This window comes from Nocardioides stalactiti, assembly GCF_014180715.1.
Taxonomy (GTDB): Bacteria; Actinomycetota; Actinomycetes; order Propionibacteriales; family Nocardioidaceae; genus Nocardioides; species Nocardioides stalactiti.
In genome coordinates this window covers 1-40,748 of sequence record NZ_JACEFC010000031.1, presented here as the reverse complement: position 1 = coordinate 40,748, position 40,748 = coordinate 1, and the positions used below count along the sequence as shown (strand labels likewise).

Sequence of the window (40,748 nt, the reverse complement as noted above, 5' to 3'; positions counted from 1 at the left end):
GGGAGACCGCGAAGAACGCGACGGAGGCGGCCGCGGCCGCCACCGACGCGGTCAACGTCGCCGGGGGAGCGGAGGCCACCGTGGCCTCGCTCGGGGAGTCGTCGGCCGAGATCGGCCAGGTCATCAAGGTGATCACCTCGATCGCGCAGCAGACCAACCTCCTCGCCCTGAACGCGACCATCGAGGCCGCTCGCGCCGGTGACGCCGGCAAGGGCTTCGCGGTGGTCGCCAACGAGGTCAAGGAGCTGGCCAAGGAGACCGCCAAGGCGACCGAGGACATCGGTCAGAAGATCGAGGCGATCCAGAACGACACCCAGGGTGCCGTCTCCGCCATCAGCCGGATCGCCGAGGTCATCGCCCGGATCAACGACATCCAGACCACGATCGCCTCGGCGGTCGAGGAGCAGACGGCGACGACCAACGAGATCGCCCGCTCGGTGACGGAGGCCGCCGCCGGCGCCAACGGCATCGCCGAGGACGTCACCCAGGTCGCGTCCGCCGCGGCCGAGACCCGTCAGGGAGCCCAGGAGACGCTCGAGTCCGCGACGCAGCTGACCGACATCTCCACCCAGCTCAAGGACCTGGTGAGCAAGTTCGAGGTCTGATCCCGACAAGGAGGAAGGGGCCCCGGGAGCGCAAGCTCCCGGGGCCCCTTCTTCCGTACGACGACGCCGGGTCCGGGGCGTGGGTGTGCCTCGGACGTGGGGCAGCCCTGTGGGGTGGCTGGCCGGCGTACGCCGGGCCAGCCCACGACGCGACGCGCCGCGGCCAGCGACGTGTCGACCGTCATGGGGGTCTCGCCCCGCAGGCGCTGCGCGAGGAGCGCGGCCTGCGTGCGGTGCGCGACACCGAGCCTGCTGAGCAGGGCGGTCACGTGGTTCTTCACCGTCTTCTCGGCGAGGAACAGCCGCTCGGCGATCTCACGGTTGGTGAGGCCGTCGGCGATGAGGAACAGGATCTTGCTCTGCTGCGGGGTCAGGTCGGAGATGACCTGGACGGACCGCTTGTGGAACTCGACCTGCTCCATCACCCGAGCGGCGACGGAGCGGTCGATGAGCGAGTGGCCGCTGGCGACGAGGCGGATCCCGCTCACGAGCGAGTTCCCCTCGATCTGCTTGAGGATGTAGCCGGCCGCACCGGCCAGGATGGCCGCCGAGATGGCGTCGTCGTCCTGGTAGCTGGTGAGGATCATGGCCTTGATGCCGGGGTCCGCCGACCGCATCTCGCGGCACACGTCGAGCCCGTTGCCGTCCGGCAGGTGGGCGTCGAGGACGGCCACGTCGGGCCGCAGCCGGAGGATCTCCTCCAGGGCTTCGTTGGCCAACCCGGACTGCCCCACGATCTCGATGTCAGGCTCGCTCTCGAGCAGGCTGGCAAGCCCTCGACGCACGATGTCGTGGTCGTCGAGGAGGTAGACGCGGATCGGGTTCTTCTCTGGCACGAGCCCCACTGTGCCGACATCCAGGAGCGTGTGGGGCTGATCGGAGCCGATTCCGAGCTGGATCCCGATGTTCTGTTCACTCGTCCCCGCCAAGATCACCCGAAAGGACTAGGACCCTCGCCCGATTGTCCTCTTGACCTGCGGTTATGTGGTCGCGAACGGTCAGCGTGCGACGTCGTCGGCCATCGCCTGGAGGAAGCGGCGGCTGCGCTGGAGCTCGTTGAGGAGGTCGAGGATCTCGCGCGTGGTCACCTGTCCGGTGCTGGAGTCGGGCTCGTCGGCGATCCAGTCGGCGGCCTCCTCGGGAGCGATCCGCGACCCGATCTCGAGGCGATAGACCGTGTCCTCGATCTCGAAGGCGACGTCGACCACCGCGGCAGCGAAGAAGTGCCCGGTGCGGGAGTCGGTGACGACCAGCGGCTCGCCCGGCTCGAGGCCGCGCTCCAGTCCGGCGGCGCGGTGGCTGACCGCCAGCGAACGACTACGCAGCGTGAACTCGCTCAGCTGCAGCTCGATCTGCTCCACGGTTTCCCTCCCGGTCCCGAACCGTCCTCGGTGGACGTCCTGCCCAGGCAACGATCCGCCGGGGAGGGGCGTTACTGGGACCTAGGTCCTGCATTTCTGTGCGTCCGCACGACGACCCGGGAAGGTTATGTGCGTCCGCACGACGCCAAACCCGGGTGCGCGGCGCTACGGTTCGGGGAACTGCTCCTGCCTTGCCCGAGAGGACCCACTGCTGTGCCCTTCAAGAGCCCCTACCCGGACGTCGAGATCCCCGAGACCAGCGTCTACGACTTCCTCTTCGGCGACCTGGCCGACGAGGACCTGGCCCGGATCGCGGTGTTCGACTCCGCGACCGGTTCGGAGACGTCGTACGGCGACCTGCGTGCCCGGATCGACGCGTTCGCCGGCGCCCTCGCCGCCCGCGGCGTGAAGCCGGGTGACGTGATCGCCCTGCACTGCCCCAACACGGCGGCGTTCGTCATCGCGTTCCACGGCATCCTGCGGGCCGGCGCGACCGCGACCACGATCAACTCGCTCTACACCCCGCCCGAGATCGCCAACCAGCTCCGCGACTCCGGGGCGATCAAGTACGTGACCGTCTCGCTGCTGCTGCCGGGCGCGCTCGCCGGTTGCGCCGAGGTGGGCCTCGCCCCCGAGAACGTCATCGTCCTGGACGGCGCCGAGGGCCACGAGTCGATGATGGACCTGCTGACATCCGGTGCGCCCGCGCCCGACGTCACCATCGACCCGGCCACCCACCTCGCCGTGCTGCCGTACTCCTCGGGCACCACTGGCAAGGCCAAGGGCGTCATGCTCACGCACCGCAACCTGGTGGCCAACGTGGTGCAGTCGATGTCGATCATCACCGAGGAGCGCGACGACGTCGTCCTCGCGGTGCTGCCGTTCTTCCACATCTACGGCATGAACGTGATCATGAGCGTCACGCTCAAGGTCCGGGCCAAGCTGGTGACGATGCCGCGCTTCGACCTCGACGAGTTCCTGCGGCTCATCCACGAGCAGCGGATCAGCTTCCTCTACATCGCGCCGCCGATGGCGGTGGCGCTCGCCAAGCACCCCGGGGTCGACAGCATCGACACCTCGAGCGTCCGGGCCGTCCTGAGTGGCGCTGCCCCGCTCGACGTCGAGCTCGGCGAGGCGGTCAAGAAGCGGCTGGGCTGCGGCATGGTCCAGGGCTACGGCATGACCGAGCTCAGCCCCGTCTCCCACGCGATCCCGCTGGGCCGCGACGAGATCTCGGTCGGCTCGGTCGGCCTCGCGGTCGCGGGCGTCGAGTTCAAGGTGATCGACCCCGGCACCGGCGAGGAGATCGAGGCCGTCCCCGGCGGCCGTACGGCGCCCGGCGAGCTGTGGGTCAAGGGTCCTGGCGTGATGGTCGGCTACCTCGGCAACGAGGAGGCCACCAACGAGACCATCGACGCCGACGGCTACCTCCACACCGGCGACATCGTCGAGGTCGGCCCGCACGGTGAGGTCTTCGTCGTCGACCGGCTCAAGGAGCTCATCAAGTACAAGGGCTACCAGGTGCCGCCGGCCGAGCTCGAGGCCGTGCTGCTCACGCACCCCGCGATCGCCGACGCGGCCGTCGTGCCGCACCCGGACGAGGAGGCCGGCGAGGTGCCGCACGCCTTCGTCGTCCTCCAGGCGGGCGCGTCGCTGACCGCCGAGGAGGTCATGGCCTACACGGCGGAGAAGGTCGCCCCGCACAAGAAGGTCCGCGTCGTCGACTTCATCCCGGTGATCCCCAAGTCGGCCTCCGGCAAGATCCTGCGCAAGGACCTCAAGGGCAAGACCGCCGCTGACTTCTCGTAGCGTTCATCGTTCCGACACCGACGGACCGGCGCTGGTTCAGCGCCGGTCTGTTGGTTTTCCGCATGACGACCACCCGCCCCGAGCCCCGTCCTGGGTTCCGCCCGCTGCTGCCGCTGACGCCCCTCACCCGTGAGGGCGTGCGGCACGGCACCCGGTCCTACCTGACCTGCCTGTTCAAGTGCGGCAACGCGTGCGACCACGCCCAGCCGAACCAGACGCAGACCGGTCACATCCAGGAGGAGATCGCCAAGGCGGTCGGCCGCAGGTCGGTGCTCCAGGGCGCGGCGGCGGGTGCCGGCGCGCTGGTCCTCTCCGGCGCCGCGACCGCGGCCGCCTCGCCGCTGGCCGCCGCCGCGACCGCTCCGCTCGCCGCCCGTGGCGGCCCGCTCGCCCGCGCTGCCTTCCAGCCCGTGCCGCCCAACCGGCGCGACGCGGTCGTCACGCCGAACGGCTTCGACCACCACGTGATCATCCGGTGGGGCGACCCGGTCGTCGCCGGGCCGAAGTGGTCGCCGTACGCCCTCACGCTGGACGCGGTGAAGTCGACCTTCGGCTACAACAACGACTACGTGGGTGTCCTGCCGCTCGACGACCAGCACGCGCTGATGACGGTCAACCACGAGTACGACGACCCGACCCTGATGTACCCGGCGGGCAAGTACTCGCAGGAGGAGATCGCCTGGTTCGGGATCTACTCCCACGGGCTCTCGGTGGTGACCCTCAAGCGCGGCAAGGTCCCGGGCTCGTGGTTCCGGGTCAGCGACCTCGCGCGTGCGCCGAAGAACCGGCGGATCAACGCCGACACGACCTTCAAGGTGACCGGGCCGGCCGCGGGCCACGCCCTCCTGCGGACGACCGCCGACCCGTCCGGCGCCGCGATCAAGGGCACCCTGAACAACTGTGCGGGCGGCACCACCCCGTGGGGCACGATCCTGTCGGGGGAGGAGAACTTCAACCAGTACTTCAACACCGCCGGGTCCGTCCCGGGTGGCCCCGTGCTCGAGAGCGGCACCGCCCTCACGACCGCCTACAGCCGCTACGGGATCAACAAGTCCGGCAGCGACCCGCGCAAGTGGTACACCGTCGACGACCGGTTCGACCTCGCCGCCGAGCCCAACGAGCCGCACCGCTTCGGCTGGATCGTCGAGGTCGACCCGATGAAGCCCGGCGAGGCGCCCCGGAAGCACTCGATGCTGGGCCGGTTCAAGCACGAGGGTGCCTGCATCACCATCGCCGCGAACGGCAAGGCGGTCGCCTACTCCGGCGACGACGAGCGCGGCGACTACATGTACAAGTTCGTGTCGGCGGAGAAGTTCGACGGCAGGGGCACCGCCGCCGCGCGCCGTCACAACAAGACCCTGCTCTCGAAGGGGACGCTGTACGTCGCCCGGCTGACCGGCAACGACAGCGGCGCGATCACGGCGCCGTACGACGGCACAGGGGAGTGGATCCCGCTGACGAGCGACACCGAGTCCTTCGTCCCGGGCATGACCGTCGCCGAGGTGCTCATCTTCACGCGGCACGCTGCCGACCTGGTGGCGCCGACGAAGATGGACCGCCCTGAGGACATCGAGGTCAACCCGGTCAACGGCAAGGTCTACGTCGCGCTGACGAACAACTCCAACCGGGGGTCGGCCTACCCGGCCGACGAGGCCAACCCGATCACCGCGTCGGGCACCCGGACCAGCCCCGGGGCCCCGCTGGTCACCCAGAACGGCAACCGCAACGGCTACGTCCTCGAGATGACGCCCGACGGCGAGGACCACGCGCGGAGGACGTTCACCTGGGACCTGATGCTGGTGTGCGGTGACCCGGAGTCGCCGGAGACCTACTTCGCCGGGTACGACAAGTCGAAGGTCAGCCGGATCAGCTGCCCCGACAACGTCACCTTCGACTCCGCCGGCAACCTCTGGATCGCCACCGACGGTGCACCGACGCCGATGGGCCAGAACGACGGCCTGTTCCGGGTCCCCGTCGCCGGCCCCGAGCGCGGCCGCGTGCAGGCCTTCCTCACGGTGCCCAAGGGCGCGGAGTGCTGCGGCCCGCTGGTGTACGACGACGACCGCTCGCTGTTCTTCGCCCCGCAGCACCCCGGCGAGGTCAGCGGCGCGACCTTCGAGTCACCCGCCTCGACCTGGCCGCACACCAACGACTTCCCCCGGCCGTCGGTCTGCGTCGCCTACCGCCGGCGCTAGCCGAGGCCCTGGAGGAGGTAGAGGCTGCCGATGCCGACGGCCAGACCACCCAGCAGGACCTGGAGGGCCTTCTCGGGGAGCCGGGGTTGGAGCCGGGCGCCGAGGTAGCCGCCGATGAGGCCGCCGGTGCCGCAGGCGATGCCGATCGGCCAGTCGGGTGCGACGGAGCCGTCGGCGAGGAGCGAGAGCGCGGCGAAGGTGAGCGCCCCGACGAGGGAGGTCACGAAGGTCGACGCGAGCGCGGCGGGGGCGACGACGGCCACCGTCATGCCGGTGCCGACGAGGAGCGGACTGAGGATCGAGCCGCCGCCGATGCCGTAGACGCCACCGACGATGCCCACGGCGAACGAGAGGCTCGTGATCGCGCGCGGGGACAGGGTGCGGCGCGTCTCCCGGCGCCGCACGATCCGTCGCAGCAGCCACAGGCCCAGCAGCACGAGGACCAGCCCGGCGACGACCCGGAAGGCGCGGGGCCCGGGGATCAGGTAGACGCGGACGATCGCGCCGACCACGACCCCCGGCACCGTCCCGGCGAGCAGCTGCCGGGCGAGCAACCCGGTGAGGCCGCCGTCGCGGCGGTAGCGGAGCAGGGCGCCGGGCCCGGCGATCACGTTGTAGAGCAGGTTCGTCGGGGTCACCGACGGGTTGGGGACGTCGAGCACCGTCATCTGGACCGGCAGCAGGAAGACCGCGCCGGAGACGCCGACAGGAGCCGTCACCGTCGCGATCACGACGCCGGCGGCGAAGGCCAGCATCAGCTCTCCGGGCACGGAGAGGGAGCCTACGGCGACGGCGAAGATGAGGACGACGGCGGCGGCCCTGCTCAGCTGGGGTCGAAGCGGATTCCCTCCAGGGAGATGTAGATGACGCCGGCACACTCGTCGCCGCGCTCCCACACGACCCGTCCATCTGGATACACGCTCATCCGCCCGGCCGCGTGCCGGGAGACGTCGGTGGCGCGCGCGCAGGACACGAGGAACGCGTGGGACCGGCGCGGGCGGTATCCCGACGGCAGCACGAATGCCGTCCCCACCGGCCCACGGACCACCCCGTCGAGCTCGACGACGCCAGTCACGTCCTTCCGGAACCGGGCCTCCTGCCAACCGGCGCCGTAGTTCGTCCAGTAGGGCCCCCCGTCGAGCGTGTAGCCGCAGAAGACTGCGGTGAAGCCGCGCGAGCACTTGTCGGGGTAGGTGGGAGCGGCCTCGACAGGGATCCACTCCGAGCGCGCGAGGTCGTTGCTGCGGATCGTGCCGTCCTGGACCTTGAGGCCGATGACGGCGCCGTCGGCGAGGTCGGCGCGCATCACCTGGCCGTCGACGATGTCCGCGGACCGGATCGTCGCCGCTGCGTACGCCGCGCCGCCGGTCGCGCTCCCGAGGAGGAAGGCTCCGGCGACGAGCCAGGGGAGGCCGGCCCGCGTCGCGTGCTGGCGGGCGGTGTGTCCGAACCGGGTGGGGAGGATGCTCATGCCCGAAAGGCGTTCCGTCGGCGCGGAACATCGTTCCGCCGGTCTGGCCTGCCGGCGCGGCGCACTAGTCTCGGGCGATGACCACCACCGGGGGAGTCGCGGAGACCGCGGCCCGCATCGCGACGGGCGACCTGACCGCAGTCCAAGCCGTCGAGGAGTGCCTCGCGGCGATCGACGAGCATGACCCGCGGCTCAACGCGTTCTCGGTAGTGCTGGCCGACCGGGCGCGTGCGGAGGCAGCCGAGCGGGATGCGGCGTCGGCCCCGCTCGGCCCGCTGCACGGCGTACCGGTCGCCATCAAGGAGGAGAACGACGTCGCGGGTTGCGTCACGACGTTCGGCGGCCTGGCCAACACGACACCGGTGACCGAGGACTCCGAGGTCGTCAAGCGGCTCCGGGCTGCCGGTGCGGTGATCGTCGGCAAGACCTCGATGCCCGAGTTCGGCGCCTGGCCCTACACCGAGCCGATCAGCCTGGGACCGACCCGCAACCCGTGGGACCCGGCGCACACCCCCGGAGGCTCCAGTGGGGGTACGGCGGCCGCGGTCGCCTCCGGCATGGTGCCCGCCGCGATCGGCGGCGACGGCGGCGGCTCGATCCGGATCCCCGCCTCGTTCTGCGGCCTCTTCGGCCTCAAGCCCCAGCGCGGCCGGGTGTCGACGAGCCCGAACCCGCACCTGTGGTGGTCGCTGGGCACCCTCGGCCCGCTGACCCGCACGGTCGCCGACTCCGCGCTCGTCTACGACGTGATCCGGGGGAGCAGGGAGACCGACCTCTACACGGCGCGGGACACGGGGAGCTTCGTCGAGGCGGCCGCTCGTGAGCCCGGCCGGTTGCGGATCGGCTGGACGGTCCGGGGCACGAGCCCCGGGGTGCGCCCGCACCCGTTGCACCTCGCGGCGGTGGAGGACACCGCGCGGCTGCTGGCCGAGCTCGGCCACGACGTCGAGGAGGCCGAGGTCCGGCTGCCCGACCCCACGGCCGCGTTCGTGCCGCAGTTCTTCGCCGGCATCCGCACCGAGGCGGACGCGGTCGAGCACTACGACCGGCTCGAGCCGTCGATCCGCCAGGCCTACCGGCTCGGCGCGTGGGTCCGCCCGGGCGTGGTGCGGTGGGCGCTCAAGCAGACCGAGAAGGTCAGTGCCAGGGCCGACCGGGTGTTCGACACCTACGACGTGCTCCTCACCCCGGTCACGGCCAACCGGCCGCCGAAGGTGGGCATCCTCGAGGGCGTCAACGTCGCCACCGCGGCCCTGAAGTCACAGCCCGCCATCACCTACACGGCGCTGTGGAACGTGACCGGCCACCCGGCCGCCGCGGTCCCGTGCGGGCTGGGCGCCGACGGCCTCCCGCTCTCGGTCCAGCTCGTCGGCCGTCGCGACGACGAGCCGACCCTGCTCAGCCTGAGCGCCCAGCTCGAGAAGGCCAGGCCGTGGCCCCTGGTGCCAGGATGCTCCTCGTGAGCAGAGCAGCCATCGGGTCCTTCGTCGACGTGCCCGCGGGGCGCATCCACGTCCGGGAGGACGGACCGGCCGACGCGCCGGTCCTGGTGCTCGTGCACGGGTTCGCCTCCTCCTTGCACTGGTACGACGCCGTGGTGCCGCTGCTGAGCGAGGACCACCGGCTGGTCCGGGTGGACCTGCTGGGCTGCGGCTCCTCCTCGCGGGACGGCGGCCGTTTCGACCACGAGACGCAGACCTCGATGGTGCTGTCGGTGCTCGACACGCTCGGGGTGGGCGACTTCGTCACGGTGGGTCACTCCTTCGGCTCCGACATCGCGATCGGGCTCGCCGAGCGGTCGGGTCGGGCTCGCGGGGTCGTGGTGGTCGGGCAGGCTCCGGACTACGCGACGGCGACCTTCCCGCCGGGCCACCGGCTCGGTGCCAACGTGCTCGTCGCGCGGAGCCTCCAGGCGCTGTCGAGGCTCAGCCCGCCGAGCCACGGCGGGCTCGGGTTCGCTAAGGGCTTCCGCCCCGACCGTGCGTTCGCCGACCCGGCGCAGGCGGGCACGGACCTGCGGGCGGCGGACCCGCGGACGTTCCGCGCCGTGCTCGTCGAACGGGCCCGCGCGATGGCGGACCGGCCGCTCGACCAGCGGCTCGGCGACGTGGGGCTCCCTGCGCTGGCGATCCTCGGCGGGCGTGATCAGTTCTACCCGCTCGCGCCGACCCGCGCCCGATGGGACGCCGTGCCGAACGTGCGGGTCGAGGTGATCGCCGAGAGCGGGCACAGCCCCACCGTGGAGGCGCCGGACCGGTTCGTCGCGCTGCTGCGCGACTTCCTGTCCGCTCAGCCGAGCAGGTCGGAGACCTCGGGGGAGTCGTAGAACGGCGCGAGCCGCGCGCGGAGCAGTCGCTCCAGGTCGCCGCTCTCGTCGAGCACGGCGAGCAGCGTCGGTGCCGCCTTCGCGACGTCGTCGCGCAGGTCCTTGCGGTCCAGGTCGAGCTGCTCGAGCAGCTCGGTCGGCGTGTAGCCGCCGAACCGGTCGAAGAAGCCGTCGACCAGCACCCCGACGAGCTCCTGGACGTGCTTCCCGGCGAGGGTCCCGACCGCGAGCTCGTGCACGCTGCCGATGATCCCGGCCAGCTCGTCGCGGCTCGCGACGCGGCCGACGCCCTGGACCTTCTCGGCCGCGACGACGTCCCAGGCCTGGAGGACGGCCTCACGGGTGGTCGGGTCCTGGAGGGTCTCGACGGTGATCTTGCTGAGTCGGCGTACGGCGAAGGCGCCGCTCTTGCCGACCGTGTCGCCGAGGAGCCCGTCGAGTCCCTTGCCGGCGGCGCCCACCACACCCGCGGCCGCCGCGTTGCCGAGCGAGACCAGGGCTCCGAGCCCGGGCAGCTTGTCGGCGACCGCCTTGTTGGTCGCCATCACCTCGCCGACGATGCGACCCATGAACCGGGAGGCGACGGCGCCGATCAGCGGGCTGTCGGCCAGCTCGTCGAGCGCCTTGCCGAGGAGCGGCGCCTGGGTGAGCAGGGCGTCGACGAGCTCGGCGACCTGGTCGCGGTCGACCAGCTCACCGAGCGGGTACGGCGTGGCCGGCCCTTCGAGCACGACATCGATGACGAGCTCGACCAGCCCGGCGGCCGCGGCGCTGCCGGGCGCCGTCGTGATGAGCCGCGCGATGACCAACTTGGCGCGCTCCGCGTCGACCAGGTCCGCGATCTGGTGCTGCCCGACGGCGTCGAGCAGCTCGTCGGCCAGCTCGGCCGCCGTGGCGGTGGCGCGCTTGCCGCGGAGCTGGGCGAGGTGGAAGGCGACCTGCGCGTCGAGCAGCTGGTCGGCCAGGTCGGATCTCGTGGACACGAGATGAGCCTAGGCCCAGCGCGATCGGGTCTAGGTTGTGATCCGTGGTGATGACTCTCACGCTTCCGGCCCAGATCGCCCGCCGTGTCGCCAACGAGGCGGTCTACGCCTCGTGGGCCTACCGCCGAGGTGTGATCGGCCTGGACCCGCCGTGGGTGGTCGCCCAGATCGGTCGGGCCATGTGGCGCCACGGCATGCTGGGCGGGATCCCGGCGATCGCGGCGCTGCGGCACGGTCGTGACCAGGCGGCGATCATCGACGAGCTCGGCACGATGACCTACGGCGAGCTGGACGACGCGGCCAACGCCCTGGCGAACCACTGGCGTACCGCGGGCCTGCGGCCGGGCGACGGGATCTCGATCCTGGCCCGCAACCACCGCTGGTTCCTCGTCGCGACGTATGCCGCGGCCCGCTGCGGCGCGCGGATCGTGCTGCTCAACACCGACTTCGCCGGCCCGCAGATCCGCGACGTGGCGGCCCGCGAGGGCACCGACTTCCTCGTCCACGACGACGAGTACGGCGCGCTGCTCGAGGGGGTCGAGACCCGGCTCGGGCGGCTCCGCGCCTGGACCGATGACACCTCCGAGCGGGGTGCGGACTCCGTGGCGGGCATCGTCGCCCGCGGCGACACCACGCCGGCACCGCGCGCCGGCGTCGACCCCAAGGTCGTCCTCCTCACCAGTGGGACGACGGGGACCCCGAAGGGGGCGCCCCGCGCCGAGCCGCGCTCGCTCGCCCCGATCGGCGCGCTGCTCTCGCGGGTGCCGTTCGAGGCCAAGGGCACGCTCGTCCTGCCCGCGCCGATGTTCCACACGCTCGGCTTCGCCCAGGCGCTGCTCAACGGCTCGCTCGGCGCGACCCTCGTGGTCCGGCGCCGGTTCGACCCCGCGCTGGTCCTCGAGGACCTGTCGACCCACCGCGCCACCGGCATGGTCTGCGTGCCGGTGATGCTGCAGAAGATGGTCGAGCTCGGCGAGGACGCCTTCGCCGCGGCCGACCTGTCCCGGCTCACCGCGATCTTCGTCGCGGGCTCCCAGCTCGGCGCCGAGCTCGCGGTCCGTTCGACCTCGCTGTTCGGACCGGTGCTGCACAACATGTACGGCTCCACCGAGGTCGCCTACGCCACCATCGCCGTGCCCGAGGACCTGGCGGCGGAGCCCGGCTGCGTCGGGCAGCCGGTGATGGGCGCGGTCGTCAAGATCTTCGGCGACGACGGCACGGAGGTCCCCGCAGGCACGACCGGCCGGATCTTCGTCGGCAACGACTTCCAGTTCGAGGGCTACACCGGTGGCGGTGACAAGGACCGGATCGACGGCCTGATGTCGACCGGCGACGTCGGCCACTTCGACCGACGCGGCCGGCTCTTCATCGACGGCCGGGACGACGACATGATCGTCTCCGGCGGCGAGAACGTCTTCCCGGGCGAGATCGAGGAGCTGCTCTACACCCACGACGCGGTGCGTGAGGCCGCCGCGATCGGCGTGGCCGACGAGCGGTTCGGTCAGCGGCTGCGGGCGTTCGTCGTCCTCAACGAGGGGGCTGACCTCTCCGAGGACGAGGTGAAGGCCTTCGTGTCGAGCAACCTGGCGCGCTACAAGACGCCGCGCGAGGTGGTCTTCCTCGACGAGCTGCCCCGCAACCCGACCGGCAAGGTCCTCAAGCGGAAGCTGGCTGAGCTCCCGACCGGGTGACGCCCGGCCCCGTCACGGGTTCATCGCATAGGCGTCGGCGAGGCTGACGACCTCGCCCCAGACGCGGTCGAACCGCGCCTGGTCGACCACGGGCTTACGGACCGCGGACAGCGCCCACGCCTGCTGCTCAGGCGTGGAGGAGTCCTTGCCGTGCATCGTGACGCAGCCCTTCGAGAAGTCCTTGACCAGGAAGCCGAAGATCGCGTCGACGACATCGGGCTCGAGGTCGATCAGCGCGGCCTGCTCGAGGATCCCCTGGCCGTAGACGATCAGGCTGAAGATGTCGCCGATCGCGAGCAGGAAGTCCATGTCCTGCTGCTGGGCCTCGTCCGGTGCCGCGGTCATCAGCAGCTGGGTGAACAGCTCGGCCTGCTCGGTGAACACCGCCACGTTCGGGATGTGCGCCGCCGCGGCGTACGCCGTCCGCCAGTCGTGGAAGCGGACCTTGCCGAGCCCGCGGGTCGGGCCCTGGCGGAACAGGTAGTCGTCGTCCTTCGGGCCCTGCATCGTCGGCACCTCAGGCTGCTCCTCGGAGAGGAACAGGTACGCCGGCATGAACTTCAGCATCAGCCCGAGGTTGATCGCGACCGTGCCCTCCAGCCGCGGCAGGCAGGTGGTGTCGTACTTCGCGATGGTGATGAAGTTGTCCTTCTCGAACCCCTTCGCGGCGACGATGTTGCCGAGCTGGATCATCACCTTCTCGCCCTCGTCGGTCACCTTCATCTTGGTGGTGGGGACGTAGAGCAGGTAGCGCCGGTCGTCCGGGCTCGCGGTGCGGAAGTAGTCGATCGCGCGGTCGCCGAACAGCTTCATCGCGACGAGCCGGGCGTAGGAGTCGACGAAGCCCTCACGGATGTGCGCCATCGCGGTGACCGGCTTGCCGTACAGGGTCCGGTGGTGGGCGTGCCGGATCGACTCGTAGAGGCCGTGCGTGCACAGACCGATCGCGCCGAAGCCGAGGTTGAACTTGCCCACGTTGACCGTGTTGAGCGCTGCGCTGAACGCCTCGTCACCACGGTGCAGGATGTCGGCCTCGGTGACCGGGTAGTCCTCGAGCCGGAACTCGGAGACGTAGTTCTGGTTGGGCACCACGTTCTGCACCAGGTGGTACGCCGGGTGGGCGCTGTCGGCGTAGAAGAAGACGTACTGGTCCTGGCCCTCGACACCGTCGATCCGGCCGAACACCGACACCGTGGCGGCGACGTTGCCGTTGCCGATGTAGTACTTGCCGCCGGTCGCCAGGAAGGTGCCGTCCGGCTGCGGTGTCAGCACCATGTCGGTGGAGTAGATGTCGGCGCCGTGCTCGCGCTCGGAGAGGCCGAAGGCGGCGACGCCACCGGCGTCGAGGGACGCGGCGGCGCGCGCCCGCGCGGCTGCGTTGTCGCTCTGCCAGACCGGGCCGAGGCCGAGGCAGGTGACCTGCCAGGGGTACCAGTAGGACAGCCCGTAGAAGCCGAGCAGCTCCGACATCGCGGCGACCCGCGCCGTGTCCCAGCGCTTCTCCGGGTCGCCGTCGGCGTCGCGGGCCGGGGTCATGAAGGTCGCGAACAGCTTCTCCTTCGCGACGAACTCGAGGAAGTCGTCGTACCAGGCCTTCGCGTGGTAGTCGTCGACCAGCCTGGTCAGGCCGCGGTTCTCGAAGTGCTCGACCGTCGCGGTCAGGATCCGCGTGGTCTCCGCGTCGAACGTCGGCGCGTAGGTGCGGGGGTTGATCAGCAGGTCCTTGGCGGCAACAGCCATGGTCTTCTCCTCGGTCGAAGGTCCGCGCGTCACCCTAGTGCGCCATGATCGCCTGGTGAACGAGGAAGTCGCGCCGTCGCTCTTCACGCGCGGGTTCGTCGCGCTGGGAGTGGCCGACCTGGCGTACTTCATCTCGGTCGGGATCGCGATCTACTGCCTGCCGCTCTACGCCACCGGGCCGATCGGCTCCGACGAGGCGGGCGCCGGCCTCGCCTTCGGGGCGTTCGGCGTCACTGCGCTGGTCTGCCGGCCGATCGCCGGCCGGCTCTCCGACGTCCACGGACGGATCCCGTTGCTCGTCCTCGGGGCGTTGCTCGCGGCCGTCGGCATGCTGGCGCTGCCGTACGTCGACAGCCTCGCCGGCGTCGTCGCTGTCCGGCTGGTGCAGGGCATCGCCGAGGCGGCGTTCTTCGTCGCCGGGTTCGCGCTCCTCGCCGACCTCTCGCCGCCGGAGCGGATGGGGGAGGCGCTCAGCTACAACTCGCTCGGCCTCTACCTCGGGATCACCGCGGGCCCGCCGCTCGGCGAGGTGGTGGTCGAGACGTGGGGCTTCGACGAGGCGTGGTGGCTGGCTGGCGGTCTCGCCGTCAGCGCGGCGCTGATCGTGCGCTGGGTGCCGGAGGTCCCAGGCACGGGGGAGGAGGGCCACGGCAAGCTCATCCACCGCCCGGGCATCCCCGTGTCGCTCGGCTTCTTCGCCTCGCTCGCAGCGATCAGTGGCTTCCTCGCCTTCGCCTCGCTCTGGTCGACGCAGGTGGGCCTCGACAACACCTCGCTCGCCCTGGCGGTCTACGGCCTGGTGATCGTGTTCTGCCGGGTCGCGTTCGCCAAGGTGCCCGACCGGTTGCCCTCGCTGCCGCTCGCGACCGGGTCCCTGCTCTTGATCGCCGCCGGGCTGGCGCTGCTCGTCGCCTGGCAGACGCCGACCGGGATGATCGCCGGGGTCGTCGTGATGGCCGTCGGCGTCACGTTCTCCACGCCGGCGTTCTTCGCCGCGGTGTTCGCCACCGCGACGCCGTCCGAGCGCGGCGCTGCAGCCGGTACCGCGTCGGCGTTCATCGACATCGGCCTCGGGTTCGGACCGATCGCGCTGGGACTCGTGGCCCGCGCGCACGACCTGTCGTGGGCGTTCGCCGTGGGCTGCGGCTTCGCGCTGGCCGGGGCGGCGTGGACGACGTTGCTCGCCGTCCGCGCGCGCAGCGCGCCACCGGTGGTCCCGTCCGCCTGAGCACTCAGTCGCGCAGCAGCCTGGTGGCGATCGCGTGCTGGTGGACCTCGGTCGGGCCGTCGTACAGCCGGAACGCGCGGACGTCGCGGAAGAAGCCCGCGACGGGCGTCTCGTCGCTGATGCCCATGCCGCCGAGGACCTGGACGCAGCGGTCGGCGACCTTGAAGAGCTCCTCGGAGACCATCGCCTTGGTCATCGAGCTCTCGTGGCGGCCCTGCTGGCCCTGGTCGAGGACCCAGCACGCCCACCAGATCATCAGCCGGCACTGCTGGATCGCGATCTCATTGTCGGCGAGCTGGAAGCCGACGCCTTGGTGCTGGCCGATCGGCTTGCCGAAGGCGGTGCGGGTCCTGGCGTGGTCCAGGGCGATCGACTGCGCGCGGACGGCGCCGCCGAGCCACCGCATGCAGTGGGTGAGCCGGGCCGGGGCGAGGCGCAGCTGGGCGTAGCGGAAAGCCTCGCCCTCCTCGCCCAGCAGGGCCGAGGCCGGGAGGTGCAGGTCGTCGAAGCGGACGACACAGTGACCGGCGACGTAGTTGCGGTCCATCGTGTCCATGGTCCGCTCGATGACGATGCCGGGGGTGTCGCCGTCGCACAGGAACAGCGTCGCGCCGGCGCCCTCGAGGTCGGCCATGATGATCCACGTCCTGGCGCCGTTGGCCCCGGTGATCAACCACTTCACGCCGTTGATGACGTAGCCGTCGCCGTCGCGCACCGCGGTCGTCGCGAGCTGGCGGGGGTCGGACCCGGCTCCGCCGGGCTCGGTCATCGCGAACACCGAGCGCTGGTGACCCTCGACGACCGGGTCGAGGAACTCCTTGGTCTGCTGGGGGTTCGCGATCTTGCCGAGCAGGAACATGTTGCCCTCGTCGGGAGCCGCGCAGTTGAGCGCGACCGGGCCGAGGGAGGACCAGCCGGCCGCCTCGAACAGGACGGCCTGCTCGACGTGGCTGATCGCAGGGACGCCCGCACGAGCCACCTGGAAGGTCAGCAGCCCGGCCTCGCGGGCGAGGGCGACGAGCTCGTCGCGGAGCTCCTCGGTCGGCCCGTGCGCGGTCATCCGCGGGTCGTTCTCGAAGGGGACGACCTTGTCGGCGACGAAGGCGCGCACCGCGTCCCGGCGCGCGGCCAGCTCCGGGGTGATGGTGAAGTCGATCATGAGGGCCCCTTCGGGTCGGGTTCAGCTCTGCTGGACGAGTGCGTGGGCGCGGTCGAGGAGACGCTGCGCGGTGAGGTGGAGGCGGTCGCCGATCTCCGTCGGCGCCAGGCCGGCGAGGGCCCGTGCGTGGCTGCCCTCGAGGATGATGCCGAGCTTGAAGCAGGCGAGGACGACGTACCAGTCGATCGCCGACAGGTCGCGGTCGCTGCGAGCGGCGTAGCGCTCGACGAGCTCGGAGTCCGTCGCCAGGCCGCCCGCGCGGGTCAGGGCGCCGGCGAACTCGTCGGGCGCACCCGGCAGGTTCCACGTCGCCACCAACCAGCCCAGGTCGAGCAGCGGGTCGCCGATCGTGCACATCTCCCAGTCGACGACGGCCGCGACCTCGGGGCCCGTGCGCGAGAACATGACGTTGGCGGCGTGGAAGTCGCCGTGGAGGATGCCGGGCCGGAACGAGGTCGGCCGGTGCGCGTCGAGCCAGGTCGCGACCTCCTCGACCGGGCCGATGTCGGGGCCCGGGTAGTCCCCGAGCGCGTCGTACGACGCCAGCTCGGCGAGCCAGCGCGGGACCTGACGCTCCAGGAAGCCGTCGGGCTTGCCGAAGTCGCCCAGGCCCACGGTCTCGTGGTCGATGCTCGCGAGCTCCGCGAGCGCGTCGACCAGCCCGAGGCCCATCGCGTGCCGCACCGCCGGGTCGCCGGCGTGCAGGTCGGGGAGGCCGATGCTGGCGTTGAAGCCGTCGACCGGCTCCATCAGGTAGAAGACGGCGTCGCCGAGCACCGAGGTGTCGTCACAGGCCGCGATCAGCGCGGGGTGGGGGACCGCCGTGCCGCCGAGCGCGGTCAGGACCCGGGTCTCGCGGCGGATGACGTCGTTGCTCCGGGGACGCAGGTGCTCGGGTCCGCGGCGCAGGACGTAGGGCCGTCCGTCGCGCTCGAAGCGCAGCATGATGTTCTGCGTGCCGCCCGAGATCGGGGAGACGTCGGTGATCGGACCGCGGCCGAGCCCGCGGTCGTCCATCCATTCTTCGACCGCAGGGAAGGGGTGGGTCATCGTCTGCTCAGACCAGCGGTTTCCCGAGCCGACGCCGGATCTCGATGTTCCCCACCATCGCGTTGATCGGGAACGACCTCACGACGTGCGGGAGGCGACGGGTGACGAGACCGAGGCGGCGCAGCATCCGGTCGTGCCGACGCTGGTCCTTCTCGCTCCACGCGAGGCCGAGCTGCTCGCGCAGGGGCGCGGGGAGGAAGCCGGTGTTGACCCAGGCGGACAGCGTCCCGGCTGCCCGGCCGAGCGGGGTCTTGAGCATCCGCACCTGGAGCAGTCGGCGCAGGTACTCGCCGACGACCTCGTCGATGTCGGCCCGGGCGATGCCGTCCTCCCAGTACGCCCAGAACTCCTCGGGCGTCCGGTGCCACATCTCCTCGGGCAGCTGAAGCGTGGTCCCCATCCGCGCTCCGGCCCGGAGCATGACCACCTGCTCCTGGTAGGTCATCGGGCCGTGCATCCGGGTCATCGCGTCGATGGAGCCGTAGTAGAGGCAGCTGGCGACCCACAGCTGGAGCTCACGGTTGAAGGCGTTGTACTTGACCGGGCTCTCCGGAGTCGACCGCACCTGCCGGTGCTGGCCGTTGATCGCCTCGCGGTAGGCCAGGCGCTGCTCGTCGGAGCCCATGAGCGCGATCCCGAGGTAGCCGATCGTCGTCCGGAACCGCTTGAACGGGTGCTTGTCGGTGCGGCCGCTCTCGACCTTGCTCTCGACCACGCCGTAGCCGACCTCCGGCCAGCTGAGCTGGAGGACGACGTTGGCCGGTCCGGCCGCGAAGATGACCGCACCGTCGAGCTTGCGGCGCAGCAGCGCCATCTCCTCGGCCCGGTCCGCCTCCGCCGAGGCCCGGATGAGCTCGGCCTGCTCGTCGCCGGACGTGCCGTCGACCACCGCTCCCCGGGCAGGGGAGGGCAAGGGTTCCGCACCCATGGCGTCTCCTTCTCGCTGCTGTGGCTGCTGGTGGAGCCGGTGGCTCAGGCGTAGAGGGCGTCGATCTCGGAGGCGTACTTCTCCGCGATCGGCTTGCGCTTGAGCTTCATCGTCGGGGTGAGCTCGTCGCCGCCCGGCTCCCAGGGCGAGGACAGCACGGTGAACTTCTTGATCTGCTCGACGCGGGCCAGCTTCTCGTTGGCCTGGTCGATGCCGGACTGGATGAGCGCCTTGACCGTCTCGTCCTGGGCGAGCACGGCGGGGGAGCCGTCGGCGAGGCCGACCTTGGCGGCGTACGCCGCGCAGGCGTCGGGGTCGAGCGTCAGCAGGGCCGTGATGTAGGGCCGGTCGTCGCCGATCGCGACGACGCTCATCACCAGCGGGCAGGCGACCTTGACGGCGCCCTCGATGTTCTGCGGCGACATGTTCTTGCCGGCCGCGTTGATGATGAGCTCCTTCTTGCGGTCGACGATCTTGACGTAGCCATCGGCGTCGATGGTGGCGATGTCGCCGGTGTGCATCCAGCCCTCGGCGTCGATCGCCTCGGCGGTCCGCTCGGGGTCGTTGCGGTAGCCCCGCATCACCAACGGCCCGCTGACCAGCAGCTCGCCGTCGTCGGCGAGCTTGATCTTCGAGCCGCCCGGGACGACCTTGCCGACGGTGCCGATGCGGATGCCGTCCGGCGGGTTCATGGTGACGACCGCGGAGGTCTCCGACATGCCCCACACCTCGAGCACCGGGACGCCGAGCGCCAGCATGAACGCCAGCGCGTCGGGCGCGATCGCGGACGCGCCCGTCGCGGCGGTGCGGACCTGGTCGAGGCCCATCAGCTCGCGCAGCTTGCTGAGGACGAGCTTGTCGGCCAGTCGGTGCTGGAGCTTGAGGGTGAGCGGGATCGGCTTGCCGTCGGACTTGAGCCAGGCGACCTTGGTGCCGGTCGCGATCGCCCAGTTGGCGATCTTCTTCTTGCGCTCGTCGGTCTCGGCCGCCAGCGCCGCCTCGAGCCCGGCCTTGACCTTGTACCAGACCGCGGGGACCGCTCCGAAGAACGTCGGGCGCACCGTCGGGAGGGTGGCGACGAGCTGCTTGGGGTCGGCCACCGTGGTGATCTGGATGCCGAACCGCATGTTGTTGTAGTGGGCGCCCCACCGGTTCGCGATGTGCGCGTCGGGGAGGTAGGAGACCAGCTTGTCCTCGTGGCTCAGCGGGAAGTAGCCCTCGAGCGCGTCCATCTCCGCCATCAGGTTGGCGTGGGTGAGCTCGACGCCCTTCGGCGGGCCGGTCGTGCCGGAGGTGTAGATGAGGGTGAGCACGTCGGTCGGCTCGACGGCCTGCCAGGCGGCGTCGAAGTCGAACGCCGGGTCGCCGGCGGCCTCGAGCTCCTCGAGCGTGATCGCGCCCTCGGCGGGGCCGTCGACGCAGATGAAGTGCTGGACCTGGCCGTCGACGTTGGCCGTCCGGAGCTTCTCGAGGAACTGCTGCTCGGTGAAGACCACCGTGTTGCCGGCGTTGCCGAACAGGTAGGAGATCTGGTCGGTCGCGAGCGTGTTGTAGACCGAGAACGGGGTCGCGCCGGTGTGCAGCGCGCCGGTGTCGACGACGTGGAACTCGGGACGGTTGGTCAGCATGATCGCGACCGTGTCACCCCGCTTGACACCGAGGGAGGCGAGGCCGGCGGCGACCTTGCGGACGCGGGCGGCGTACTGGCCCCAGGTGATCGAGACGCTGTCGTCGGGCGTGCGCAGGGCGACGGCGTCGGGGTGGGCGGCGGCGGTGCGCTGGAAGGCAGCGCAAAGGGTGCGGTGGGCGGCCATTCCGGCAAACTACCCGCTCCGGACCATTTCTGACAACGGGTATGTCCAACTTTCGTTCGAGGGGTCGCGTGAGCCGTCCGGAGGGGCCAGGCTGGCCTCGTGCGGGATCAGCAGACGTTCGACATCCGTGGCCACGTCCCCGGCCCGGCGGGCTTCCTCGGCGCGGCCGCCAACGTGGTCATGCAGCTCGGTTGGCGCGAGGTCGGGTACGGCGTCCTGGAGAGCAAGGTCGACAGCGGCAACGTGATGATCCACCCGTGGAAGCGGCTGCGGACCACCATCACGTACCTGGTCGTCGCGCTCTTCGGCACCGAGGAGGACAGGGCCCGCTACCGCGAGGCAGTCAACCGTTCGCACGTCCCGGTGAAGTCCGGTCCCGACAGCCCGGTGACGTACAACGCGTTCGACCCCGAGCTCCAGCTGTGGGTGGCGGCGTGCCTCTACATCGGCGTCCGGGACATGCGCACGACCTTCCTCGGACCGCTCTCCGACAGCGACGCCGACGCCCTCTACCAGTACTGCAGCCGCCTCGGCACCAGCCTCCAGGTCCGGCAGGACCAGTGGCCCGCCGACCTCGAGGCGTTCGATAAGTACTGGCGTGAGGGGGTGCAGCGGGTCCGGTACGACGCGCCCGTCCGCGAGCACCTGATGAAGGTCGTGGAGCTGCGGATGGTCCCGGCGTGGATGAGCTGGCCGAACCGGGCGCTCAACCGCTGGGCGACGACCGCGTTCCTGCCGCCGGAGTTCCGCCAGGCGATGGGGCTGTCGTGGACCGCGAAGGACCAGCGCCGCTGGCAGCGCTTCTGCGCCGTCGTGCGCGTCGGGTCCCGGCTGCTGCCGCGGTGGGTGCGGATGCTGCCGATCCAGCTCCAGCTCGCCGAGTTCCGGCTGCGCGCGCGGCGCGGGTGGCGCCTGACCTGACCGGTCAGTGCCCGGGTGCCACCATCAGCTGGACCGACGAGGCGAGCAGCTGGGCCGCCAGGTCGATGAGTGCCTCGTCGGAGACCTCGATGTCGCCGTTGAGCGCCGCGTGGGTGAGCTCGAGCGCGCCGCCGACGGCATAGAGCACGGCCACCCGGGCGCTGGTCAGGTCGACGGGCTCGCCGAACTCCTCGGCGAGGTAGCCGAGCATCGTCTCGGCGTAGGTGAGGACCACCTTGCGGCGGGCCTCCATCAGGCCGCTGGTGTTGGAGGCGACGAGCCCCGCGCGGGCCTTGCGCGGGTCGCTGCGCAGTACGGCGTAGCCGGCCTCGAACGCGGTCCGGCAGCCGTCGTACACGTCGGCGGTCGGGTTGGTGACCAGCGCCGCGCCGCCCTCCAGGGCGACCTCCTCGGCGATCTGGGTGAAGAGTGCGAGCTGGAGCTCGTCGAGGCTCTCGAAGCTCTCGTAGAAGTAGCGCGGGGTCAGCCTCGCCAGCGCACAGACCCTGCGCACGCTGATCTCGGCGTCGTCGCCACCGAGGCAGTCCAGGGCGGCCTCGAGGAGCGCCGCGCGTCGCTGCTGACGACGATCGTCAGCAGCGACGCCGCGGTACGGCCGTTGGATCCCCATAGGGGGAGCCTAGGGCCCGGGGTGGGTCAGTACGACTTCGGCAGTCCCAGCATCGAGGTGCCGATGTGGGCGAGGACGAGCTGCTCGGCGACCGGGATGTTCTTCCCGATCCGGGCGTCGCGCAGCCAGCGCTCGACCGGGTACTCCTTGGAGTACGCCATGCCGCCGAGGGTCTGGAACGCCGCGTCGGCGGCCTCCCAGGCGACCTGGGCGCCGGTGAGCTTGGCGACGTTGGCCTCGTTGCCGCAGGGGAGTCCCTGGTCGAAGAGCCAGGCCGCCTTGTAGGTCATCAGCCTCCCGAGCTCGGTCTTGGCCTTGATCTGGGCGAGCGGGAACTGGATGCTCTGGTTCGCGCCGATCGGCCGGCCGAAGACCTCGCGCTCGGTTGCGTACTTCGCGGCGTAGGCGAGCGCCGCGTCGGCACCGCCGACCCCGCCCGCCGCGGCGAGGATCCGCTCCGGGTTGAGGACGTCCCACAGCACCATGAACCCCGCGTCGACCTCGCCGATGACGTTGCGGGCCGGGACCCGGACGTCGTCGAAGAAGAGCTGGCTGGAGTACAGGATGTTGCTGCCCATCTTGGGGATCGGCGTGTACGACATCGTGCCGGCGGCGAGCGCCTCCTTGACATCGATGAGGAACAGCGTGAACCCGCTGGTGCGCGGCTTGGCCTCGGACGCGGGGATGGTCCGGGTGACCGCCACCATCCAGTCGGCGTTCTCCACGTTGGAGATCCAGACCTTCTGGCCCTTGATCAAGAAGTCGTCGCCGTCGCGCCGGGCCGAGGTCTTGATCTCGATGGCGTTGCTGCCGGCATCGGGCTCGGTGAGCGCGAAGCAGAACTGGACGTCGCCGGCCGCGATGCCAGGGAGGATCGCCTTCTTCTGCTCCTCGGTGCCGTGGCGGACCAGGGTGGTCGCGCCGAAGCCCGGCGTGGTCACGTAGAAGAAGGTCCCAGCGCCACCGCCGGAGGCGCACAGCGCCTCGTTGGCGACCGCGACCTCGAGCAGGCCCTGGCCGCCGCCGCCGTACTCCTCGGGGATGTTGAGGCCGAACCAGCCGCCCTTGCCGAGGTCGCTGAAGACCTCGGTGGGGAAGCGGTGGGCCTCCTCGCACTCCGACCAGTAGGCGTTGTCGTACTTGGACGCGACGGCGCGGACCCCGTCCTGGACGGCGAGCGCGGTGTCGGGAAGGTTGAAGTCCATCAGAGCGCTCCCCTCACAGGCCCAGGCTCCGTCCGATGATCTCCTTCTGGATCTCGGTGGTGCCCCCGTAGATCGTGGAGATGCGGCTGTCGAGGTAGGCGCGCGCGATCGGGTACTCCATCATGTAGCCGTAGCCGCCGTGGAGCTGGACGCCCTGGTTGACGAGCTTGTTCTGGAGCTCGGTGGCCCAGTACTTCGCCTGCGATGCGCCGACCGCGTCGAGCTCGCCGGCCACGTGCTTCTTGATGCAGTCGTCGATGAACACCCGGGTGATCTTGGCCTCGGTCGCCATCTCGGCGATGAGGAAGCGGTTGTGCTGGAACTTCCCGATCGGCTTGCCGAACGCCTCGCGGGTCTTGGCGTAGTCGAGGCACATCTCGACGATGCCCTCGCAGGCGGCCGCGGCCTGGGCGGCGATGATCAGCCGCTCCTGCGGCAGGTTCATCATCAGCGAGATGAAGCCGCTGCCCTCGGCGCCGAGCAGGTTCGCCTTCGGCACCCGGACGTCAGTGAAGCTGAGCTCCGCCGTGTCCTGGGCGTGCATGCCGATCTTGTCGAGGTTGCGGCCGCGCTCGAAGCCCTCCATGCCGCGCTCGACGACGAGCAGGCTGATGCCCTGGTGGCCGGCGTCCGGGTTGGTGCGGGCCACCACGATCACCAGGTCGGCGTGGATGCCGTTGCTGATGAAGGTCTTGGAGCCGTTGAGCAGGTAGTGGTCGCCCTGGTCGACCGCGGTGGTGCGGATGCCCTGGAGGTCGGACCCGGCGCCCGGCTCGGTCATCGCGATCGCGGTGACGATCTCGCCGCTCACGCAGCCGGGCAGCCAGCGCTGCTTCTGCTCCTCGTTCCCCAACGAGATGATGTAGGGGACGATGATGTCGGTGTGGACCGAGAAGCCCGGTCCGCTCGCGCCCGCGCGGGTCTGCTCCTCGGAGAGCACCACGTTGAAGCGGAAGTCGTCGATGCCCGGGCCGCCGTACTCCTCGGGGACGTCGAAGCAGAGGAGACCGGCCTCGCCGGCCTTGAGCCACAGGTCGCGCGGCACGATGCCGTCGCGGTCCCACTGCTCGTTGTTCGGGACGACCTCCTTCTCGTAGAAGGTCCGCGCTGTGTGGCGGAAGTCCTCGTGCTCGGGAAGGAAGAGCTCGCGCATTCGATGGAGGTCCTGTCGTGAGGCTGGGTTGATTGTGACAGTACTACTGTGACAGTTCTACTGTCACGATGCAACGGTTGCGGCGATCCCGGTGCCACCGGTCTCGCGCCGCCACGCCTGGCGGGCCTGCGGGATCAGCCGGGCAGGGAGCGGCAGCCGGCCGAAGCTCTGCTGGATCCCGCTCCCCATCGCGCGCAGCCGGAGGTCGTCGAAGCTGCTCCACTCCAGGTCCATCCGGTCCCGCAGGACGGGGGGCAGGGTGCCGCGGAGCACCCAGGCCATCGCGTCGAACTGGGCGTCCGACAGCGGACGCCAGAGCAGGTCGGGGATCTGGGGGATCGGCGAGGGGCCGAAGATCCCCTTCTTCGTGCGGTTGAAGGTCGACCGGGCGATCGCGTTCGGCACCAGTACCTCGGCGATCATCTCGTCCCAGTACTGGGTGAACTCCGCGTACGTCGCCGGCGTGCCGGTCGCGGAGACGCCGTAGAGCGAGTACCACTGGCGCGACTCCTGGAAGAGCAGCTCCTTCGAGGCCAGCGACAGCGGCTTCCCGAAGAACTCCCGCCAGGTGATCTGGAGCTCGAAGAACGTCGCGTGCGTCCAGTAGAAGACCTCGGGGGTCAGCGCGCTGTAGCGGGTCCCGTCGGCGAGGGTGCCCTTGAGGTGGACGTGGTAGTCCCGGACCCGCGCTGCCGTCGCGGGCGCGTCGGCGTCGTAGACGACCCCGAGGATCTGGGGGAGCGACCGCAGGATCCGCTTCATCGGACCCTGGAAGTACGTCGAGTCGTGGTCGCGCAGGGCCTGGTCGACGGCCGGGTGCATGGTCTGGAGGAGCCCGGCCCGCATCCCTGCCAGCGCCATCCGCTGGTCCCCGAACAGCCGCCAGGTCAACGAGTCGGCACCGAGCGCCTCGCCTGGCCGGGGGACGTAGACCCGGGTCATCTCCTGTGCCTGGGTCATGCGGTGGCCAACGGCCGGAGGGTCACCGGGAAGTCGTCGGTCGGCACGACCAGGGACGTGTTGTCCCACTCGATCTCGTAGTCGGGGTCGATCTCGAGCTCGAACGTCGTGAGGATCTTGTGCATCAGCGCCTTCACCTCGTTGGTGCCGAACGCCATCCCGATGCACTTGTGCGCGCCGCCGCCGAACGGCACGTAGCCGTAGCGGTGGGCCTTCTGCTCGGAGCGCGGCTCGACGTGGCGGGTCGGGTCGAACTCCTCGGCCGAGATCCAGTGGTCGCCGACCGTGTGCAACGCACCCGGCACCACGATCACCATGGTGCCCTCGGGGACGTGGTGTCCGCCGAGGCTGGTGTCCGCGGTGGTCCGACGGACCAGCGCCGGCACGGGGGCGACGAGACGCATCGCCTCCTTGAACACCACCTCCAGCGTGCTGAGGCTGTCGAGCTCCTCGATGGTCGGGGTCGCCGTGCCGAGTGCGAGCGACTCCGCCCGAGCCTTGTCCTGCCACTCGGGGTGCTTCGCGAAGTAGAAGGACATCGCGGTGGCGGTGATGGTCGTCGTGTCGTGCGCGGCCATCATCAGGAAGATCATGTGGTTGACGACGTCGTCGTCGCTGAACTTCATGCCGTCCTCCGTCTCCACGTGGCAGAGCGCGGCGAACAGGTCGTTGTCCTCACTGGCCCGCTTCGCGGGGATCTGGGACCGGAAGTAGGCGTCGAGGACCTTGCGGCCGGCCAGGCCCTTGTTCCATCGGGTCGGCAGCAGCGGGACCGCGCCGCGGATGATGCCGGTGCCGGCGCGAACGGCGTCGATGAACGCCTGGGTGAGGGCCTGCATCTCCGCGTTCGGCTCGGCGCCCATGAAGATCTCGGTGGCGACGTCGAGCGACAGCGACTTCACTGCGGGATACATCAGCATCGGCTCGTCGGTGGGCCAGGCCGGCACGACCCGGTCGATGATCGCGTCCACGCGGTCCTGGTAGGCCTCGAGCCGGGGTCGGGTGAACGCCTCCTGCATGATCCGGCGGTGCAGGAGGTGCTCCTGGCCGTCGAGCAGCATCAGGCCGCGGTTGAAGAACGGCCCGATGAAGTACTCCCAGCCGGACTGCGAGTAGACCTTGTCCTTGTTCTGGAGGATCTCCTGGGCGGCGTCCGGACCGATCGCCATGACCACGTCGGTGCCGAACGCCCGCACCCAGAAGACCTCGCCGTACTTGGCTCGCATCTCGCCGGCGGTGTGCCAGCCCTCCCGGATCATCTGGAGCGCCTTGCCCACCACGGGCAGGCCGGTCTCGCCCATCACCGGCTTCAGTCCGCTGCCGGCAGGAGGCGTGGCGAGCGGGACCGGCGTGGTGCCGATCCGTTCCTGGGCGGCGGAGAGCACGAAGTCGCCGGGGAAGTGGAGGAGCGTCGGCTTCTTCAGGGCCGGCTTCTTGAGCGCCGCCTTGGTGATCACAGGGCGCCGCCCTTGGCCCGGGTCTCGTACGCGGTGCGCTCGGGCCGCTCGAGGGCGTCCAGGAAGACGTGGTCGACGCCCATCCGCTTGGCCATCCACTGACCGGCGCCGAAGGGGAGGAGTCGGGTGACGTTCAGGATCGTGCGCGCGGACTTCGGCACGTAGACCTCGAAGCGCGGCTTGACGACGGCCTCGGTGATCGCCTCCGCGACCGACTCGGGGGTGATCGCCCGGAAGCCCGGCATGTCCTCGACCCCGTCGGTCAGCTCGGTGCGGGTGATGCCGGGCATGACGACGGTGAACTCGAGTCCCTGGTCGTGGAGCTCGGCGTAGGCGCCCTCGGTGTACTGCACCACGGCTGCCTTCGACGCGCAGTAGGTCGCGCTGCCGGCGACGCCGGCCTTGCCGGCGGTCGACGCCACGTTGACGATGTGGCCCCGGCCCCGCGGCAGCATCCGCCGGGCCGCCTCGCGGGTCCCGTGGATCACGGCGAGGGTGTTGATCGCGAAGATCCGGTCGATCACCGTGTCGTCCTCACCGAGCAACGTCGCGAGGGGCATCACGCCGGCGTTGTTGATGTAGACGTCGATCGGCCCGAGGGTCGACTCGACGGTGTCCATGAAGTCCTTGACGCTCTCGGGGGAGGTGACGTCGAGCGGCAGGGCGAGGGTCTCGCCGCCGATCCGCTCCGCGGTGGCCTTGGCGATGTCGAGGTCGATGTCGCCGATCGCCACCCGGGCGCCCTCGCGGGTGAGGGCGGTGGCGGTGGCGGCGCCGATGCCGCGACCGGCACCGGTGATGGCGATGACGCGGCCGTCGAGTCGGTTGCTCATGTTCAGTTCTCCCTCAGTAGACGAAGCGCGCGACGCGCTCCTTGATGGCGGTGTACGGCGCCTTGGTGAGCGCCGACTCGACGAAGAAGCCGGGGCGGCGATAGATCGAACGCCGGTGGCTGAAGGTCTCGAAGCCCCACTTGCCGTGGTAGGCCCCGTAGCCGCTCTCGCCCACCCCGCCGAACGGCAGGTCGGGCGGGAAGATGTGGAGCATCGTGTCGTTGACGCAGGCGCCGCCCGACGTGGTGCGGTCGAGCACGTGGTCGCCGTTGCGGCGCGAGAACACGTAGAGCGCGAGCGGGTGGTCGCTCGCGTTGATGTGCGCGATCGGCTCGCTGAGGTCGTCGAACCCGAGGACCGGCAGCACCGGCCCGAAGATCTCCTCGCCCATCAGCGCGGCGTCGGGCTTGACGCCGGTGACGACCGTCGGCGCGATGTAACGGGCCGCGACGTCGACCTGGCCGCCGACGGCGACCTCGTCGTAGCCGCCGCCGTCGAGGAGGGCCTTGACCCGCTCGGCGTGCCGCTCGTTGACGATCCGCCCGAAGTCCGCGCTCTGACGGGGGTCGTCGCCGTACCGCTCGCGGATCTCGGTCGCGAGCCGCTCGACGAGCTCGTCGTGCACGTCGTGGTGGACCCACACGTGGTCGACCGCGATGCAGGTCTGGCCGGCGTTGGACCACTTGGCGAACGCGATCCGGCTCGCCGCCTGCTTGAGGTTGGCGTCCTTGTGGACGATGGCGGGGCTCTTGCCGCCGAGCTCGAGCGTGGTCGGCGTGAGGTGCCGGGCCGCGGCGGCCGCGACGACCCGGCCGACGGTGCCGTTGCCCGTGTAGAGGATGTGGTCCCACTTCTGCGCCAGCAGGTCGGTGGTCTCCTCGACGCCGCCCTCGACGAAGGTGATCGCCTGGGGGTCGAGGTACTCACCGGCGAGCCGCGTGATGAGGGCCGAGGTCGCCGGGGCGAGCTCGGAGGGCTTGCAGACGACCGCGTTGCCGGCGGCCAGGGCGGCCGCCAGGGGAGTGGCGAGCAGGTAGACCGGGTAGTTCCACGGCGCGATGACGAGGACGACGCCGCGCGGCTGGTAGGTGATCGCGGCGCGGGCGGGGCGGAAGGCGATCGGGACCCGGATGCCGGTGTCCTTGGCCCACCCGCCCAGCTTCTTGCGCAGGTGGTCGGCTTCGCTCGCGGACGCCGCGATGTCGCCGGCCCAGGCCTCCCAGCGCGGCTTGCCGAGGTCCTGGGCGAGGGCGGCGAGGAGGTCCTCCTCGTTGTCACGCAGCATCTGGGACAGGGCTGCGAGCTGCTCGCGTCGCCAGTCGAGGTCGCGGGTGCGACCGCTCTCGAACGTCGTCCTGAGCCGGCGGACCAGCTCCTCGGCGGATGCAGCGGCCACGAGGACCTCCCCATTGAGGTGATAGAAACGTGTTCGGAATCTATCATCGACCGCAGAGAGCCGCTAGGGTTCTTCTGTGAGCATCGACACCAGCATCGAGCGGATCCTCGACGCCGCGCTGGTCGAGCTCGCCGAGGGCGGCACCCGTCGTACGACGATGAACCAGATCGCCGACGCGGCCGGTCTCGGCGTCGCTACCGTCTATCGCCGGTTCCCGCGCAAGGCCCACCTGGTCGAGGCGGTGCTGATACGTGAGGCGGAGCGCGTCATCGGCGAGGTCGATGCGGCGATCGAGCGCGAGGAGACGGTCGAGGCGCAGGTCGCCGTGGGATTCACGGCCTTCGCGCACGCCATCGCCGACCGCCCGTTCCTGGTGCGCCTGATGCGCGGGGACGGCGACCTGGACGGCGAGGCGGTCCACCCGGGCGAGCTGGCCGACCAGATCATGGCCGCTGTCCGCGACTACCTCGCTCTTTTCATCCGCCGCCACCAGTCGGAGGGCCGTTACCTCGGCGTCGACGCCGAGATCGTCGCCGAGATCCAGGGACGCCTCGCGCTCAGCCTGGTCCTCGCGCCGGATGGCCGGATCCCGATGCACGACGACGCCGCGACCCGTGCGTTCGCCACCCAGTACCTGCTGCCCCTCCTCGGCAGCGAACGCACGTGAACCGGCGAACGGTCAGGTGAACCGACGACCGGTCAGGCCGGTCCGGCGAGGAACGCCTCGTGGTACCGCAGCGCGAGCTCGGTCTCGGTCGGCGCGTCGTAGGCGCGTCGTCCGAGCAGCTCCTCGGCCTGGTTGACCCGGTAGCGGATGGTGTTCTTGTGCACCGAGAGCCGGGTCGCCGCCTCGTCCACGCTTCCCGCGGCGAGCAGGGCGCCCAGGGTCTGGCGCAGGCGGGCGGCCGTCTCGCCGGGCTCGGTGAGGGGACCGAGCGTCCGCGCGACGAACCGGCGGGCCGCCTCGGGCGAGGCGGTCATGACCGCGAGCAGCTCCACGTCGGCATAGCGGGTGACCGCGGCGGGCGAGGTGAGCGCGAACGCGACCCGCTGTGCCTCCCGCGCCTCGTGGTGGCTCAGGCGGAAGCCGCCGACGCCCTCCGCCGGCTCGCCGACGGCAACGGTGATGCCGCGCTGTGCGGGTCCGGGCGCCAGGTCCCCGAGCGCCGCCAGGTCGGGCACGTCGCGGGTCGCGAGCCAGGCCCACAGGTCGCGTCCGCCCGGGTGGGCGACGAGGGGTCGGACCCCGAAGGGTCGGGCGAGCTCGGCCGCGACCGCAGCCAGGTCCGGGACGTTGTCGACGTCGTCGGTGTGGAGCACGAGTGCCGTGTGGAAGCCCGACATCGGGTGTCCCCCGAGCCGCGCCGACAGCTCCTTGGGGTCGGTGCCCCGTCCCGCCAGGATGTCGCGCACCGCGTCGAGCCGTTGGGCGACCGCGCCCTGGCGCTGTCGGTCGGCCTCCGCCTGGAACAGGTCGACGGACTTCTCGACCGACGCGTCGAGCCACCGGCTGGCCCGGTCCCAGAAGTAGACGAGCACGGCGGCGGGGTCGACGTCGAACCCCTCGAGCGAGGCGGTCACCGTGGTCGCGTAGTCCCACACCGCCTGCTGCGCGACCCGATAGATCCGGAAGAGCAGGGTCGCCGGATGGCGCTGGCGCGCGAGCTCGACGGCGACCTCGGCGGCCGGTCGCACCAGGTGGTGCTCGGCGTCCTCGGCCTGGAGGCTCGCCAGGAAGGCGAGCCAGTGGGCGCGGACCGCCGCGGCGACCATCCGCGACAGCGACGGGTCGTCGGCGACCTCCTGGTTCTCCGCCAGGACGGGTACGACCACCCGTTCGACCCACCCGTCGAGCACGTCGACCTGCGACTCACGAGCGACGAACGTCTCCAGCCAGGCGTCGATGCCGGGCGGCCTGGTCGATCCCACGGGACGAACCTAGCGGGTAGGGGACCGTTGTGCGGCGGCACAAAAGAGCATCCGGATCTTGGTCGTCGTGGACGAGATCGGGCCGCCTCCTTCGACGAACACTGAGGGCATGCGCGATGCTCTCAACACCCTGGTCCCCCTGTTCGTCTTCATGATGCTGCCGATCTGGGTCCCGCTCCTCACGGCCACCTTCGGCTGGATCGCCGACCTGTTCGGCTCCGGACGCAAGGACGAGCTGGCCACCCGCCTGGCCGCCGTCAAGGAGCGCTCGCACCCGGGTCGCGGCCAGCACGCCCCGGAGATCGCGTTCGCCGAGGCGGCCTGAGTCTCCTCAGCCCAGCTTGCGCAGCTGGTTGAGTGCCCGGGTGGTCGCGACGACCGTGCCTTGGGCGTCGGTGATCTCGGCCTCGACGACGAACTCCGACTTGCCCGTCGCCAGCGCCTCCTGACGCACCCGCTCGATCTCCTCGGCGGCGACCGTGGCGGTGGCCCGGACGTCGCCGAGGCCAGGCCGCAGGAAGCTGATCTCGGCCTTCTTCACCAGCGGCACGAAGCCGGCCAGCTCGCCCTGGAGGTCGAAGGACGCCTGCGGGATGATCCCGCCCAGCACCTCGGCCGCGGTGAACAGCGAGCCGGCGTACAGCACGCCGAAGTGGTTGCCGTTGGGGCCGGCCGGCAGCTCCACCGTCGCGTGGCCGGGACCGGCGTCGAGGATCCTGATGCCCATCGCGCCGACGATCGGGATCACCGTGTGCATGTTCTCGGTCGCGGCTTCGGGGGTGGTGATGGGCTCCATGTCAGGCCTCCTGCTCGGCGGACTTCTCGGCGCGGCACGCGTGGTCGGTGATCTCGCCGACGAGCGCCGGCCACAGCTCGCGAGGAAGGTCGTGGCCCATCCCCGGGTAGACGACGAGGCGGGAGCCGGGGACCGCGGCCGCGGTCTCCTCGCCGCCCTCGAGCGTGATGAGCGGGTCGACGTCGCCGTGGAGCACCAGGGTCGGGACCATGAGGTCGCGCAGGCCGGGGCGGCGGTCGGGGGAGACGAGCAGCGCGGCGAGCTGGCGCACGAATCCGGCGGGGTCGCTGGCACGGCGGTAGGACTCCTCGCCGATCGAGCGCAGCCACTCCTCGTCGTGCGGGTACGCCGTCGAGCCGATCGCCCGGTAGATCTCGATCGTGTGGCGGCCGGCGTCCTCCTGTGAGCGAGGCGCGGGCGAGAGCAGCGCGGTCTGCGCCTCCGGCGTGGGCTTCCCGACGTTGGCGGCGGGGGTCGACATCACCGAGGTGAGGCTGATCAGCCGCTGCGGGTGGTCGAGGGCGAACTGCTGGGCGATCATGCCGCCCATCGACAGGCCGACGAGGTGGACCCGCTCGAGTCCGAGGGCGTCGAGCAGGCCCAACGTGTCGGCAGCCATGTCGGCCAGGACGTAGGGGACGTCGGTCTGCTGCCCGCCGAGCAGGGCCATCAGGTCCGGCGTGCCCGCGTCGTGCAGGTGCGTCGAGAGCCCGATGTCGCGGTTGTCGAAGCGCACGACGTGGAAGCCCGCCTCGGCGATCTCCTGGCAGAAGGCGTCGGGCCACACGATCATCTGCGAGCCGATGCCCATGACGAGGACGATCGCGGGGTCGTCGGCGGACCCGAAGGTCTCGTAGGCGATCGTGACCGTTCCGGCGTCCACTAGCGTTGGCTGCTGCATGGCTGAACCTTGCCAGTACTACTGTCACGGTGGGAAGCCACCCCGTCGACGAAGAGGTGCAGATGAAGGCATGGCAGGTCGCTGAGCTCGGTGAGCCGGCGCAGGTGATGCAGCTGGTCGAGGTCGCCGAGCCGGAGCCGGGGCCGCACCAGGTCGTCGTACGGGTCCTCGCGACTCCGGCGAACTTCCCCGACGTGCTCATGTGCCGCGGGCTCTACCAGGTCAAGCCCGACCTGCCGTTCACGCCGGGCGTCGAGCTCTGCGGCGAGGTCGTGGCCCTGGGGTCGGAGGTCACCCGGTTCGCGGTCGGCGACCGCGTCGTCGGCGCCAGCACCATGCCGTACGGCGGCTTCGCCGAGCTCGCCCTCATGGACGAGCCGATGACCTTCCCCGCGCCCGACTCGCTCGACGACGCGCAGGCGTCCAGCCTCTACATCGGCTACCAGACCGGGTGGTTCGGCCTCCACCGCCGGGCCGCGATCCAGGAGGGGGAGACGCTCCTCGTCCACGCCGCCGCCGGTGGCGTCGGGAGCGCCGCGATCCAGCTCGGCAAGGCGGCCGGCGCAAGGGTCATCGGCGTCGTGGGCGGTCCCGACAAGGCCGAGGTCGCGCGGCGGCTCGGCGCGGACGTCGTGGTCGACCGGCACGAGCAGGACTTCGTCGCGGTCGTGAAGGCCGAGACCGACGGCCGTGGTGCCGACGTCGTCTACGACCCGGTCGGCGGCGAGACCTACACCCGCTCCACCAAGTGCATCGCGTGGGAGGGCAGGATCCTCATCATCGGCTTCGCCGGTGGTGACATCCAGTCGGCCGCGCTCAACCACGCGCTCATCAAGAACTACTCGATCGTCGGGCTGCACTGGGGCATGTACAACCTCTTCGACCCGCCGGCGGTGCAGGAGTGCCACCGGGCGCTCACGGACCTGGCGACGCAGGGCCTCGTGGCGCCGCTCGTCAGCGAGCGGCTGCCGCTCGCGGGCGCCGCCGACGGTGTCCAGCGGCTCGCCGACGGCACCACCGTCGGCCGGGTCGTCTACGAGGCGAGCCCGAGCGCGTAGCCCACGACGCCGAGGGCAGCGCACAGCCCGAGCGTCCTCAGCGGGCTCCAGCCGCGCCAGAAGATCGCCAGCAGGGCGATCCCGGTGATCCCGAACGCGAGCGGGTCCCAGGAGGAGAGCACCGGGACGTCGAGATCGACCGGCCCGTCGCCGACCTCCCGGGACCGGTCGAAGAGCGTGTGCAACGCGAAGAACACCGCAAGGTTGGCGATGACGCCGACGACGGCGGCGGTCACGCCGGTGAGGGCGCTGCTGAGGTGGCGGTTGTGGCGCAGTCGCTCGACGTACGGCGCCCCGAGCAGCACGAACAGGAAGCACGGCACGAACGTCACCCAGGTGACGAGGAGCGAGGCGAGGACCGCCGCGACCCACGGGTCGAAGCTGCCGGGGTTGCGGTAGGCGCCGACGAAGGCGACGAACTGCACGACCATGATGAGCGGACCCGGCGTCGTCTCCGCCAGCGCGAGGCCCCGCACCATCTCGCCGGGCGCGAGCCAGCCGTAGACCTCGACCGCCTGCTGGGCGACGTACGACAGCACGGCGTAGGCGCCGCCGAAGGTCACGACGGCTGCGCCGGAGAAGAACAGGCCCTGGTCGACGAAGACCGGGGTGGAGGAGACGAAGGCGGCGAACGCGGCCACCGGCGCGAACCACAGGACGCCGGCGATGGCGACGATCGCGAACGACCGTCGCTTCGAGGGCAGCTCGTGGTGGAGCGCGTCGTCGCTGATGAGGGGAGGCGGGCCGTCGTCCTTGGCGGCGTGGCCGCCGCCCTTGCCGAGGTCGGGGACGAGGCGACCGAGGAGCCAGCCGACGATCGCCGAGGCGAGCACGACCAACGGGAACGGGACCGCGAAGAGGGTGAGGGCGACGAAGGCGCCGACCGCGATCGTGATGAGCGCGGTGTGGTTGAGCGCGCGCTTGGAGATCTTGTGGACCGCACCCACGACGATCGCGATGACGGCCGGCGCGAGCCCGGCGAAGATCGCCGTGACGGCCCCGGTGCCGCCGAACCGGACGTAGATCGCCGAGAGCGCGAGCAGGGCCACCACGCCCGGCAGCACGAACAGGCTGCCGGCGATGAGGCCGCCGCGGGTGCCGTTGAGGAGCCAGCCGGTGTAGATCGCGAGCTGCTGCGCCTCTGGCCCCGGGAGCAGGGTGCAGTAGTTGAGCGCGTGGAGGAACCGCTGCTGCCCGATCCAGCGCTTCTCGTCGACGAGCTTGTGCTGCATGACGGCGATCTGCCCCGCCGGCCCGCCGAACGTCTGCAGCGAGATGGCGAACCAGGCGCGGGTGGCCTCGCCGAGCGGGATCACGTCGCCGCCGGTCGGATGGGCCGGCAGCGGGTTCGGGCTCGCGGTCACGAGGCAAATACAACCACGCTGATAGGGAAAGTCGACCTACGTGCTCGCGGGTCGGGCGCGCCTCCGGTCGTGGTCGGCGAGGAACGACTGGATCTCGACCCAGGTGGTCTCCGGAGCCTTGGTCCCCGTCAGCACGCCGAGGTGCCCACCGGGAGCCAGTGGGAGCCGGACGTCCGGCGAGCCCGTGAGAAGGCTGCCGACGTGGTGGGCCGCGGCCTGGGGGACCAGGACGTCGGTCGCGCCGGCGATGTTCATCACCGGGACCGTCACCCTCGCCAGGTCGATGAGGTGGGTCGGGCCCTGGACCCGGCCGGTCGCGAGCTCGTTGCGCAGCGCCATCCGCTGATAGACCTGCAGGGTCGCCCGGCCGGGGTAGGCGAGCATGTTGTTCATGATCCCGTCGACCGCCTGGATCTGGCCGAGGAACTCCCGGTCCTCGCGGCGGCTCCAGAGGGTCCGCGGCTTCTTGAGGTACGTCGGCAGCGCGGTCGCCTTGAAGCCGATGCTCACCAGCGGCGCCGGCACCGACCCCGCTGCCTTGAGGGCGGTCCCGACGATCCGGCCGTCGGTCAGCCGCCCGATCGCGCGGATCGGCGCGAGGGTCGGGATCTTGGAGGTGTCGAAGGGGCTGGCCACCATCGCCACCGACCGGATCGGCAGGTCGTCGTAGATCGACGTGGTGCCGAGGGACAGCAGGCCGCCCATGCACCAGCCGACCAGGTGGACGTCCTTGCCGCCCGTGTCCTCGGAGACCCTGCGGATCGCCGGCGGCAGCACGTCGTTGACGAAGTGCTCGATGCCGACCTTCGCGTCCGCGCCCTTGAGCGGGCCGTAGTCGACCAGGTAGGTCGGCCGCCCCTTGCTCACGAAGTCCTCGGCCAGCGACAACCCGCGGCGCAGGTCGAAGCAGGACGCCTGTGCGCCCAACGGCGGAACCAGCAGGACCGGCAGTCCCTTGGACCGGACGCCCTTCGCCTTCGTGTAGCGGTGCAGCTCACGGGTGCGGCCGGTGTCGATCACCTCCGAGGGAGTCCGCGTCGTGTCGGCGATCCCGCCCTTCACCAGGAAGTCCCACAGGTTCACCACCGACTGCCGGCGGACGGCCATCGGTCGCTTCGGGTCGAGCACGCGGTGCTTGCGGACTTCTTGCGTCATCGGTCACCTCGGGGAGCAGCAGGGGAGGGCGACAGTCTGGCGCACCTGGCTACTGTCTGGGTCCATGTTGAAGGGGATGCCCGCGGGCGCGGCTGACCTGGGCCGACAGCTCGCCGTCGCCGTCGAGGAGATGGCCGCCTGGATGGGGGAGTACGGCGGGTTCGCCACCCACCCAGCACTCGAGGTCGACCCGGCCGCGCTCGAGGCCGCCACGGCGAGCCTGCGCAGCCGGCTCCGCGACAACTACCCGTTCCACCACCCGCGCTACGCCGGCCAGATGCTCAAGCCTCCGCACCCCGCGGCCGTGATCGGCTACCTGACCGCGATGCTCGTCAACCCCAACAACCACGCGCTCGACGGCGGGCCGGCCACGGCCGCCATGGAGAAGGAGGTGGTCGCCCAGCTCGCGGCGATGTTCGGCTTCCGGGACGCTCACCTCGGCCACCTGACGAGCAGCGGCACGATCGCCAACCTCGAGGCGCTCTTCGTGGCCCGGGAGACCCACCCCGGCAAGGCGATCGCCCACAGCGCCGACGCCCACTACACCCACGCACGGATGGCGCACGTCCTCGGCGTCGAGGCGCTCGGCGTACCGACGACGCCGTCCGGTGCGATGGATGTCGGCGCGCTGGAGGCCCTGCTCGCGTCCGGTCGGGTCGGCACGGTCGTGGCGACCACCGGCACCACCGGGCTCGGCGCCGTCGACCCCGTCCACGAGATCCTCGCGATCGCCCGGCAGCACGGCGTCCGGGTCCACGTCGACGCGGCGTACGGCGGCTTCTTCCGGCTGATCGCCGACGACACCCCGGGCGGGGTCGCCGCCGCGCCGTTCGCGGCGATCGCCGGTTGCGACTCGGTCGTCATCGATCCCCACAAGCACGGCCTCCAGCCCTACGGCTGCGGTGCGGTGCTGTTCCGGGACCCGGGGGTGGCGGGCCACTACCTGCACGACTCGCCGTACACGTACTTCACCTCCGACGAGCTGCACCTGGGGGAGATCTCGCTCGAGTGCTCCCGGGCCGGTGCGGCGGCCGCGGCGCTGTGGCTCACCCTGCGGCTGCTGCCGTTGACCCCGGACGGTCTCGGTTCCGTGCTCCGCCCCGGTCGGCGCGCGGCGCTCGCCTGGGCCGCGCTCGTCGAGGACAGCGACGCGCTCGACCTCTACCAGCCACCGGCGCTCGACATCCTCACCTACCTGCCGGCGCGCGGCCGGCTGTCGGAGGTCGACGCCGCGAGCGCCGCGGTGCTGGCCCGCGGGATGGCGCTCCCGCCCGACGAGTCGCTCCACCTGGCGACCTACACCGTCACCGGCGCCGCGCTGGCGGAGCGCGGACACCGGGTCGAGGCCGACGTCGCCAACGGCCGGGTCCTGCGGTCGGTGCTGATGAAGCCCGAGCACGAGGCCGCCGTGCCGGACCTGCACGCGGCGGTGCTCTCCCTGCTGCCCGACCCGGTGTGAGCTTCTCCCTGCCCACCGGCGTACCAGGAGCGGGGTCGTGCCGCGGCTTGCGCGGTCAGAGGTCCTTGCGCATCAGGTGGTTGGTGTGGCCGGGCGGGTAGTCGACCTCGCGCCCGTAGGTGACGTAGCCGCACCGCTCGTAGAAGTCGGGGGCCTGGAACTCCCAGGTGTTGAGCTTGGACCAGTGACAGCCCCGCGCCCGAGCCTCGTCCTCGACCGCTGCGAGGAGGTCGCGGCCGATCCCGTCACCCCGGCGCTCGGGGTCCACCCACATCACGTCGATCGTGAGCCACTGCCAGACGTCCTCCGTGGTGCCGATGCACCCACCCAGGAGCGTCCCGTCGTCGTCGACCGCGTACGCCGCCACCGGCGTCGACGGCAGGTTGGCCGGCTCGAACCGCACCCGGATAGCCTCGGACGCCGCCTTGTTGTGCGCGACCAGGCCCTCGGTCGTCGCCTCCTCGAACCCCTCGTCCGGACCGCCCTCGATGCGCCAACCCATGCCGTGAACGTCTCGTGCCCGGGCGCTGACGGTCAATCCGGTTTCGCCGGATCAGCCGGGGAGGGCTCGTGTGCGGGCGGAGGCCGGCGACGGTCGCGAGGGCGTCTGGGCATGGCGATGGCCCCGCGCGGGGGGCGCGGGGTCATCGGGCTGGTGGGGCAGAGTTCAGCAGAGAGCGAGCGGGGGTGCTGTGGCTGGGGGTGGTGGGTCTGCCACGACTGGTTCGTGGTCGTTCGGGTGGGGGAAGCCGGGGTCGGCCCAGGGTGGTTCGTCCGTCTCGGGGTGGCGATGGTCGGGGTGGCCGGGTGGGCTGAGGGATCTGGTGCCCGAAGCGGTGACGAGGAACTGGCGGCCGTTGAGGCTGGTCCAGAGGTAGACGCCGGGACTGAGGATGTCGTAGGTCCAGGCGTGGAAGGTCTTGGCGCGGTGGTGGCGTCGGCACAGGGGGACGAGGTTGCGGGGGCAGGTGGGTCCGCCGTCTGCGTGGGGGACGGCGTGGTCGAGGTCGCAGCGTTCGGCTTTGCGGTTGCACCAGGGGGCGCGACAGGTGTGGTCGCGCAAGGTGACCTGGAGCCGGTGGCGGTCGGGGATCTCGTAGGAGTCGACCGGGAGGTGCTCGGCCAGGTCGATCACGGGGCGGACGATGACCTGGGTGCCCTCGCTGGCGCACCAGGTACGGATCTGCTCGGCAAGCACCGGGTTGGTGGTGTTGCCGAGCCGGCCCACGTTCCCAACGCCCGCGAGAGCTGCGTCGGTGAGGTGGACGAAGAGCTCAACCTTGCGGCCCTTGACCACGCGGGTGATCTCACCGGTAGTGGTGTCGACGATCTCCAGGTCCAGGGCGAGGTCGCCGCGGGCGATCTCACCCAACGCGATCGAACGGCGTACGTCTAAGGACTCGTCGCAGCCGGAGAGGCGGAGCTCTTCGGCACGGCGGGCGATGGCTTGTTCGAGGTCGAGGGCGTCGGCGGTGTCGAGGACCGACCACTGGTCCACCACCCCGTCGTGCCCACCGTTGAGGTCGATGGTGCAGTGGCGGCGGTCGGCGGCGTCCTGACGGCGTTCTTCGGCGGTGTCCGGGTCGAACCGGTTGATCGCTTCGGTGACGAGCCGTTCGACCTGGGCCCAGGTGCAGCCGGTGAGCGCGAACGCGAGGTGGCGGTCCACGAACGCGGCTGCTTCGGCCGACAGGGTCCGGGTGAGTTCGGCGACCTGGAGGGCCTTCCAGACCGGGACCTTCCCGGCGTAGACGGCGTCGCGGATCCCGGGCAGTCGCCAGCCGGTCTCGATGACCTTCCCGACATAGCCGCGGCCGGAGTCCAGGGACCGTTCCAGGGTCGCGCACAGCTCGGAGAGCGCGAACTCGGAGACCAACGGTGCGCCCGGGCCGGCGATCGGGATCCCGGTGTCGACGTAGGAGTCGCGGATCGTCGCGGCACCCTCGGGGTCGGTGACCACGTTGGCATCGGCCCAGGCGATCAGGTTCTGGAACTCCTCGACCTCACTGCGTCGACGCACCGCGACACCGGCCGCGAGCTGGTCGAGCAGCACCGATGTCGACCGGTGGTCCGGCCCGACGAGAGTGCTGCCAGTGGTCCCGAGATCCATGAGTCCAGCCAACCCCAGCACCCCGACAACAACCCAACAAGCACCCCTGGCCTGTGGAGAAGAACGACCTCACAACCGCCCTGTGGACGCCAACGAGCACCCACGCCGCGGCAGCCCGAGACCCACCCTGCTGGGGTGACTCAGGAGTCGCCGGGGTCGGGGTCCTGCGTGCGGTCGGTCCGCTCGTCGGCGGCCTCGCGCGGCGGTGGCTCGGGGAAGGGGAACTCCATGGTGCCGTCTCGGCCGTAGGCGAACCAGGTGCCGAAGCCCTCGGGGTGCTGGCGGAGCTGCTCGCGGATCCACGCCTGCTCCGGGTCCTCGGGCAGCTCGGGGGTGGCCGACGGGTGCAGCGCGTAGGTCCGGTGGACGAGATGGCCCAGGTCGTCGGGTTGCGCAGCGAGGGCGTCGCGGACCTGCTCGAACGCGCGGTCGTCGCTGCCCCAGATCGTGCCGGCGAGGCCGGACCAGTCGCGAGGAGAGAGGTGGAGCACGACCTCGCCCTCACGATCCGGCAGCGTCACGTGGATCTCCACGAGGCCGCTGGCGACGGCCGAGACCGCCCATTCGTCGAGGCGCGCGACGAGTCGCAGCCACGCCTGCACCTCGCCCTCGGTCGGCATGCCGCTCATCGTCGCCCAGCGGCACCGCCTCCACCCAGCGGATTCCGCCGCAGCCTCAGCCGATCGCTTGGACGGCGCGGGCGGCACCGGCGGTGGCACCGCGGATGAGGCCGAGGCCGAGGGCGGCGTCGCCGATGACCTCCACCGGTACGCCGGGGAGCGCTGCGGTGAGGGTCGCGCCGAGCCCGGGGTCGGGCTCGACGGTCCCGGCCAGCACGACGGCGTCGGCGGGGAGGACCCGCGACGTGCCGTGCGCGGGGACGTAGTGGACGCCGTCCGCGGTGATCTCCTCGACCGCGCAGCCGACGTGCACGGTGATCCCGAGTCGGTCGATCCGGTCGAAGTGCTCCGAGCGGCGCTTGAGGCCGAACTCCGCACCGATCTCGGGGCCCGGTTCCAGGAGCGCGACCAGGCGTCCGTCGGCGGCGGGCACCTCGGCG

At 71.0% G+C, this 40,748-nt stretch carries 38 protein-coding genes; 12 read left to right on the top strand and 26 right to left on the bottom strand.

Going from position 1 to position 40,748, the window contains the following annotated elements; translation table 11 throughout:
• Positions 1–605 (top strand): methyl-accepting chemotaxis protein (locus tag H0487_RS08710; RefSeq protein WP_246383175.1); only part of this gene is annotated, 605 nt, incomplete at its 5' end.
• Here H0487_RS08710 and H0487_RS08705 read toward each other — a convergent pair.
• Both H0487_RS08705 and H0487_RS08700 read right to left on the bottom strand, forming a co-directional pair.
• Positions 515–1,441, bottom strand: coding sequence for a response regulator (locus tag H0487_RS08705; protein WP_312855872.1), 927 nt, complete (start codon positions 1,439–1,441; stop codon positions 515–517). The two genes, H0487_RS08710 and H0487_RS08705, sit on opposite strands and share 91 nt — an antisense overlap.
• 162 nt (positions 1,442–1,603) lie before the next feature.
• Positions 1,604–1,966, bottom strand: coding sequence for a hypothetical protein (locus H0487_RS08700; RefSeq protein WP_183093841.1), 363 nt, complete (start codon positions 1,964–1,966; stop codon positions 1,604–1,606).
• A gap of 213 nt (positions 1,967–2,179) precedes the next feature.
• Here H0487_RS08700 and H0487_RS08695 point away from each other — a divergent pair, with 213 nt between their 5' ends.
• Together H0487_RS08695 and H0487_RS08690 are read left to right on the top strand one after the other, a co-directional pair.
• On the top strand, positions 2,180–3,775 hold the full coding sequence (locus tag H0487_RS08695) for an AMP-binding protein (protein WP_183093840.1): 1,596 nt from the start codon (positions 2,180–2,182) through the stop codon (positions 3,773–3,775).
• A 62-nt stretch (positions 3,776–3,837) separates the two neighbouring features.
• Positions 3,838–5,970 (top strand): PhoX family protein, encoded by a 2,133-nt coding sequence (locus tag H0487_RS08690; RefSeq protein WP_183093839.1) that lies wholly within the window; start codon positions 3,838–3,840, stop codon positions 5,968–5,970.
• Here the strand turns inward: H0487_RS08690 and H0487_RS08685 are convergent.
• Both H0487_RS08685 and H0487_RS08680 read right to left on the bottom strand, forming a co-directional pair.
• Positions 5,967–6,740 carry a sulfite exporter TauE/SafE family protein gene (locus H0487_RS08685; RefSeq protein ID WP_220793215.1) on the bottom strand — a complete coding sequence of 258 codons (774 nt, stop codon included), beginning with the start codon at positions 6,738–6,740 and terminating at the stop codon, positions 5,967–5,969. The genes H0487_RS08690 and H0487_RS08685 overlap by 4 nt on opposite strands.
• Before the next feature lie 53 nt (positions 6,741–6,793).
• Positions 6,794–7,441, bottom strand: coding sequence for a hypothetical protein (locus H0487_RS08680; protein ID WP_183093838.1), 648 nt, complete (start codon positions 7,439–7,441; stop codon positions 6,794–6,796).
• Between the two features lie 77 nt (positions 7,442–7,518).
• Here H0487_RS08680 and H0487_RS08675 point away from each other — a divergent pair, with 77 nt between their 5' ends.
• Together H0487_RS08675 and H0487_RS08670 are read left to right on the top strand one after the other, a co-directional pair.
• Positions 7,519–8,904 (top strand): amidase, encoded by a 1,386-nt coding sequence (locus H0487_RS08675; RefSeq protein ID WP_183093837.1) that lies wholly within the window; start codon positions 7,519–7,521, stop codon positions 8,902–8,904.
• Complete coding sequence (locus tag H0487_RS08670) at positions 8,901–9,767, top strand: alpha/beta fold hydrolase (RefSeq protein ID WP_183093836.1); 867 nt, start codon at positions 8,901–8,903, stop codon at positions 9,765–9,767. Before H0487_RS08675 ends, H0487_RS08670 begins: the two co-directional genes overlap by 4 nt.
• Here H0487_RS08670 and H0487_RS08665 read toward each other — a convergent pair.
• Positions 9,731–10,750, bottom strand: coding sequence for a hypothetical protein (locus H0487_RS08665; RefSeq protein WP_183093835.1), 1,020 nt, complete (start codon positions 10,748–10,750; stop codon positions 9,731–9,733). The genes H0487_RS08670 and H0487_RS08665 overlap by 37 nt on opposite strands.
• A 50-nt stretch (positions 10,751–10,800) precedes the next feature.
• Between H0487_RS08665 and H0487_RS08660 the strand changes: the two genes are divergently transcribed.
• Entirely contained in the window at positions 10,801–12,441 is a 1,641-nt protein-coding gene (locus H0487_RS08660; protein WP_183093834.1) for an acyl-CoA synthetase, read from the top strand.
• Between the two features lie 12 nt (positions 12,442–12,453).
• Here the strand turns inward: H0487_RS08660 and H0487_RS08655 are convergent, their stop codons facing one another.
• On the bottom strand, positions 12,454–14,181 hold the full coding sequence (locus H0487_RS08655) for an acyl-CoA dehydrogenase family protein (protein WP_183093833.1): 1,728 nt from the start codon (positions 14,179–14,181) through the stop codon (positions 12,454–12,456).
• 55 nt (positions 14,182–14,236) lie between these two features.
• On the opposite strand from H0487_RS08655, the gene H0487_RS08650 reads away from it, so the two are divergent.
• On the top strand, positions 14,237–15,409 hold the full coding sequence (locus H0487_RS08650) for an MFS transporter (protein ID WP_183093832.1): 1,173 nt from the start codon (positions 14,237–14,239) through the stop codon (positions 15,407–15,409).
• A 4-nt stretch (positions 15,410–15,413) separates the two neighbouring features.
• Here H0487_RS08650 and H0487_RS08645 read toward each other — a convergent pair whose 3' ends face one another.
• The 4 genes from H0487_RS08645 to H0487_RS08630 are packed head-to-tail and all read right to left on the bottom strand — an operon-like array spanning position 15,414 to position 20,360.
• Complete coding sequence (locus H0487_RS08645) at positions 15,414–16,568, bottom strand: acyl-CoA dehydrogenase family protein (protein WP_183093831.1); 1,155 nt, start codon at positions 16,566–16,568, stop codon at positions 15,414–15,416.
• Positions 16,569–16,589: 21 nt separating this feature from the next.
• On the bottom strand, positions 16,590–17,585 hold the full coding sequence (locus H0487_RS08640; protein ID WP_183093830.1) for a phosphotransferase family protein: 996 nt from the start codon (positions 17,583–17,585) through the stop codon (positions 16,590–16,592).
• Positions 17,586–17,625: 40 nt separating this feature from the next.
• The gene (locus H0487_RS08635; RefSeq protein ID WP_183093829.1) at positions 17,626–18,546 is read right to left on the bottom strand and encodes an oxygenase MpaB family protein; all 921 of its coding nucleotides are present in this window, start codon (positions 18,544–18,546) and stop codon (positions 17,626–17,628) included.
• 44 nt (positions 18,547–18,590) lie between these two features.
• Complete coding sequence (locus tag H0487_RS08630; RefSeq protein WP_183093828.1) at positions 18,591–20,360, bottom strand: AMP-dependent synthetase/ligase; 1,770 nt, start codon at positions 20,358–20,360, stop codon at positions 18,591–18,593.
• Positions 20,361–20,459: 99 nt separating this feature from the next.
• On the opposite strand from H0487_RS08630, the gene H0487_RS08625 reads away from it, so the two are divergent.
• Positions 20,460–21,281, top strand: coding sequence for an oxygenase MpaB family protein (locus tag H0487_RS08625; RefSeq protein ID WP_220793212.1), 822 nt, complete (start codon positions 20,460–20,462; stop codon positions 21,279–21,281).
• 4 nt (positions 21,282–21,285) lie between these two features.
• Here H0487_RS08625 and H0487_RS08620 read toward each other — a convergent pair whose 3' ends face one another.
• The 7 genes from H0487_RS08620 to H0487_RS08590 all read right to left on the bottom strand — a co-directional run bounded on the left by H0487_RS08620 (position 21,286) and on the right by H0487_RS08590 (position 28,916).
• Positions 21,286–21,912, bottom strand: a complete 627-nt coding sequence (locus H0487_RS08620) for a TetR/AcrR family transcriptional regulator (protein ID WP_183093827.1) — start codon at positions 21,910–21,912, stop codon at positions 21,286–21,288.
• A gap of 26 nt (positions 21,913–21,938) precedes the next feature.
• Positions 21,939–23,117 carry an acyl-CoA dehydrogenase family protein gene (locus tag H0487_RS08615; RefSeq protein ID WP_183093826.1) on the bottom strand — a complete coding sequence of 393 codons (1,179 nt, stop codon included), beginning with the start codon at positions 23,115–23,117 and terminating at the stop codon, positions 21,939–21,941.
• 13 nt (positions 23,118–23,130) lie between these two features.
• Positions 23,131–24,270, bottom strand: a complete 1,140-nt coding sequence (locus H0487_RS08610; protein WP_183093825.1) for an acyl-CoA dehydrogenase family protein — start codon at positions 24,268–24,270, stop codon at positions 23,131–23,133.
• Between the two features lie 63 nt (positions 24,271–24,333).
• Positions 24,334–25,230 (bottom strand): oxygenase MpaB family protein, encoded by an 897-nt coding sequence (locus H0487_RS08605; protein WP_183093824.1) that lies wholly within the window; start codon positions 25,228–25,230, stop codon positions 24,334–24,336.
• Positions 25,227–26,687: a cytochrome P450 gene (locus H0487_RS08600; protein WP_220793211.1), complete on the bottom strand. Its 1,461-nt coding sequence runs from the start codon at positions 26,685–26,687 to the stop codon at positions 25,227–25,229. The genes H0487_RS08605 and H0487_RS08600 overlap by 4 nt, the downstream gene beginning before the upstream one ends.
• The gene (locus tag H0487_RS08595) at positions 26,684–27,520 is read right to left on the bottom strand and encodes an SDR family oxidoreductase (RefSeq protein ID WP_183093823.1); all 837 of its coding nucleotides are present in this window, start codon (positions 27,518–27,520) and stop codon (positions 26,684–26,686) included. The genes H0487_RS08600 and H0487_RS08595 overlap by 4 nt, the downstream gene beginning before the upstream one ends.
• Positions 27,521–27,533: 13 nt before the next feature.
• Entirely contained in the window at positions 27,534–28,916 is a 1,383-nt protein-coding gene (locus H0487_RS08590) for an aldehyde dehydrogenase family protein (RefSeq protein ID WP_183093822.1), read from the bottom strand.
• A 76-nt stretch (positions 28,917–28,992) separates the two neighbouring features.
• Between H0487_RS08590 and H0487_RS08585 the strand changes: the two genes are divergently transcribed.
• Entirely contained in the window at positions 28,993–29,583 is a 591-nt protein-coding gene (locus H0487_RS08585; protein ID WP_183093821.1) for a TetR/AcrR family transcriptional regulator, read from the top strand.
• A 32-nt stretch (positions 29,584–29,615) separates the two neighbouring features.
• Here the strand turns inward: H0487_RS08585 and H0487_RS23835 are convergent, their stop codons facing one another.
• Complete coding sequence (locus tag H0487_RS23835) at positions 29,616–30,845, bottom strand: PucR family transcriptional regulator (RefSeq protein WP_183093820.1); 1,230 nt, start codon at positions 30,843–30,845, stop codon at positions 29,616–29,618.
• Between the two features lie 109 nt (positions 30,846–30,954).
• On the opposite strand from H0487_RS23835, the gene H0487_RS08575 reads away from it, so the two are divergent.
• A complete protein-coding gene (locus tag H0487_RS08575; protein WP_183093819.1) occupies positions 30,955–31,170 on the top strand; it encodes a hypothetical protein in 216 nt (71 codons plus the stop codon).
• Positions 31,171–31,176: 6 nt separating this feature from the next.
• Here H0487_RS08575 and H0487_RS08570 read toward each other — a convergent pair whose 3' ends face one another.
• Positions 31,177–31,641, bottom strand: a complete 465-nt coding sequence (locus tag H0487_RS08570; protein ID WP_183093818.1) for a PaaI family thioesterase — start codon at positions 31,639–31,641, stop codon at positions 31,177–31,179.
• 1 nt (position 31,642) lies between these two features.
• On the bottom strand, positions 31,643–32,542 hold the full coding sequence (locus H0487_RS08565) for an alpha/beta fold hydrolase (RefSeq protein ID WP_183093817.1): 900 nt from the start codon (positions 32,540–32,542) through the stop codon (positions 31,643–31,645).
• 29 nt (positions 32,543–32,571) lie between these two features.
• On the opposite strand from H0487_RS08565, the gene H0487_RS08560 reads away from it, so the two are divergent.
• Entirely contained in the window at positions 32,572–33,600 is a 1,029-nt protein-coding gene (locus H0487_RS08560) for an NADPH:quinone oxidoreductase family protein (RefSeq protein ID WP_312855871.1), read from the top strand.
• Here the strand turns inward: H0487_RS08560 and chrA are convergent.
• Together chrA and H0487_RS08550 are read right to left on the bottom strand one after the other, a co-directional pair.
• A complete protein-coding gene (gene chrA, locus H0487_RS08555; protein WP_312855870.1) occupies positions 33,576–34,964 on the bottom strand; it encodes a chromate efflux transporter in 1,389 nt (462 codons plus the stop codon). The genes H0487_RS08560 and chrA overlap by 25 nt on opposite strands.
• A gap of 36 nt (positions 34,965–35,000) precedes the next feature.
• Complete coding sequence (locus tag H0487_RS08550) at positions 35,001–36,119, bottom strand: alpha/beta fold hydrolase (RefSeq protein ID WP_183093816.1); 1,119 nt, start codon at positions 36,117–36,119, stop codon at positions 35,001–35,003.
• A 64-nt stretch (positions 36,120–36,183) separates the two neighbouring features.
• On the opposite strand from H0487_RS08550, the gene H0487_RS08545 reads away from it, so the two are divergent.
• Positions 36,184–37,578: a pyridoxal phosphate-dependent decarboxylase family protein gene (locus H0487_RS08545; protein WP_220793210.1), complete on the top strand. Its 1,395-nt coding sequence runs from the start codon at positions 36,184–36,186 to the stop codon at positions 37,576–37,578.
• A gap of 55 nt (positions 37,579–37,633) precedes the next feature.
• Here H0487_RS08545 and H0487_RS08540 read toward each other — a convergent pair whose 3' ends face one another.
• From H0487_RS08540 to H0487_RS08525, 4 genes are all read right to left on the bottom strand, one after another.
• Positions 37,634–38,080, bottom strand: coding sequence for a GNAT family N-acetyltransferase (locus tag H0487_RS08540; RefSeq protein WP_183093815.1), 447 nt, complete (start codon positions 38,078–38,080; stop codon positions 37,634–37,636).
• A gap of 165 nt (positions 38,081–38,245) precedes the next feature.
• Positions 38,246–39,688 (bottom strand): HNH endonuclease signature motif containing protein, encoded by a 1,443-nt coding sequence (locus tag H0487_RS08535; RefSeq protein ID WP_183093814.1) that lies wholly within the window; start codon positions 39,686–39,688, stop codon positions 38,246–38,248.
• 140 nt (positions 39,689–39,828) lie between these two features.
• Positions 39,829–40,308 carry a hypothetical protein gene (locus H0487_RS08530; protein ID WP_183093813.1) on the bottom strand — a complete coding sequence of 160 codons (480 nt, stop codon included), beginning with the start codon at positions 40,306–40,308 and terminating at the stop codon, positions 39,829–39,831.
• 55 nt (positions 40,309–40,363) lie between these two features.
• Positions 40,364–40,748 (bottom strand): NAD(P)/FAD-dependent oxidoreductase (locus H0487_RS08525; protein ID WP_220793209.1); only part of this gene is annotated, 385 nt, incomplete at its 5' end.

Coding starts and splice junctions, on each gene's coding strand:
- H0487_RS08620 (WP_183093827.1), bottom strand. CDS start 21,912: ATGGGGATCCAACGGCCGTACCGCGGCGTCGCTGCTGACGATCGTCGT.
- H0487_RS08645 (WP_183093831.1), bottom strand. CDS start 16,568: ATGATCGACTTCACCATCACCCCGGAGCTGGCCGCGCGCCGGGACGCG.
- H0487_RS08540 (WP_183093815.1), bottom strand. CDS start 38,080: ATGGGTTGGCGCATCGAGGGCGGTCCGGACGAGGGGTTCGAGGAGGCG.
- H0487_RS08680 (WP_183093838.1), bottom strand. CDS start 7,441: ATGAGCATCCTCCCCACCCGGTTCGGACACACCGCCCGCCAGCACGCG.
- H0487_RS08565 (WP_183093817.1), bottom strand. CDS start 32,542: ATGCAGCAGCCAACGCTAGTGGACGCCGGAACGGTCACGATCGCCTAC.
- H0487_RS08660 (WP_183093834.1), top strand. CDS start 10,801: ATGACTCTCACGCTTCCGGCCCAGATCGCCCGCCGTGTCGCCAACGAG.
- H0487_RS08535 (WP_183093814.1), bottom strand. CDS start 39,688: ATGGATCTCGGGACCACTGGCAGCACTCTCGTCGGGCCGGACCACCGG.
- H0487_RS08595 (WP_183093823.1), bottom strand. CDS start 27,520: ATGAGCAACCGACTCGACGGCCGCGTCATCGCCATCACCGGTGCCGGT.
- H0487_RS08575 (WP_183093819.1), top strand. CDS start 30,955: ATGCGCGATGCTCTCAACACCCTGGTCCCCCTGTTCGTCTTCATGATG.
- H0487_RS08655 (WP_183093833.1), bottom strand. CDS start 14,181: ATGGCTGTTGCCGCCAAGGACCTGCTGATCAACCCCCGCACCTACGCG.
- H0487_RS08605 (WP_183093824.1), bottom strand. CDS start 25,230: ATGACCCAGGCACAGGAGATGACCCGGGTCTACGTCCCCCGGCCAGGC.
- H0487_RS08615 (WP_183093826.1), bottom strand. CDS start 23,117: ATGGACTTCAACCTTCCCGACACCGCGCTCGCCGTCCAGGACGGGGTC.
- H0487_RS08635 (WP_183093829.1), bottom strand. CDS start 18,546: ATGGGTGCGGAACCCTTGCCCTCCCCTGCCCGGGGAGCGGTGGTCGAC.
- H0487_RS08570 (WP_183093818.1), bottom strand. CDS start 31,641: ATGGAGCCCATCACCACCCCCGAAGCCGCGACCGAGAACATGCACACG.
- H0487_RS08675 (WP_183093837.1), top strand. CDS start 7,519: ATGACCACCACCGGGGGAGTCGCGGAGACCGCGGCCCGCATCGCGACG.
- H0487_RS08530 (WP_183093813.1), bottom strand. CDS start 40,308: ATGCCGACCGAGGGCGAGGTGCAGGCGTGGCTGCGACTCGTCGCGCGC.
- H0487_RS08550 (WP_183093816.1), bottom strand. CDS start 36,119: ATGACGCAAGAAGTCCGCAAGCACCGCGTGCTCGACCCGAAGCGACCG.
- H0487_RS08630 (WP_183093828.1), bottom strand. CDS start 20,360: ATGGCCGCCCACCGCACCCTTTGCGCTGCCTTCCAGCGCACCGCCGCC.
- H0487_RS08610 (WP_183093825.1), bottom strand. CDS start 24,270: ATGCGCGAGCTCTTCCTTCCCGAGCACGAGGACTTCCGCCACACAGCG.
- H0487_RS08640 (WP_183093830.1), bottom strand. CDS start 17,585: ATGGACGACCGCGGGCTCGGCCGCGGTCCGATCACCGACGTCTCCCCG.
- H0487_RS08545 (WP_220793210.1), top strand. CDS start 36,184: ATGTTGAAGGGGATGCCCGCGGGCGCGGCTGACCTGGGCCGACAGCTC.
- H0487_RS08690 (WP_183093839.1), top strand. CDS start 3,838: ATGACGACCACCCGCCCCGAGCCCCGTCCTGGGTTCCGCCCGCTGCTG.